We start from the raw sequence: 57,671 nt of genomic DNA, 5'->3' as shown, positions 1-57,671 counted from the left end.
GCGCGAAGAAGCTTTAATGAGAATTGAGCCCGATCAGCTGAACCAGCTCTTAAGGCCTATCTTCGATTCAAAGGAAAAGAAAAAAGCCGTTGACGAAGGAAGGCTTATTGCCAAAGGCCTCAACGCAGGTCCGGGCGCCGCTTCAGGCAAAGTTGTCTTCTCGGCTGAAGAAGCTGAAGAAGAAGCAGCCAAGGGCGAAAAAGTTGTTCTTGTCAGAATTGAAACCTCTCCTGAAGATATCAAAGGTATGAACGCTGCAGTAGGTATCTTAACAGCAAGAGGCGGTATGACTTCACACGCTGCTTTGGTTGCACGCCAGATGGGCAAGGTTTGCGTTGCAGGATGCGGTAACCTCCTCATCAACTACGCTGCCGGAACTATCAGGGTATCAGGCAAAGACGTTGTTATCAACCGTGGCGAATATATATCAATCGACGGATCCACAGGTGAAGTTATTGTTGGAAAACTTGAGACCAAGCCTTCAGAGGTTGTTCAGGTTCTTATTACAAAGACCATGAAGCCCCAGGAATCAGCCGTATTCAAGACATACAATGATCTTATGACATGGGCCGACAAGGTAAGGCGCCTTGGCATCAGAACCAACGCCGACCAGCCTGATCAGGCACAGAATGCAATTGCATTCGGAGCCGAAGGTATAGGCCTTTGCCGTACAGAGCACATGTTCTTCGGCGAGAACAGGATTCTTTCTGTAAGAGAGATGATACTTGCCGAGACACACGAGGAAAGACAGGCTGCGCTTGCAAAACTGCTTCCTTATCAGAGAGACGATTTTGAAGGACTCTTCATGGCCATGGGCGGAAGACCTGCAACAATCAGAACTCTGGATCCACCTTTGCATGAATTCCTGCCTCACGAAGCAGATGAGATCCAGGAAGTTGCAAATTCGCTGAACGTTCCTGCACAGAGAGTAATCGATAAGATCGAATCCCTCAAGGAATTCAACCCGATGCTCGGTTTCAGGGGCTGCCGCCTTGGCATCAGCTATCCTGAAATCACTGAAATGCAGGCAAGGGCTATCTTCGAAGCCGCATGCAACGTTTCAAAGAAGAAGATCAAGGTTAAGCCTGAAATTATGATTCCTCTTGTAAGCACAGTTGAAGAACTGAAGCTCCAGGAAGAGATCGTAAGAAGGGTTGCAGCTGAAGTCATGAAGGAGAAGGGCGTAAAGATCGATTTTCTGGTAGGAACCATGATCGAGCTGCCGAGAGCTGCCGTAACAGCAGACAAGATTGCAGAACGCGCTCAGTTCTTCAGCTTTGGAACCAACGACCTTACACAGACCACATTCGGTCTTTCAAGAGATGACGCCGGCAAGTTCCTGCCTCTTTACGTTGAGAAGGAAATCCTCCCGATTGATCCTTTCATCTCAATTGACGTTGAAGGTGTCGGACAGCTGGTTGAGATCGGCACGCAGAAAGGCCGTTCAGTAAGACCTGAGCTTAAGGTTGGTATCTGCGGCGAGCACGGAGGCGATCCGGCTTCAGTTGAATTCTGCCACAGGGCAGGTCTCAACTATGTAAGCTGTTCACCATTCAGAGTTCCAATTGCACGCCTTGCCGCTGCAAGAGCTGCACTGAAGGAACAGCAGTCAAAGGCAGTCACTGCTGCAAAGCCGGCAGTTAAGGCAGTGGCAAAGACAGCTGCAAAGAAGGCTGCAAAGCCGGTTGCAAAAAAAGCAGCAGCCAAGAAACCTGCAGCCAAGCCGGCAGTTAAAACTGCTGCTAAAACTGCTGCTAAAACTGCTGCTAAAACTGCAGCCAAGGCTTCAGCCAAACCGGCAGCAAAGGCAGCTGTGAAGGCAGCTGTGAAGGCAGCTGTAAAGACAGCAGCTAAACCTGCCGCAAAGAAAGCTGCCCAGGCAAAGGCCGCTCCTAAGAAAGCCGTAGTTGCTAAAAAGGCTGGAAAAGGAAACGTCAAGACAGCAGCTAAGAAAACGAACAAGAAAAAATAAATGATCAGATGAGGCAGCAGCCCGGGCAGTAATGGCCGGGACTGCTGCTTTCTTATTAAATTGGCTTTATTCATGATAGTAAGGAGACCAAATGAAACTATCGGACTTTAATTTCAACTTACCAAAGACTCAAATAGCCAAATTTCCGGTTGAACCCAGGGATAGCGCCAAACTGTTGGTGCTCGACAGGGAACATCAGACTATAGAATCCAAAGTGTTCAGCGATGTGATTGATTACATGGAAAAAGGAGACGTCCTGGTTGTAAACGAAACAAAAGTTATTCAGGCGCGCTTATATGGAAAAAAAGAAAGAACCAATGCAAAGATCGAGGTCTTTTTATTAAGAGAACTGAACAAGGAAGAATGCATATGGGATGTTATTGTCGATCCTGCACGGAAGGTAAGAATCGGCAACAGGATATACTTTAACGACAAGCTCTGGTGCGAAGTAATTGACAATACGACCTCACGCGGCCGTACGGTCCGTTTCAACCAGCCGGGCAACGTTTTTAAGGCTGTCGAGAAAATCGGGCTTACTCCCCTTCCGCCATACATTAAAAGGGATCCGGTGCCGGAAGACAAGGAAAATTACCAGACTGTCTATGCGAAAGTTGACGGTGCCGTTGCAGCCCCGACAGCAGGGCTCCACTTTACAGAAGAGCTCCTTGACAAAATAAAGAAAAAAGGGATCAAAATTGCACCCGTAGTGCTGCACATAGGACTTGGCACTTTCCGTCCCGTTGAGGTTGAAGACCTGACGAAGCACAAAATGGATTCCGAATATTTTGAAATTTCGACACAGTCCGCAGATACAATAAACAAGGCAATACAGAACAAGCACAGGGTTTTTGTAACCGGCACCAGTTCAACGCGCGCCCTTGAGAGCAGCGTTACGGCCGAAGGGTTCGTAAAGCCGAACCATGGCTGGACGGATAAATTTATCTTTCCGCCTTACGACTTTAAGATAGTACAGAGACTTATAACCAACTTCCATGCGCCTGAATCTACACTTATCATGCTTGCCTCGGCATTTGCAGGTTACGACCTGCTGATGAAGGCATACAAGAAAGCATTAAAGGAAAACTACAGATTCTTAAGTTATGGCGACGCGATGCTGATCATATGAGGACTATTGCAGTTATACCTGCCGGCGGGCAGGGAAAGCGTTTCGGTTGTGAGGTTCCCAAGCAGTATCAGAAAATACACGGGCGGGAACTGATCGCCTATACGCTTGAAGTGTTCCAGAAATCAGATTTAATTGATGAAATAGTTGTAGCTGCGCAGCCCGATTATTTTGAACTCCTTGAGAATGTTGCAGCTAAATATCAGTTTACAAAGCTAAAATCTATTGTAAACGGAGGCAAAGAAAGGCAGGACTCCGTCTTCAATGCCATCACTTCAATAAAGGCCGATAAAGAGGATCTCATTGCGGTACACGATGCCGCACGGCCCCTCTTAAGCCAGAAGATTTTAACTGAAGCCATAAAACAGGCCGAAGAGTTCCAGAGCGTGCTGGTCTGCATTAAGGCGCGCGATACGCTGCTGAAGGGAGAGGAGTTTGTCTCTTCGTTCCTCGACAGGAGTGACGTATTTTACGCCCAGACTCCGCAAATCTTCAAGTACCACATTATCAGAAAGGCGCTTGAAGATGCCTTTGAGGCAAATTTTTACGGGACTGATGAATCAATGCTGGTAACAAGAGCCGGATTTAAGGTGAAAATTGTGGAAGGTTCGGTACTTAATTTTAAGATTACTACCAGACCCGACTTTGAACTATTTGAAAAGTTAAGCGGGATTTTGTAATTTTTGTGCCGCGAGGCACGGAATTAATCAATTTTCCGGATTATACTGAAAATTTCGCTCAATTAACAGTAGCTATAATATAATTTTATATTGATATTATACACCGTTATTTATATAATTTTTTTAGAAGTCAATCATTTTAAGCATTTTTGATATGTATCTCTTAACAACAATCATATTATTATCGTATCTGATCGGATCTATACCCACAAGCATTATAGTGGGAAAACTTGTTAAAGGAATCGACATCAGAAACTACGGCAGCGGAAATGCCGGAGGAACGAACGTATACAGGATTTTAGGCTGGAAGTATGGCATACTGGTCATTCTTCTGGATGCCCTTAAGGGGGCTCTTGCAGTTGTTCTTGTGGCAAGACTGCATTACGGCAGCTTCCCCTTCGAGAACGCCACACCTTTTGACGACTTTACGCTAGTACAGATCATTGCAGGTGTTGCCGCCGTTATAGGGCACATCTGGACGATTTTCGCCGGTTTCAGGGGCGGAAAAGGAATTGCAACGGCTCTCGGCATGCTTATGTCAATCATTACAGTCGACATGCTCTTTGCAATCGGGGTCTTTATTATTGTTGTAGTAGTTTCAAAGTATATTTCGCTCGGATCGATTCTGGGCGCCATATCGGTACCTTTAATTTTGTTTATCCGTGAGAACATTTTCCACGCGAACATACAGGGATACGGCGTTGTACTCCCCTTCTCAATTGGAATCTGTTTACTGATACTCTATACGCACCGTGCAAATCTCGGCAGAATCTTCAGCGGAAAAGAAAGCAGAATATCTTTATCCGGCAGGAAAAAAGCTTAGATTGCCTGGAATTTATTTTTAAGAGAGACTGGACGCATTATTTACGGCGGACTTTCTCTCTTTTTTTTATGTTTCCGCATTTCTCCATACTTTACCCGTTTACATTTTTCAGTAAAAAAGATATTTTTAATTGCCGGAATATTTTAGTTAAATTCCGCCCCGGCGGGGCAGGATCCGGATTTTTAATACATGAGAATTAAGAGAATATGAATATTACAGTTTTAGGCGCAGGCGGCTGGGGAACAACCCTGGCAATACTGCTTCATTATAACGGGCACAAGGTTTCTCTTTGGGAGTATGACCGCCAGTATGCAAAAACCCTGGATAAAATAAGGGAGAACAAACTTTACCTGCCTGGCATTCAGATTCCGCAGGAGATGATAATTACGCACGACCTGGATGATGCCCTTGATAACAACCATATGACAGTAATGGCCGTTCCGTCGCAGTTCTTAAGGAGCGTGGTAAAGAAAATCGATTTTGCGCAGATAAAAAACTCAATTCTTGTAAGTGTTGCAAAGGGAATTGAGAACAAGTCGCTTCTTACGATGTCGCAGATGTTAAAAGACGAGATACCGCAGTTAAGCGAAGAGCAGATAGGAGTCCTTTCAGGCCCGAGCCATGCCGAAGAGGTAAGCCGCCGCATTCCGACGGCCGTTGTAGCCGCATCAAAGTCGGATGCCACAAGTAAAAGCATACAGGGAGCGTTTATAGTCTCATATTTCAGAGTCTATTCATCCACCGATATTCTGGGCGTTGAGCTTGGTGGCGCGGTAAAAAATGTAATTGCAATTGGTGCCGGTATTATAGATGGCGCCAAGTTCGGTGACAACACAAAAGCCGCCATTATGACGCGCGGCATAGCAGAGATCTCGAGGCTGGGGGCTGCAATGGGGGCAAAAGCCGAAACGTTTGCTGGTCTTTCAGGCATGGGGGATTTAATAGTAACGTGCATGAGCCGCCACAGCCGCAACAGGTTTGTTGGGGAAAAGATTGGCGAAGGAAAGACGTTAAAGCAGGTATTAAAGTCGATGACCATGGTAGCCGAAGGGGTTGAGACCTGCCGTTCGGTCAAGAACCTGGCGGAAGTTCACAAGGTAAGCACGCCGATAGTAAATGAAGTATATTCGGTTTTATTTGAGGACAAAGATCCCGTCAAGGCCACAACGGACCTCATGACGCGAGATATGAAGTCAGAGTAATTTCAAAATAAAAACCCGCCTTAAATGCGGGTTTTTTATTTTAATCAATTCAGATTATGCCTGCTTTGCGGCAAGGGCCTGGAGGCGTTTGATCCTTTCCTCGATGGGAGGATGGGTGGAGAATACCTTTAAGAAGGATTTGCCTGAAAGGGGGCTTACTATGAACAGGTGCGCTGATGAAGGCTGAGCATTAAGCATCGGCATCCTTTCATTGTATACGTTGAGCTTGTTTAAGGCTGAGGCCAGCATTAAGGGCTTTCCTGATATTTCGGATCCTCCCTCGTCTGCCAGGTATTCCCTGGATCTTGAAATTGCGAGCTGAATGAGCATTGCAATTATGGGTGACAAAACGAGCAGGAATATGCCGCCTATCCCCTCTCCGTCGCGGTCGCGGTCGCGCCCGCCGCCGAACATCAAAGCCCAGCCTGCCATACGGGCTACAAATGTAATTGTACCTACAAGCGTGGCTACAATGGTGCCGATAAGTATATCGCGGTGCTTTACGTGCGCAAGTTCATGGCCTATTACGCCTGAGAGCTCTTCATCTGTTAACATATTAAGGATTCCCGTCGTAACTGCAACAGCAGCGTGCTCAGGGTTTCTTCCCGTGGCAAACGCGTTGGGCGTAGGGTTTTCCATTACGTAAACCTTAGGCATCGGGAGCTTAGCGTTTTCTGCCAGGCCGCGAACAATCCTGTAAAGAGCAGGGAATTCATTTTCGGAGACCTGTTTGGCTCCGTACATTGTAAGCACAATCTTGTCGGAAAACCAGTACGAGCCGAAATTCATCACGAGTGAAAATATAAAAGCCACCATTATCCCTCTTTCTCCTCCAAGCAGCCCCCCTACAAAGAGGAATAGTACCATCATGAGGGTCATAAAAAACACGGTTTTTAATGTATTCATTTCTTTTCTCTATTTTTTTAATATTTATGAGCTTTTGTGCAAAACAGTATAAAAATACAATGCCAATTTCTGAATATTTAACATATTTTCATACCCTTTTGTTTCCTTAAAAACGCCCTGTGAAACTAATCACACTCCTTTTCCACATTTGCCTTGCCATTATTTGCAAATATACTTAAAATACCGTATCAATTTTGAGGAAATTAATGAAGTTTTACCGGATTTTTCTGCTGATATTTTTGTCTTTACCGTTTCTAAGCGGGCTCCATGCGCAGTCGGCATACGACTTTCTGCGTCTGGACCTGAATCCGAGAGCTGCTGCCCTGGCCGGAAGCTTTGTAACAAATACAGACGACCCGAACGTGGTATTCTATAATCCGGCAGGTATTAATTCCCTTAAAGAAACCCCGGTTTCAATCTCCTACGTCAATTACTTCCTGGATATCAACATGGGCGGGCTGGCGGTTTCAAAGGAATTTGAAAATGCAGGACGCTTTGCACTGGGAGTTAATTATATAAACTACGGCACCTTTACGCGCGCAGACGAATTTAAGAACAAGCTTGGCGAATTCAGCGCCGGCGACGTAGCTTTTATGCTGGGCTATGCCAACGCCCTGGATCAGAATTTCTACTACGGCGTAAACGTTAAATTTATATATTCATCGATCGCTGAGGTAGCATCTTCCGCCGCGGGAGTTGACCTGGGACTTCAGTACCTGTTCCCCGATCAGCAGATCGTCTTTGGGCTTTCAGCCCTGAACCTTGGGACACAGATAAAACCCTACTACGATTCGCACAGGGAAAGCCTTCCTGTAGACCTCAGGTTCGGGATTTCAAAGAAGATGGCGCACATCCCTCTTACAATTGCCCTTAGCTTTAACAAGCTTAATGAGAACCAGGAGTTAGGTGACAAGCTAAAAGTATTCTCCCTTGGCGCCGAATTTAACTTAAGCCGCGTCTTAAGGCTGCGCCTGGGCTACGACAATGAAAAACGCAGGGAGATGAAACTCGATACATCAACCGGACTGGCAGGATTTAATATAGGAGTGGGAGCACTTATAAGCGGCTACAACTTCGATTATTCCTACTCCTCATACGGATTTATAGATGCCATACACCGGATCGGAATAACTTTCAGCTATTAAAATTTTAAGCCGCTTATGTTAAAGCGGCTTTTTTTTATCTCTGATACGGTTTCTGCAGATACTGCCCGGCAAGGTTATGCGAATGGCCGAACTCCTTAACGTCAAGCACCTCTTTATAGTATTTAACCGCCCTGTCGCGCTCCCCTTTCTGGTCGTAAAGGTTCCCGAGGTAAAGCAGCGTATTTACCATGAAACCAGAGGCCTCATCTTTGTCCAGCTTTCTTGATGCATTTTCACATTCCTGGAAATATTGAATAGCGGCATCCGTCTGCCCCATGTTGCGCCTGTAGTATCCCAGGTAATAGGTTGCTTCCCTTCTAGACTGTTCATTATAGCCGGGGAATTTCTGCTGGTATTTCCTGTAGACGTCGGAAAAAATGCTGTCTGCCGTAAAAAGGCTTCCTTTTCTTATATTAATTCTTCCCTGGTAGCGCTCAAAAAGAGGGTTATCGGGATATTCCGAAGTAAGCATCTTTGCAAATTCCTCTGCTTTCTGGAAATTCTCCTCAAACTGGTAGTAGAGCTGCATAAGGAAATATCTCGATTCTGTTTTAGCGTACTTGCCGTTCATTGCGACGTTGGTCAGTTCCTTAATTCCCTTTTCCTTGTCTCCCGATGGGAAGAACATCATAAGAGGCTTTATCATGGGGTATTTTGCCGGAATTACGGCAGCATAGTAATCGTAAATTCCAAAGCCCAGCTGCACGTCCACGTTATTCGGATTAAGCTTATAGGCATGGTTTACAATAGGGAGCGCCTCGCGCCCGTCGTCGGCGGCCTTAATCCAGCTTTCCCTCATGGCTCTTAAGCGTCCGCGGAAGCCGATAGAGCCCCCCTTAAAGAAAAGGGCATCCACATTAGAAGGGTCCTTATCGAGTATCTGGTCGCACTGAAAAATAACGTCTTCCAGTTTCGCAAAAAAGATGTCGTCGTAGCTTTCATTGTCCAGGTCCAGCAGAATCTTCCACCAGTCAATCATAGCAAGGAAGAATTTTCCTGCCGGATGTTTCGGGTAGTCGGCAATAACCTCCTTAAAGGTCCTGTCGGCCTCGTCGAACTTTATGTTATATATCTGCCGGATTCCATTTTTCACGCGGGAATCAAAATCCCCGTTTTGTGAGAAAGCCTGTCCTGCCATCAGGAGGACAAAAAGGATAACAGCTAATCTTTTCAAAACGTCTCCATATAAAAAAACCCGGTTGAGTATAAACCGGGTTCAGTTTAGTAACAAGGAACTATCTTTTAAGGACTCTTAAACCCGCAAAAGGCTGAAGTTTATAGTCGAATGTAGCGGTATTATACGAGTTTCCCGAAAGTTTTCCGAGGCTTTTGACCCACAGTTTAATGTAGTTGCCGGCCTGTGTTTTAATGAGATATACGTTATCGGGAGTAATTGCAATTTCACTTAAAGTTGGTTCAGCAAGTCCTTCCGCCTTATCATAAGCCGCCTGCCCTGTTCCAATGAGTGAAAGTTTGGTATCGTGCCCGTTTGTCAGCGGCGCTTTGGCTGAAGAAGGCGAATAGAATTTCATTGCTCCGTCAGTGTTGTCCATTCTCATATTAAGGTCGATTCTGGAGGCATTATCGGAGCTATATGCCAGCTGTGTGCCCCCGCCCAGGAACGGGTCCCATCCGAAGCCGCTTTTAGCCGCATTAGAGGCAGCCGAGAACTCGTCAATAGTCTGGTTGGTATACTCATAGATGGCGGCATAGATAACCGAAGTTGCAGCCTGGCTTCTTGTGCCGTCACCATTTACGGCATAGACTTTCGTCTGGTACCTGGTGCTGCGGCCGGGATCCAGGTTAACAATATGAAAAGAGCTGTCGGATTTTACCACGAGGGCAGAATCGGCGCGGCTCAATACTTTACCGGTAGTATCAACTTTATTTGTAATAACCTGGTATCCTGCAAAGTCTCCTGCAGAGTTGCTGGTGGATTTAGTCCAGGAAACCCTGGCATTACTTCCCCCGCCCGGAATTGCCGACAAGACGACATTAACATCCGCCGGGGCGGCAGGGCCGCCGGGAGAAACGGGATTAGTACCTGAATCGTTACTGGAGCAGCCTTCCAGAAAAACCATGCCTGAGACTGCAAGCACGACAAAAAATAAAAGAACGTTAACAATTTTCATTCAATCCTCCCATATTAGTAAAGACATACAATTTATATTACTTGTGTCTTTACTAATATGAAAGTCAAAATTGTTTCTTATTTTCAGAAATCGAGGCTGCTGTTAACAAGTTTTTTCTGGAAATAGGACAGCAGCTGGTCAATTGCGACCCTTTCCTGCTGCATGGAGTCTCTTTCCCTAATTGTAACCGTCTGGTCCTCGAGTGTCTGTGTATCAACGGTAATGCAGTACGGAGTACCAACCTCGTCCATTCTTCTGTATCTGCGGCCTATGGCACCCTTGTCGTCGTAGAACACCCTGAGGAAAGGCCTTAAGTCGCGGTCTATCTTCTGAGCTATTTCAGGCATACCGTCCTTATTTACGAGCGGTAAAACGGCAGCCTTAATGGGAGCCAGGCGCGGGTGGAATTTAAGAACAGACCTCTGCTCGCCGTTAACTTCTTCTTCGTAGTAAGAATCGATTAAGAATGCCATAAATGAGCGGCTTGCGCCGGCTGAAGTTTCAATTACATAAGGAACGAATTTTTCCTTTGATTCCTCGTCAAAATACTGAAGAGATTTATTGGAAAATTTCTGGTGCTGGCTGAGGTCCCAGTCCTTCCTGTTATGAATACCCTCAATTTCACCCCAGCCGAAGGGGAAGAGGTATTCTATATCAGTAGCTTTTTTAGCATAGTGAGCCAGCTTATCCTGCGGATGGTCATGGAATCTCAGCTTGTCGGGGGTCATACCCAGAGCCTTGAACCACTCTATGCGCTGTTCTTTCCAGTATTCGTACCACTTATCGTCATCAGAAGGCTTAATGAAGAACTGCATTTCCATCTGTTCAAATTCACGTGTACGGAAGAGGAAGTTCTTCGTATTAATTTCATTTCTGAACGCCTTGCCGATCTGTGCAATTCCAAATGGGAGCTTCTGGCGGCTGGAGTTCTGGACGTTCAGGAAATTTACAAATATGCCCTGTGCGGTCTCAGGCCTCAAGTAAACTACGGCGCCTGAATCTTCAACCGGGCCGATGAAAGTTTTGAACATGAGGTTAAACTGCCTTGCCGAGGTAAAAGTGCCTGCATTTCCGCACTGCGGGCAGTTAAGAATTGATAAAAGCTTTTTGCCAAGATCCTGGTCCTCCAAGACGGCGTCAAAAGCCTCATTCATTGAAGCCTCATCGGTAAACTTGCCCTGTGTGAGTTCATCAAGCTTCCGGATCTGCTCAGGATGTTCTGCCACAACTTCGTGCAGGGCTTTAACCGCCTTTTCTTTTTTCTTGGCTGAAATCAGTTCTGCCAGTGTATCGAGGCGGAAACGCGCCTTGCACTGTTTGCAGTCGATCATTGGATCGGTAAAATTAGCCACATGTCCTGAGGCTTCCCAAACTCTTGGGTGCATAAGTATGGCGGCGTCAATCCCCTCGATATTTTTCCTGTAGGTCATGAATTTCCACCATTCTTCCTTTATATTTTTAAGGAGTTCAACTCCAAGCGGGCCGTAATCCCAGCAGCCGTTAAGGCCTCCGTAGATTTCGCTCGACTGGAATACAAATCCTCTTCTTTTAGCCAGAGAAACAATTTTCTCAACTATATCATTCTGGGTTTTATTTTGCTTTTCGATAGCCAGATCCTCCAAATTTTACATTATATAAATATAGCAAAAAATACAGATTTTTAGGATTTATTTTAAGAAACAGCCTGACGGTTTTCTGTTGTTTTGCATCTGTCTTTTGATAAATTATAATAAAACAGCCGCTGATTTGTTCCCGCGCACAAAAAAATTATGAAAACTTCTTAAAATTCAAATTATAACCATAATACCACATAAAAATCAGATAGGAGGCTTTGTGAAAAAAAACTACACAATAAAATGGTTTGCTAAATCCACTTTGTCACTTGTGCTTCTGTTTTCCCTCATAGTTTCCACGGGCTGCGGTAAAAAGCAGGAACAGCCGAAGCAGAACGTTCAGCAGGGGGATACGACCAAAATGGCTGATACGACAAAAAAAGCCGATACTACAGCAAAGACAGCCGCAGTTCCGGACCTTAAAGGGACTTACAGGGGAACTTTCGACCAGCGTTCTACAACTCTTAAAATTACAGAACAGAACGGAAACGATTTTAAGGGAAGCATTACAATTAATTACAGGGAGGTCATAAACCAGCAGGTAAGCGGAACCTTTGACCCCGCGACAAAGAAATTTACAATGCAGGACCTTCTGCACAGCAGATTTCAGGGGAAATATGCCGGGAAGGTTTCTGACGACATGAAAAAGTTATCGGGGACATTCACCATGTCACTCGACGGATCAAAGTTTAATTTTAATTTAGCTAAAAAGTAAGAGGAGAAGAAGTTAAATGAAAAAGTATTATCTACTTGCAATTGCCCTGCTTATTTCTTTTGCGTTTTATTCATGCAGCGATAATTCAACCAATCCAGAGCCTGCGGCACAAAAAGGAAGCATTTATATAACATCAAACCCGAGCGGAGCCCAGATCTGGAATAACAACACAAACACAAATAAGATTACGCCCGACAGCCTTACAGGCCTTGATGCAGGTTCATATTCAATTACGCTTAAATACCAGGGGCTGCGTGACACGACCATTTCCGTTGCAGTTAATGCAGGAGAGACGACGAAGCTTAGCGTAAAGATGCCCCTTTCAACTGTAACCTATCCCGTGGTAAGGATCTATGAGACGATAGGCACAACCGGGAAACCGAGCGGACTGATCCTTTCTACGGGGCAGCCCTCGGGTATCAGTTCAACTGCTCCCGACAGGGCAAAGGTTGACCTTTACTATTCGAGTTCCGGCTTTGTGCTTGCCTCAGCCGACCAGGCAAGCGGATTAACAAGGGTAACATTCTTTAAGGTTGGCAATTCGACTACACTCACAGATACGGTTTCGGCTCCCGCAAAGGACCAGAGCTGGGTTAAGAGCGTACCGGATACGGAGAGTAATTATATTTTCGTTTACGACAACGACCAGCATTATTCAAAGATCAGGATTGTCAACAAGGGAGGCGGAGTACCGGGCGAACCGGCATGGGTTGACGTAGTGGTGGTCTACAACCAGCAGGCCGGCGACAGAAGGTTCTAAGATTCAAAAATTCTGATATAATTAAAAAAGCCGTAAGGAAGATTCTTTACGGCTTTTTTGTATTGTTATGGACTTTGGGCTTTGGACACCGGGCTTCCTTTTCCACCGCTTCCTTAAGCTCGCAGATTAAAAGCTCGCGCAGCTTTTTGTAGCTTTCCACATCAGACGGGTTTTTAATTTTTGTAATTTCAAGAAGGCTTAAGGACTGGCAGATATAGTTGAGGTAAATGTTATCCATCCCCCCTTCCTCCCCGTTTTCCCTTGAGGCCTTTTTCAGGACAGAAAGATGATTTTTAACTACTTCCAGGTCGTTTCTTTCCACGGGTCCTGAAAGCGCCCTGATAACGCCGTCCTTATCCGCGTTTGCAAGTGTTGATTTTACGATCGGCTTTATGAGTGAAAAGAAATCCACGCCTTCAATTCTGCTTTTGTTAAAGGCCTGCTGGGCGTGGTAAAGGTTTGCGATGAGGAAGTTGGAAGCAAACACGCCAGCAATGTGATAGAATATCTTGTCTTCAGAGCCTATTACAAAAGGGCGCATCTCGAGCTTTTCAGCAAGTTCGAAGAACGTCTTCTCAGCCTCGGGTGTGGAAGATTCAACTGCTGCAAATGCGCCCCTTAATTCAACGAAGTTTTTTGAAGGGAACGACTGCATAATGTGCAGTGATGCCGTATGGGCTCCTTTTTCCCTCAAGGGTTCAAGAAGTGAAATATTCTGCGCACCTGAAAGGTGGCAGAAAAGTGTGTTCGGAAAGTCCAGGTCGTACATGGAAAGTTCTTCGGCTATGCGGGATATAGCCCTGTCGGGTACAGCGATAAAAACGATACGGATCCACTTTGGGATATCTGCCAGAGAGTCCGAATAATTTCTGATCCCTAATCTGTTTGCAAGGTCGCGTGCAGACCTGAGGCTTTTGCTTATAATGCAGGCCACGTTCTCATTTTTTGTCACCAGGCCGTTTGCAAGAGACGCCGCTGCCTTTCCGGCTCCAACAACTGCTATATCACTCATATATTACAGCCGAAAGATATCCCACGACTTCTGAATTATCACCCGTCACGTCACCGGAATCGCTGCGGTTAAGAACCTTTGCTTTTCTGACGTTCAGGAGGTCAGCCGTTCTCATTGCGGCCACAATAGGGCCTCCGCCGCAGGCTTCGCAATTGTTGTTATGCAGATCCCTTAAGAGAGTCTGGTAATCGAACTGGCTGATTCTTTTCTCCACAATTGAATCCAGGCGGTCGGCCTCCATTTTCGAATGGAAGTGCGACAGGTCGGAACTTGCAACTATGAGAGTTTTATCGTTAACAACTTTAGAGAGACGTTCGGAAAGCTCATTCAAGAACTCCTCCTTCTGGTCGCCAATGACAATAGGGAGTATATTAAAATCCTTAAGCACCATCTGTAAAAAAGGGAGCTGTACTTCGAGAGCGTGCTCCTGGCGGTGGCCCTCGACGCCCTGAAAGATCAGCTTTGCATCGCGTGTAAGCTCCTCGCGCATTGTCTTATTGACAGGAACAACTCCAAGGGGGGTACTGTAGGCATCCCCGCTGTAGACCGAGACACCGGGGAAATACTCCCTGTGGCTGGGGGAGATTATGACCACGGTCTCATAGGTTTTATTCCTTACCATATTATATGCATAAGCGGCCGTTCTGCCGGAATATATATATCCCGCGTGCGGGACCACAATAGCAGTAACGCTTCCGGGGGCTTCTTCGCTTCCTGCGGCATCGAGAAGAAACCTGACTTCGTCTTTTAACTTTTTTTCATCTGACGGATAAAACATGCCCGCAACAGCAGGCGGTCTGACTGTCTCCATACTTCTAACCTCCCATTTCCTCTTCAGAAAAAACACTTGCCGTAAAGAGCAGCATATTTAAGTTCCTCTTCTGCCAGAGATTAGATGGCAGTCCGGCCTTTTCGCAGAGGGCCGAGAGGTACTCGTCCTTATTCATACGGTGTTCAATGGGAACCTGCGGCAGAAGAAGTGCTCTTCGTCCCAGGTCTTCCAGAATAACTCCATGTTTTCCAAGCACAATCTCATCGTAGCTTTTCATCTTAAAAGGAGGGGAAAGGACAGAAATTTCGAGTTCCACCTTATCAAGTTCATTCTGACCGAGGGCATCAAACCTCGGGTCGGTAAATGCAGCCTTGCGGGCCGCGTCGCAGACTGTCAGAAAAAGAGGGTCATCAGCTATAATATAGCCAATGCAGCCCCGCAGGGCCTTATCCTTAGTAAGCGTTACAAAAGCCCCTGCATGTTCCTTTAAGACCGGGTGGTTTTCGTAATCCGCCTGCGGGGGAAGGCCTTCGCCCTTAAAGTAGCCTATAATGGACTCACGTGCGGCTTCTAAGAGGATCCTTTTCTCTTCATCTGACAATTCCATTAAACGTTCCCTTATTTATTCAACTGAGCAAACTATGAGTTCCTTTTTTTCCTTAAGTAGGAAAATAAGGTTATCTTTCATAAAAAATGAATCGGGCACAAATGCATTTGCGTTTGCGTTGAGCACGTCTTCAAAAATTATTTTCCCCGTCCTTGTATCCGCGCACAGGAACCTGTTAACCAGGCTTTGTTCAAACACCCTTGCATAGAAACTGAATAAAAGGAGGTGACTGTACTTAATATATTCAATGTTTCCGGCAACGTCGCGGCCATTAGTAATTTCTTCAATTATCTGCTTTATTTCAATGTCTTCAATTTTATCCTGGTGAAAAGTCTCAGGGAAAAGGTATCCGCGGTATTTCTCCATTTCGTCTATTGAGTCTCTGATGGAGTTCACCTTTTCGGCGTCATTTCCAAGTTCTTCCGTCACCTCTCCTGTTCTGTAATCGAGGCTGAAGAAATCCCATCCTTCAAACTTCTGTCTGAAGGCGTAGACCTTATCCTCATGTACAAAAAGCCATGAGAGGTTCTCTTCGTGCCAGAGGATCTTCTGTTCCACGATGTCGAAGGCAATAATTTCCTTGTGGCCCGGCATATCGGGTTTAGCGTACTTATGGAAATAAATTATGTCTTTATATATAGCTTCAATGCCGACCCAGAATTTTTCATCAAGCTGAAAATTCCTGAATATTTCCCCGCCCGTTGCGGCGTCGAGGCAGTTGAAGAAAGCCTGTTTTTCTTCCGGGCTGCGGTCTTCAATAATCAGCTTATTTGATTCCGAAAGGAGAATTCTCCAGAGCTGCCTGTTATTTGTAAACGAATATTTCTTTTTAACTTCCATATACTTTTATAATTGTTCAAATCTGGCGGTAAAATGCCTGAGCATAGGGGCCTCATAAGTAAGCCTGTAGCCCTTCAAGCATTCCCTTTTATTAAAAACATCAATTACTATCTCGGCCACATAATCTATATGGCTTTGCGTATAAACGCGTCTTGGAATTGCAAGGCGCACGAGTTCCATTGGAGGCGGAATGAGTTTTCCATCAGAGCCGTACTTGCCGAACATGACGCTTCCGATTTCAACCGACCTTATGCCGCCCTCTGTGTAGAGCTCGCATACAATTGACTGTCCCGGGAACTCACTCTGCGGAACATTGGGCAGAAATCTTTTTGCGTCGAGATAAATTGCGTGCCCGCCCGGGGGTTCGATCATCGGGACACCGGCCGAGAGGAGTTTTTCTCCCAGGTACTCAACGCTTCTGATTCTGTACTGAAGGTAATGCTCGTCGAGGACCTCTTCGAGCCCCTGTGCAATAGCCTCAAGGTCGCGTCCTGCCAGGCCGCCATATGTCGGGAACCCTTCTGTTACAATAAGGAGGTTTCGGCAGAGCATAGCAAGCGTGTCGTCATTCATTGCGAGGAATCCGCCGATATTGACGAGGGCATCTTTCTTTGCGCTCATTGTGCATCCGTCGGCATAGGAAAACATTTCCTGAGCGATTTCGAGCACAGATTTATTTTCGTAGCCTTTTTCCCTTTTCTTTATAAAATAAGCGTTCTCGGCAAAGCGGCATGCGTCCAGAAAGAGCGGGATGCCGTACTTCTGGCAGACGGCTTTAGTTTCCCTGATATTCTGCATTGATACCGGCTGGCCGCCGCCGGAATTGTTAGTAACGGTAATCATGCAGAGGGGGATATTCTGACTTCCCTTTTCCTTAATAAACCTCTCAAGTGCCTCAATATCCATATTTCCCTTGAAATCGGCCCTGATTTCAGGATGTTTGCCAACCTCGTTGAGAAGGTCGAATGCCTCAGCCTTTGTAAATTCAACATTAGCCCTTGTGGTGTCAAAATGTGTATTATTGGGGAAATATTTTCCTTCGCCTCCTGTAATGGAGAAGAGGATCTTTTCGGCTGCCCTGCCCTGATGTGTAGGGATGATATATTTCATTCCTGTTATTTTCTTAACGGCGGCTTCAAAGCGGAAGAAGCTTTTTGCGCCCGCGTAGGATTCATCACCGTCCATAATGCCTGCCCACTGTTTGGCGCTCATAGCAGAAGTGCCGCTATCGGTAAGGAGGTCAATTATCACGTCTTCAGCATGGATTAAGAATGGGTTGTAGCCTGCGGTTTTCAGGATTTCAATCCTTTCTTCTTTTGTAGTAAATCTGATCGGTTCAACAGATTTAATCTTAAAAGGTTCAATAATGGTTTTCATATTCTCCCTTAAGTTTAAGATTGGCTTTTTGTAATCTTAAACATAGCGCTTTAAGCTTTAGAAGGCAAGTAAACAATTTGGGAGGGGGTGGGAGGATGGGAGCTGAAATGATTAGCCCGGGGCCTTTGGGGCTTGACAATATATTGCGCATAACCTACATTTTACTACGAACATCCATGATGCATCAACTTCAAAGGAGGGATAAAAATGCTGTTCAGGTATTTCTATGAGGCTATTGTAGGCGCAATTGCAATTACTCTGGTTCTTCTCTTCGGGATGAAGGGGCTTGCCTCGCTTGCCCTGCTGGCTTTTCTGCCTTTGTACCTGAGAGCACGCAGAGTTCAGCCTGGCGAACGCGAACTTACTCTGTTCTACAAAACAGGCAATCTAACACTCGGCATTATTATTATTTCGGTCTTTGTAATTTATAAATTCTCACAGACAAGCATCCATGGACAGACCGTAGGCGATAACTGGAAGGGGATTCTTATGGCACTCATCGTTTTTTTTCACGGTATGGCGGGGCTTTTTATGAACAAATTCCGCTGATTCTAAGGTTTCTGAGGCTTGTCTGGGAAGCTTAATAATATTACATTTGTGCCGGATGTGTGTTTACTTTTAAAAATATTTCAGTAAATTATGTCAGATAATTTATCTTTTTTACTCTTGAGCCCTTCCGTAAAATTTTTTAACAACCGGAGAGAGGTCAAATATGGATGAGATTCATAATCCTGAACCATTGATTCCTGAACAGGCACCGGAAACCGACCAGGAAGAACTTAGCCATTCCGACAAAGTTGTTGGTATTATTACAAACCCCGTGCGGACTTTTGAGCAGATGTCAAAGTTTCCGCCACGCGTAACTGACTGGCTTATGCCTTTAAGCCTGATGATAGTTATTGCAATACTTGCAAACATCATTCTAATGAGCAACCCTGATATCAGATACGAAATAAGGCAAAAGCAGATTGCCTCAATTGAAAAGACATTTAACGAGATGGTTGAAAAAGGGCAGCTTACGCGCGAAATGGCAGATGAGCAGATTGAAAAGAACCGCGAAAGGATGGATGAATTCGGCACGGGTGCAGCAGCGGCAATCTTCGGAGCCATATCCACGCTGTTCGCCGTTTCCATTATGTTCTTTATTGTAACGGGGATATACTTTCTCTTCAGCCGCTTTGTGCTTAAAGGAGAGGGTACGTACCAGTCGGCGCTTTCTGCAAACGGAATGTCATATTACATTGCCATCATAGGAACGGTTCTGATGGTCCTGGCTTCCCTTTTGACGAGGAAGTTCCTCATGGGTACCAGCGTTGGCGCATTCATGAATGCGGATAAAAATACACTTGCAGGAATGCTGATGTATAAGCTGGACGTGATAGGGATATGGGGACTTGCAATTACAAGCATAGGACTGGCCAGGATGTTTCATTCAAAAGCCATGGGCAAATACTTCGCCGTGGTCTTCGGCATCTGGATCATCTGGAGCTTTATCACGCTCGGAATTGCAAAGGCGGTACCGGCATTAAGTTTCCTGGCTATGTAGCCTGAAAGAATGGGATCATTTTATTTACCCTGAAAGATGGAAAAGGCTTTCAGGGTATTTTTTTATACTATGCTCTGCGGGTCAATATCGAAGAAGAGCCTGATATTTCTATAGCGCGACATCCGGTTAAAATTAATAAATGAGTTAAGGACCGCGTTTCTGAGAATTGCGCCGCCGGGGTCAGTTTTTTTATCGCTTTTGATCAGGATGTGGAACCTGTAATTGTTCTTGAGCTTTGCTATCATAGCCTCAGATGGAGGTGTGATCATAAGTCCATTGCGGTACTTCTGAAGGTGCTCATAGAAATCGTTTATGGCTCCACGGGCCATCTCATCGCTTTCATCGCGCGCTTCGATAAGGCAGAGGCGGCTGAAAGGGGGATAATCCATCTTTTCGCGCACCTCAATTTCCCTTTCATAGAAAGAGAGATAATCGTTTTCAACAACCTTCTGCAGCACAAAATGCTTGTCGTTCTGCGTCTGTATAACAACTTCCCCTTCTGCCTTGCTTCGTCCCGCGCGACCGGATACCTGTGTCAATAGCTGAAAAGTTCTCTCATCAGCCCTGAAGTCCGGAAGCCAGAGGCTCGTCTCGGCGGCCACAACGCCAACGAGCGTGACGTTTGAGAAGTCCAGCCCTTTGGAGACCATCTGTGTTCCGACAAGGATATCGACCTCCCCTTTTCTGAACTTATTCAGTATGAAGCCCAGGGCGCCTTTTTTGCTCGTGGAGTCGGAGTCAATTCTTTCAATCCTTGCCTCGGGGAAGTAGTATGAGATCTCGTCTTCCACTCTTTGCGTACCCGTGCCGTAATATTTAATTTTTAACGACCCGCAGTGTGTGCAGGCATTCGGAACGGGTTTGTAGTAGCCGCAGTAATGGCACTGGAGGATGTTCCGGTTAATATGGAATACAAGGGGGACCGAGCAGTTTTCGCACGTTTCCACCTCTCCGCAGTCCTCGCAGTATACCTGTGTTGCAAATCCCCTGCGGTTCTGAAGAATTATAACGCCTTCTTTTTTCTTGAGCCTTTTTTCAATTTCGTTTAAAAGAGGTTTGGAAAAAACGCTTTCCATCTGCTTTTTCTTTTTTTCGACCGAAACGTTGACGAGCCTGATTTCGGGCAGCCTGGCCTCATCAACTCTTTCCTTAAGTTCAAGAAGCCTGTACTTGCCGAGCCTGGCGTTATACATGCTTTCAACCGAAGGCGTGGCAGAGCCGAGAACAACGGGGCACTGGCATATGCTGCCCCTTATTACGGCAGCATCGCGGGCCTGGTACTTTGGAACGTTCTCGTGGTTTTTGTAGCTCGAGTCGTGCTCTTCATCGACTACAATGAGTCCTATATTGTCCAGCGGTGCAAAGAGTGCGGAGCGCGCGCCTACGACGACGGTGAACCGGCCTGCAATAATTCCCCGCCATGTGTCGTATCTTTCACCCAGGGACATGCGGCTATGGACGACGGCAACCTTGCTGCCGAAATTGTTATAAAGCCGGGAGGTGATCTGGGGGGTAAGGGAAATTTCAGGCACAAGGATTAAGACGTTTTTACCTATTGCGTGCGCCTCTTTTGCCAGTTCAATATAGACCTGCGTCTTCCCGCTTCCAGTTACGCCGTGGAGAAGGAATGTCTGGAAGTTCTGCTCCTTAATGCTGCAGGAGACTTCCTGTCTAATGGCCTCCTGGGCCGGGGTAAGCGTAAGCTCCTGGAATTCTTCAGAATAGGCTTCAGAGTAGCTGCGTTCCACCTCGCGATCGAATATTTCAACGAGATTCTTTTCCACGAGTGCATCGACAGAGCTTTTGGAAGTGTTTGTTTTTTTCAGTATATCGGCCAGGGCCACGCCATCTCCTTTATCTGAAAGCAGTTCCATAAGGATTACGAGCTGTTTTGGCGAGCGTTTTTCAATTTCAGGAAAAGCCTCGTAGGTTTCATCGGCTGAAAGTGCAAGCTTAACAAATTTAACCTTCTTAACCGACACCTTTGCTTTTTCCAGCTCATCCAGGACCGTCAGGGCGCCGGATTTTTCGAGGCTGCGGAGTAAGGAATAGATATTTTTCTTTTTTACTTCCTTCTGCAGAAAGCTGAGAGTTACGACTTCCTGCTCCGACAATATTTTTAAGATCCGGCTTTTTACTGACGACTTGTCGGTTTCCTCTGAAAGGAGCTTCTGGCAGAAGAGTTTATCGCTTACAATCTTTTTTTTCGATTCAACGTCAAGGCCGTAGGGCACGGAGTTTCTGAGGGCTTCGCCAAGCGAGCTCAGGTAGTAGCCTGAAATCCATTCATAAAATTTGAGTGATTCCTGTGTGAAGATGGGGCTTGCGTCTAGAATATCCTGAATGGGCTTAACTTTATCTTCAACCGTGGTTTTATCTGTAACATTAATGATGAAGCCGGTAAGAATTCTTTTACCGAAGGGCACGACGGCTCTTACACCCGTCCTTGCCAGAGGGATGAGTTCATTTGGAACCGAATATGTAAACACGTTCCTGAAGGGAAGCGGAAAAACGATCTCAGCAAACATAATTATCTTCCAGGCTCTCAGAAAGCCCCCGCGTAAAGAGGGGGCTTAAAGGATTAACTTTTATTGGCCCTTATAGAAGGGCGCAAGGTCTTTTAACTGTGTACCTTCAGCAGGTTCAATTGAGATCTCAAATTTAAGCGTATCGACCCTATCATCCCAGAGAATTCTTTTATAGTTAGAAGATTTTATTATCTCGCCGTTTGTTGTAATGACGCTGTCGTCCAAGGCAAGTGTGAGGAAATAAAACCCGTCTTCGAAGGAGAGTGTTTTTTCAACGTCGCTGAGCTTTTCAAATTTATAAGTGGCCTTTCCGTTAAGCCTGCCGTTATCGAGGTAAAGCTCCCTTGATATGATATCCTGCCCCTTATCCTTTCTTTCCTTCAGGAATTCACGGCTTTTGAGCATAAAGTCAAAAAGGAGTTTCTGGTCTTCCTTAAACTGCTGATCGTCACTGGCATCGCTTCTGATGTTGGTGTAGAATACCGTTGCCGTACCGCTGCCTCCCTTTGCGGGCACGATATTATAAACGATTTTGTTGCCTACAAGGCATCCGCTCAATAATAAAGGCAGCAAAAGAAACGCGGAAAGAAATAATTTTTTCATGGGAACCCCTTTCTTTTATATTTATCAACTCTATTTCAAGCGGAACAAAGGACTTTCAGACAACTGCGGGCTCAAGGAGCGTCAGGTTCTGGTTGTCGACGTCCAGTTCTGCCATAACGCCAAGAGGCAGTGTAAACTTATTAGTAATGTGACCGAAAGAAAGCCCGTAAATTACAGGTATATTCAGATTAAACAGCCGGTCCATAAGGACCTCCTGCAAAGTAAGCGACCTGGGTTCAGCCGGGGCAGATTCTTTGGCCTCACATTTTTCAAAAACGCCCAGGGCGATTCCGGCAGCCTTCTCAAATTTCCCGGCTTCAATCATCTGTGTGAGCATTCTGTCTATTCTGTACGGCTCTTCACCAATTTCTTCGAGGAAAACAATTTTCCCGTTGGTATTTATGTCATAAGGCGTACCGATCAAAGAGACCACAATAGAGAGGTTGCCGCCTGCAAGCCTGCCCTTTGCCTTGCCGCCGCGGATAGGGATAACCTGGCGGCTTTTATCGTCGGGCTTTTCGTCCCTTGCGTTCCAGAACCTGAGTGAATCAGCCGGATCCATCAGTGTATTCTTAAAATAAGATAAAGAAAATTCGTTGAAAGTAGAAATTCCAACAGGGCCGTGGAAGGTCACCATATTGGTTCTGGCTGTTATTGCATAAAGGAGCGAGGTAATATCGCTGTAGCCGCAAAGGACTTTGGGGTTATTCCTTATCATATTATAATCGAGATAAGGAAGAAGCCTTGCGCATCCGTAGCCGCCTCTTGTGCAGATAATGCCGTCGACGTCTTTTCTTGAGAACATGAGGTTCACGTCCTGAGCCCTCAGGTCATCTTTGCCGCCCAGGTAGCCGAATCTTGCCGTAACGTTATCGGTATAGACTACCTTAAAGCCCAGGTCCTCCAGGTTTTTAACGGATTCCTTCAGTTCATCTTCAGTTATATAGCTGCCCGGAGTAATAAGTCCAATAGTATCCCCTGCCTTAAGGCGGCGGGGTTTAATTACGGGAGTATCCTCAGGCTTTTTAAGGTTATCCTCCGCGAAGAGTGTATGAGGCAGCATTGAAATTGCAGATGCTGCCGAAACGGTCTTTATAAAATTTCTTCTATGCATTGTAATTAAAAAATACCCCTTAATAATAATTCACCCGTGTATTAAACAATCAGCCTTTGCCTTTACCTCTACCTATTTAATCAGCTCTTCGTCCCACAGGAGGTGCTCAAAGCTTTCGCGGCTGCGTATAACATTGAACTTGTCGCCGTCGACCAGGATTTCCGGCGGGCGTCTTCTGCCGTTATAGTTAGAAGACATTACCATTCCGTATGCGCCTGCGGTCATAACAGCCAGTTTGTCGCCCTGAGAGCATTCCTGTATAGTGCGGTTTTTGGCCAAAAAGTCGCCGCTTTCGCAGACAGGACCCACAATATCGGCCTTAATATCCCTGCGTGAAGCAAGTGTTACAGGCTGAACGTGGTGGTAAGCGCTGTATAGGCTGGGCCTTATGAGTTCAGTCATTGAGGCATCGACGATAATAAAATTCTTTTCCCTGTTTTTCTTTGTATAGAGCACTTCAGTAACAAGAATGCCGCCGTTAGCGGTAAGGAATCTGCCAGGTTCGAACATGATCTCGCAGTTGAGGTCCTTTAAGGTATCCTTAACGGAGGCTGCCAGTTCGGCCGGGGAGAATAAGTTCTCATTATTGTAGCGCACGCCCATGCCGCCGCCGACGTCGAAGTGCTGGAGTGGAACGCCCTTTGCCTTAATTTTTTTGAAAAGTTCTGCCATTTTGCCAATTGCCTCGGCATAAGGTGCGATTGTAGTAATCTGGGATCCTATATGCATATCGAGGCCTGTGAGCATGACGTTTTCCAGCTTTAAGCCTTCCAGGTAGACACTTTCGGCCTCTGAGGCATCGATACCGAATTTGTTTTCAGCAAGTCCTGTAGAAATGTACGGGTGTGTTTTAGGATCGACGTTAGGATTGATCCTTAAGGCCACATGGGCTACAGCGTTTGCCTGGCCTGCGACCTTGTTTATAAGGAGGAGTTCCTCAAAGGATTCAGCCTTAATAAGCTTAATGCCATATTCAAGCGCAAGTTTTATTTCATCCGCGGTTTTTCCCACGCCTGAGAGGATGATTTTGGAAGGATCGACTCCGATTTTCTTAGCGCGGTAGAGTTCGCCTGCCGAGTTGACGTCAATTCCGCCGCCTAAGTCGGCAAAGGTTTTAAGTACATTCAGGTTAAAGTTAGCTTTAGCGGCATAAAAGATTGAATGTTTTACGTCCTTAAAAGCCTCGTCGAAAGTCTTAAACTGGTCGACGAAATGTTTTTTGCTGTATATGTAAGCCGGTGTGCCTACTTCATCGATAATTTCCCCGACTGCCTTATGTTCGCAGTAGAGCTTGTTATTCAGGTAGTGAAAAGTACCAATTTCAAAAAAATCCATTATATCCCGATTCCTTAAAGATTTTATTTAACAGTTCATAAAATACGTAAAATACGTTCAAAGGACAAAGCGGGAGCCACAAAATCGGGCATTTTCGGAAATCTCATATAGAAAAAATCTCCGGGAAAGGAGGACAATTTCCACAAAGGAAGTCTCTCAGGGGGAAGAGGGTCAACCCGATGTAAAATTTCCAGCGCAAACCCGGAGAATAAAAAACTAATTTCTATTTAGATATAAGTCTCAATTCAGCAAACCTCAGGCGGATAGTGCTTTGTACTCCGCTGAACCATAACCTCATTATAATGGGCGCGCTGAGGGCTGGCTGCCCAATAGTATTCGTAAAGGCAGACACCGGTATTCTGACATTTACCCATCCATTCTTCCCCTTTTCGACAATAAATCTTTTATCGGCATCCAGTGAATCGAGTGGAATTTCGTATCTAAAAAAGCCATTTCGTCTGTCCAGGTTGCCGTTATTATCTATATCTTCAGTTTCCGGCACTTTTCCATTTTCTGATGAAAGCGCATTGTTTTCATTTCCGTTAAAGTGGGTATAATCAGCTGAACCGGGAGAATATGAATAATTATCCCCTGAAGGATCGGGATTTGTTAATGCATTATAGAATGGCTCCTGCTGGTCAGCGAGCCCGTCAAGGCCGGTATCTTCCCCGGGTTCAAGGAGCAGGTTACCATTTTTATCCTCCGTGCTCAGAACATAGTTTGGTATCACGTCCTCACTTATTCTCCCAAGGTCAATATAGAGCTTTGCACCTTTTGGCGCCTGCTGAACATTCATCCACACCTGGACCTGGTAAGAATTTACATCTCCCTTTAGCTCATCCTCACCTACAAGTCTCTGCAGCCCTCCCCAGCATTTTGTTGGATCAGACAGATCCGGGGTATAATTGTAAGTTCCCTTCAAGGATGGATCATATACAACATCCAGGACAAGGACATTTTCATCCCCTGAATAACCATCAGGGACCTGATTTAGAATCGTGTTCAGCAGCACATCTGAGGGCAAAATATTGTAGTAATAAGTCCTTGCTTTAAAATCCATTTTCTTGACCAAAGATAGTTCAGGCATTATTCCCTCAGGAGAGCCTGTATCGTGCCAGTTTGGATAAGCAATTCCAGTGCTTGTAAAATAATCTGGTTTTGGATTTTGGGGCTCGGTTGATTTTGAACAGCCGGAAAGGATAATAACGGAAGAAAGAGCTAAAGTCAAAAGGATGCTTAACCTGTACATTATTTTCCTCCAAGAGTTGTGAAAATGTAATAAGTACAGTAGCATTATTGCCGATAATATACCTCAAATTGGTTTTTGAAGAATTGCAAATGTAAGTTATTTCATATTTTACTTATTGTCAAGGGAGTTATTTGAAAATGGTCACAATCAGGCTACGCTTCAAAAAACCGTCCTGGAATTTACGCTTAAGTCCTCCGGAGCTCAGAATTATTTTTTCTTATGTTATTGCTACAGGCAACTAGCCTCTCCGGGGTTCTTTAATCCCTATTATGATTCTTGAATTAAGTTGACTTTGTAAGGGGCAGAAGCCATCTTTCAAACTCCCGTCAGTGCCTGTACTGATTCATCTTAACGGGAAAAGTTGTATATTCCTGCACGTTTTAATTCTGTTCTCTTTTGAAATTCAATTTATACTAACTCAAAAGGAGATCTCATGCGGCATTCTTTTTTTCTTTGCGGCTCATTTGCAGTTCTGATGATGTTACTCGTGACGTCAGGAATATTTGCTTCAACTGATTCGTTAAACATTTCATACCTGAAGACCACACCAATTAAAGTTGAAAATCTTGAAGATAAGTCGGAGAGGAATTTCCTCCTCAAAATGTCCCCAAACGGGGACTGGTACAGATTAGATGCAAACAAGTACTTTTCAGAAATGTTCATTACAGCCGATACTGCAAAAATGCAGACTACAGTTATATGCAATTTTAAGGATGGCTCTTTATACTTCAGTAAGCCAGACATGAATAAAGTCAGCGGCGGTATTTATTACTGCAGCACTGACCTGCGCACCAAAGATAATCTCTACTTAAATAATATAAACCTGGCACTTGACCTTAAGAACAAGGTCCTGTATTACAAATGGATTAATCCAACGGGAAAGAATGAGCCGTCTATTTCAGATAAGAATACGCTGCTTCCGGGATCACAGTTCCCTGACATAAAGTTCAAATCAATAGAAGGGAAAGAAGTAAAATTAAAAGACAACAGAATTAAAGTGATTAACTGGTGGGCGACCACCTGCCTTCCCTGCCGGGAGGAGATTCCGGGGCTAAATAAGCTCGTGGAAAAATACAAGGGGAAGGATATTGATTTCATAGCTATTGTTGGAGACAATGAAAAGTTAGATCAGTTTCTTAAGACAAATACATTTGCCTACGAGCAATGCTATTCGGACAAAGAAGCGGCGAAATATTTCGGGAATTCATTTCCCCGCCACGTTATAGTTGACGGCAATAATAACATCGTTTATAATGTACCCGGCGGCTGGGTTGATGAATATAAAGAATTGGAAAAGATTATTGAAAATCTGATTACAAAATAGGAAAGGTTTATGGGAATAAAAGTAATTATCACCGGCTCTACGGGCATGGTGGGGGAAGGTGTGCTCTTTGAGTGCATGGAGCATCCTGATGTAGAGAAGGTGCTGATGGTAAACCGCAGGCATTACAATTTAACTAATCCTAAAGTGCAGGAAGTGATTATTCCAGACTTCTTATCACTGGATGATTTTACAGTCTGGCTTACTGGCTATGATGCCTGCTTCTTCTGCGCCGGGATAAGTTCAAGGGGAATGAAGGAAGAAGAATATAGTCATATCACTTACGACATAACAACTCACTTTGCCAGGAAACTTTCGGAAGTTAATCATGGGATGACGTTTGTTTACGTCTCAGGCGCGTGGACGGACAGCACAGAAAAAGGAAAAGTTATGTGGGCACGTGTAAAAGGCAAAACTGAAAACGCCCTTTTGCGTATGCCGTTTAAGAGAGCATACAATTTCCGTCCCGGCTTTATGAAGCCTTTTCCGGGGCAGAAGAATATTCAAAGTATTTACAAGCCCATTCTCAGCTTGTTTCCCATATTGATTAGGCTTTTCCCGAATTTTGTTTTAACAATGCGCGAGGTGGGCCTTGCCATGATAAACAGCGTACTGAAAGGTTACCCCAAACAGATACTGGAAGTAAAGGACATCAGGGCACTGGCAAAATCTTAAGAAACGCGTGCTGAAAAAATTATAACTGACAGAAGATTGCTCGAAATATAAAGCGGCTAAAGGTAAGCCTTAGCCGCTTTACAGAGATAGGTTTTGCCGGCTGCAAAAGTTACTTTTTATTATAAGTCAACGAATGCATCCTTAATTATTATACAACAGGGCCTTAGCATGCCTGCCGTTAAATGCGGCACCATTTTTTTCCAGGCGTATTTCTTCCAACTTAAACCTTGAAACGAGCCCCTGCAGATTTACTGTAAGACGGTTTAAGTCTTCTGCAGCACGCGCAATCTGTTCTGTTCCAGCTGCAGACTGCTGTGTAACAGAAGATATGCCTTCTATATTTTTACTGATCTGTTCTGCGGCGCTGGACTGCTCCTCGCTGGCAGCTGCAACCTGCAAGACCACGTCAGTTGTCTTCCGGGCTCCGCCGAGTATTTCACCAAGCACCTCAGAGACCTCTTCTGTCAGCTTCATTCCTTCCTCCACGGCCTGTTTTGCATCATTCATTGAAGAATCGGCCTCCCTGGCTTCCAGCTGAATTGACATAATAGTATCTGCAATTTCCTTTGTAGCCTTTGTAGTACGCTCGGCAAGTTTACGCACCTCGTCGGCTACAACTGCAAAGCCGCGTCCCTGCTCGCCGGCACGCGCAGCCTCAATTGCGGCGTTTAAGGCAAGCAGGTTCGTCTGGTCTGCAATGTCGTCAATTACCTGAGTGATCTCGCCTATCTGCTCAGTTCTTTTTGAAAGTGAAGCAACTATCCTTGCAGTCTCATCTGAAGAAGAAACAATTTTACTTATGCCCTTCTTTGTTTCCTCAATCTTCTTAGCTCCTCTTTCAGCAGCCTGGCTGCCCCCCATAGAGACGCTTGAAGCTTCATTTGCATTCCTGGCTGTTTCATAGACAGTTTTAGTCATTTCTTCAATGGCTCCTGCCACCTCAGTTGCCTGCTGGCTCTGCTCCTGTGCTCCTGCTGCCATCTGCTCGGATGAAGAGGAGATTTCATTTGCAGCAGAGGCTGTGGCGTGAACGGCCTCAGATACCTCAGAAAGTGCAGTGTTGATTGAGTTGGCAAGCTGGTTAACACTGTGCTTAATTATTTGATAATCGCCCTTGTATTCGCCATTCATTCTTGCAGTTAAATCTCCAGAGGCAATTTTCTCAAGTATGTGACTGCTCTCCTGTATAGGTTTTACAATTTCCTCCAAAGTCAAATTGATTCCCTGGACAATACTTTTGTATCCTCCGCTGAACAATCCCTCATTTCCGCGCACCGAAAGAATACCCTCAGCAGCAGCAGAGGTAATCTTGTCCGTCTCGGAAAGAAGTTTTTTCAGTGTCACCGGTATTGCATTTATTGCAGGAGAAAATTCATCTTTTTCATCCTGGACCTGAATAGTGACATCCACTTCTCCCTGAGATATCTTATACATTTTATCCGATACATCTTCCAGCTGATTGGCGAAACTGTTGAGCTGTTTTCCCATAGTTCCGATCTCATCATTAGAAACAATTTCCGCCCTGTATTTTACATGTCCCTTAGAAAGTTCAGAAGTCAGGACGGTCAGTTTTTTGATTGGGTCTGTGATTTTTACAGATATATAGTAAACGATCAATGCAATGACCAGTAAGAAAAGGATTTCAATAACAATCAGCGTATTCCTTACGCTTCCGGCCCCGGCCAGGACCTCACTGATAGGGACCGTTACAATTACGCCCCATCCGGCCTTATTAACAGGCGCATAGAAAATAGCCACGTCACATTTATTTACAGGATCATATGTTTCAATATAGCCGTGATTGTTATTTCTCAGGTTGTCTCCTACTTCTTTTAAGCCGTCATAGCCGGCTTCCTGCACAAGGTCCGAGATCTTCTTCTTTCCAAGGTATTCTTTATTCCTGGATGCAAGATAAGTCCCGTTCGCGCTTACGACCTCAACGCGCCCGGTCTCCAGGACTTTCTGCTTCGAGATCTTTTTGTCCAGATAGTCGATTGAAATATCCGCCCCCGTCACGCCGTTAAATTGGCCATCCTTCATGATGGGATAGACAATTGAGGTCATCAAAACGCCGTCGTAGAGATAAGGTTCCATTATGAGTTCCCTGCCGGTAGACTTGGGGAGCTGATAATAATCTCCAGAAGCAAATGACTGGTCAGAGGATCTTTTAAGCACTACGGCTCCGCCGTTTTTATTCCAGTATGCCGTAAACCTTCCGCTCTCATTGCCCGGCATGTCGGCATTGTTTATGTATTTTGCGTCATTCCCATCAAAGGCATTCGGTTCAAAGACCGTAAACACACCGGCGAACTGTTCATTGTCGAGAAAGAATTCTTTAGTCATCTGGCTCAATTCATGCCGGTTTTTGCTCGAGTAGGTTTCGACTACCTTATTGAATGCTTTTAATCCATTATCTGCGCTTAGTATATCCGAAGTAATATCCATTGCAATTTTCTCTGTCATCTCCTGTGTGCTCTGACAGGCAACAGTTTTCTGCTTGTTATATACGATAGAAAGTATGATCAAAGACAAAACCAAGAATAACGCAAAAACACCCCCGAGTATATAAAGGAGCATCTTGCTTTTGATTGTATTTAGTTCCAGTTTCATTATTATTCCTTTGGAAATTTTCGTTTATTAAAGGCTAACCTTAAATACTAAAAAGGCTTTACTTAAATACGGGTTCACAACAAATGACGTGCTAAGAGGCAAAGAGAACTCATTTGTTATTTTCATGTCCTTTGCAACAGTTACCCCGGCATTAACAATACCGATCTTGCCGTCCTCAATACCATACAAAGAAGTTTTATCTTTTCCTTTTGCGGCACCCAGAAAAATGCTCAGGTTAGTCTCTTTAATCTTTACAGGATAGCTGGCTTCAAAATATACCGGCTTGTCCGGGTCATTATGTGCCGCATAGTCTGCAGTAAGAGTAACCGGAAATGATTCAGGTCCCGTGTATGTCAGGTTGACATTTACCCAATGGGCTCCACGGCTTTCATTGTTTTCAACTCCTTTGAAATCTGAATACCTCATGTTTTCGTACGGGTAAAAGAAGTCCACCACTCCCGGAGAAAACGTTCCGATTGAGGTAGGGATTGAATATTTCAGGACCAGGTCAATTTCTGAAAACGGGACATTCTTTCCTTCCCTCTCCTCCTGTGCTACCAGGGCATATGATCCCCAGCCGACGAGTTCAAAATTGTACGCTGATAACGCAATATAGGGCTGAATTGCTGGTGAATTTCCAAAGTCGATTGCCCTCCAGTTATAACTGCTGACAATATCAACTCCGGTACCCACGTGAATTCCTTTTGATTCTTCCTGTGAATACAGATTAGAAAAGGTTAAAGCTAAAAATAAGAAAACAGTAAACAGATATTTAGGGGCATAGCTGTAAAAGAAGTTCATTTTACCTCCAAATTAAAGAGAATCATAGTTTGAACCAATATGGCCGGAAACTGCAATATTGAATATTCAAACCAGTTTTAATTAGTTAAGGAAGAATGCTTAGAGAATCTTACGTGTGTAATAAGAAGAATTCCTGAAGTGAAAGCAGAACCTGACGTGTTTATTTCAGACTTTAAGGGAACCAGATTGAAAATTAAGTGTTTACTTAATGTTTGAAGTTCAATATATATTGTGGTTTTCTATAGGTACTTAAGATAAACTGCAGCATCAGAACCCTAAGAACAACATCAGAACAATACGCCACAGCATTTTTATCTATTTGCCCGTTGCAGGCCGGGTGGAGTGGTTAAACATATTTATAACTAAATTCAAGACAGTATTTCTAAAATTTTGATGACCAGGGATAAATACCTGGCATCTTTTTCATCGTTTCATTTGCTTTGGAGTACTTCTTTGGGAGTACATGAAAACATCTATTAAAATTATTGCTACTCCAACCAGCGTAAACGGTATAGCATATAATGCTGCCCGATCATTTAAGTTAGCCGACAAATATATTAAGCCTGAAACAATTAGAATACTTCCCAGCGCAATGAAAATACTGCTTCTGATCTTAGCCATTTTATTATTCCCGGATCTATTGTAAAATATTTATCCTTTTCCGCAGAAAAATTTGTCAGCCGACAGCTAAACATTCTAACTTTTATTGATTAGATAGTAAAATATACCCATAAAATTAATTAATTCAAAGGTCAGCCCAAACAGGCTCCGGGAGCAAAAGGCATCAGGTCGCTGGTAAAGGAATAAAACATATTCGGCTTTATGGGGAAATGCAGTTCAGGAAACTGCTCCTTTTGAAGTGACTTTGCATCTGAGTTTCCTAATGATTGACTCTGGGAAGAAAATATTTTAATTTTCTTTTCAATCTTTGCCAGCATTGCCTCATTTATGGCAGATTAGTGTAAATATCATCAGCCCGGATATTCATACCCACAAAAACAGAGGTCTGTATGGAAGCTGCTGAACCGGTTAAAGGAGATAATTTCGACCCCAGGCTTTTTAGCCTTCTGCTCGTACTGAATATTATTGCGGCACTGCTTGCAATTCCTTATGGCAACATTCTTTCCGGCAGGCCTGCAATTGATCCGAATAGGCTGGTTTATGTCGTTCCCCTACAGATTATACTGACATTATTCATATATACAATTGTAATATCCATAGGCATTAACCTCTCAGAGAGATATGGATATGATGAGCCGGTATTCAAATCATTTCTTTATAAAAAGGACTACCCTGAGAATATCAAACAAATTCTCTCTTACAGTTTTCTTGCGGGCATCAGTGTCGGCATTTTTCTTATGGTTCTTTCATTTATCTGGACATTCCTTTTCCCCGTCCCTTCAGTAAAGCATATGAATACTCCGGGTCCTCTTTATGGTGTTATGATCTCAATTTCCGCAGGGATATCGGAAGAGACTTTGTTCAGGTTCTTTCTGCTGCAGGTTTTTATCTGGCTTGGAATGTTTCTTATTAAAGGCGAATATGTGAAATCAGCCAGGCTGTTATTCTGGACGGCCAATCTCCTCAGCGGAGTTATTTTCGGCATTGCTCATATTTCCAATTTAGCAGTTATAGGTGCAGAAATAAACTTTTCAACCATCATATTTACCATCACACTTAATTTAATTGCCGGAATGTCTTTTGGTTATCTGTTTTTCAGATACGGCCTGTTAAGCGCAATGATTGCACACTTTTCGACTGATATAATTCTGCATGTAATAGGGCCATCGCTTATGCAGGTATTTCACTAAGACGCGGAAAATTCCGCCCTCAGAAAAAAGCCTCATACATATTGCTCAGCTTTTCATTTTTGCCGGCTTATCTGCGCCGTAATTCTGTACATTTTCCGCGCCATTGAACTTGATAAAAATTAGCTTTAACTTTTTACCATCCGCTGTTATGATCAGAAATTTTCAAAGGAACAGATTTAATATGAAAAATACGGAAAGAGTTTCCCTTCAGTCCGGGGAGAGCTTTAGTGTTTTATTTAATAAAATGACACAGGGAGCAATCTTCCACGCTGCTGATGGAAGAATAATTTCTGCCAATCCTGCCGCTTTGGAAATTCTGGGCCTTACTGAAGAGCAGATCTATGGGCGCACATCGCTCGATCCGGCGTGGGAAACAATACATGAGGACGGGTCCGTCTTTCCGGGAAACACTCATCCGGCTATGACCGCATTGAAAGAAAACAGAAAGGTAAGCAATGTAATAATGGGAGTCAGGAATCCTGCCGAGAAAAACTACCGATGGATCAGAATTACGGCAGAGCCTTTGCATCATAATACCGAGGAGATGCCCTTCCAGGTCTTCGTTGCCTTTGATGACATTACAGAACAGAAGAAGTATGCAGATGAACTGGCCCGTATTAATGCAGAGCTCGGGCAGTCGAATGATAATATGCGCCAGGAGATCACCTCGCAGAAAGAAACCGAAACCCAGCTGCGGACAATACTGGACAACCTCCCGATAGGGATATGGCAGACCGACTCTACCGGGGCGATCATATACGGCAACCCCGTAGCCAGATCTATCTGGCAGGGAGCCCGCTACGTTGGAGTTGATGATTACGCTGAATACAATGCCTGGTGGAAGGAAACCGGAGAAAAGCTCAAGCCTGAGGACTGGGCGGCCTACCGGGCGCTTAGGAGCGGTAAAACAATAATTAATGACAAATTAACTATCCAGTGCTTCGACGGCTCATTCAAGACTATACTGAATTCAGCTGTTCCTGTTCGTGATGAAGACAATAACTTACTCGGGACAATTATCGTAAATCAGGACATAACAGAGTTCAGCAGGAAAGATGATATTCTTCTGGAGCAGGCAGGAAATATCCAAAGGAATCAGCAGCTTTTGAAGCTTTTTATTGAACACAGCCCGGCGGCAATTGCAATGCTGGACCATGACATGAACTACATAATAGCCAGCAAGCGATACTTGGCTGATTATAAACTGGAAGAGCAGGACCTCACTGGGCGGAACCATTATGAAATCTTCCCTGAAATACCCGATCGCTGGAAAGAGATCCATAAAAGGTGCATGAGCGGAGTCATTGAAAAATGCGAAGCGGACCCGTTCCCAAGGCTCGACGGACATACAGACTGGGTGAGATGGGAGATCCGCCCCTGGTATGAGCTTCCCGGCCAGGTAGGCGGCTTAATTATTTTTTCAGAGGTAATAACAGAGCGCGTTCGCGCCATGGAAGAATTGAAGCGGGCAAAGGAAGAGGCTGAAATTTACGAGGAAAGCTACAGGCAGCTGGCAGACGCCATGCCGCAGATAGTGTGGACGGCAGACAATGAAGGGAATATTAATTATACAAACAAACAGTGGAATATCTATTCAGGATTAGGTAGTGAAGACGCCTTAAACTGGGAATGGATTAATAACGTGCACCCTGCCGATAAGGAAAATATAACTACGGTCTGGTCGGAATCTCTGCAGGCAAAATCCACTTACGAGACCTCCAGCCGCATCAGGCGGCACGACGGAGAATACCGCTGGTTTTTGATAAGAGCAATCCCACAGCTGGATGAGAAGGGGGAAGTTGTCAAATGGCTTGGCACCTGCACAGATATTCATGAACAAAAGGTTCTTGAGCATGAACTTGAAGTATCGAATAAGGAGCTTGAGCAGTTTGCATACGTTGCCTCTCACGACCTTCAGGAACCCTTAAGAATGGTTTCCAGCTTCACAAGCCTTTTGTCTTCCAGATATAAGGACCGCCTGGATGGCGATGCACAGGAATTTATGGACTATATTATTGACGGCGCAAGGAGAATGCGCCAGCTGATCAGCGACCTGCTTACCTTTTCACGTGTAGCTACAAGAGGCGAAGCTTTCATTCTGACTAATATGAACGCCATTGTAGAAGACGCAATACGGAACCTTCAGTATGCAATTGAAGAAAGCGGTGCTTCCATAATATTTAAGGACCTCCCGGAAATCAAGGCAGACCCAATTCAAATGCGGCAGCTTTTTCTTAACCTCATTTCAAACTCCATTAAGTTCAGGGGGAAAGAAAAGCCGGTAATTGATATTACGGTACGCCGCAAAGGCAGCGAATGGGTCTTCTGTGTTAAGGATAACGGGATCGGAATAGAGCCGGAATATTTCGACAAGGTTTTTCTGATTTTTCAGAGACTGCAGCACGACCGCGATAAATATCCCGGCACAGGGATCGGCCTGGCCTTATGCAAAAAAATTGTTGAACGGCATGGGGGCAGGATATGGATTGACCCGGAGCCTGTCCACGGCACTTCAGTCTGCTTTACAATTCCATAGCCCCGCCGGGCTGCGCCCGGGGGCTATCAATCCTCCTGCGGAGGACCGCTGGCCGCGGCATATAGTAGACTTTTTGAGCTACACAAATATAAATATTTTTTACCTGAACATTGCGGCGGTGCGGCAGGCGTCTAATGGATATTTTCCTACGGCGGTTTCGTCGGATAATACTATTCCAGAGTAGCCTTTCTGAAGGGCTTCGTAAATGCAGGTTATTTCTGAACGCGTGGGCTCTGGGTGATGTGCCATGTGCTCCAGTACCTGCCCTGCTAATATTACCGGGCGCGGAATGTCTTTAACAATATTTGAAAAATCAGCCGCAGCCTCTGCCATTTTCCTTAAGCCCAGTTCGGCACCCAGGTCCCCGCGGCACAGCCAGAGTTCATTGCAGTAATCCTTTATCTTTATTGCATCCCGGAGCGCCTCTCCCCTTTCCAGCTTTGCAATAATATATGCGCCTTCACCAATAAGCCCGCGGTAGCGCTTCATTTCTTCGGCATCCCTGAGGTAAGAAACCGCATACCTTACATTTTTATATTTGGATGTATTTTTAATAATCTCTTCATCTTTTTTCTTTAGGCTTTCACTCCTGTAACCTGTAGATGAAAACGTTATCCCTTTTCTTGATGAAACAGGGCCCCCTTTTGTAACGCGCGCTCTTATTAAATGATCGTTTACCGATTCAACAGTCAATACCACTTTTGCATCATTAAGCACAATCTCTTTTCCTGAAGTTTGTGCTGCCTTAAGGAAATCCCCATGGGGAACGGGAAGGACATTACGGGAATCAGTTTTTTCAGAAAGTGTCAGTTCTACGGCTTCACCATCTTTTAATTCATACGGCCTAATTGTTCCTATGCGCCACTTGCTCCCCTGAAGATCGAGCACAACGGGTACATCAAGGTTTTCTTTTGAACAAAACTCTGAAACTCTTTTTAACAACACTTCGGTTTCTTCAATTTCCATATGCGAGGTGTTAAGGCGGAAGGATGTAGCTCCCAGCGAAATCATATTACGCCATGTGTCTTCACTTTGTGAAGCGGGGCCAAGCGTAGCTATTATGTTATACTGCATTGCTGTCCAAAGTTAATTTATAAAAGTGCCCTGAAGGTTTTTACGCCTTCAGGGCCGGTAGTAAGTAAATACCTATAATAATTACTGGTGATTAATGTTTTCGAGGCTTCCGAAAAGATCCTTCTGCGACTTCAGCTTTTCTTCGTTTCCATATACGCAGTAGGTCTTCTTTGCAACCACGTCTGAGACCAGTTTCTTCATTTCACGAATGTCCTGAACCGTTGTGGAAAGAACCTCATCGCGCTCTTTCTGCAGGTCCTCAGGCTTTGTTTTTTCAAGGAAATATTTAACCGCAATACTGCCTCTTTGCGAAGGTGTATAAGGCATATCCATTCTTGCAACTGTGCCTATGATAAAGCGTGTCATTTCCTTTTCGTCGGCCTGAAACTTTTCAAGATATTCCGGAGTTCCCATGTAATTGTCCAAAGTTTCCTTCAGGTTCGGGTCGCGGTATGAAGCCAGGAGAACTCCGCCCTCGGGAGAGAAGTTTGAGTATCCGCCGTAGGCGCCGCCGATAACTCTCAAGCGTTTGTGCAGATAATCTGTTGAAAGTATCTGATCGAGGACCCTCATCTTTCCGCTCCATGAGTAGCCGAGCTGCCTGAAGTCGTAGCCCTGCAGAACGAACTGTACTTTTGAGGGTGAAAGGAATCCCTCGTTCTTCTTATCCATTTTGAAAGACCAGGTTTTGTACTGGCTTTTTCCTTCGGGGAGTTTCTTTGTGAACTCTTCAATTTTGCCTGCAGTTTTTTCGTAGTCTTCCCTGGCACCAGTTACAGTTACAATCATATTGTCTTTTGTAAAAAGGAGCGCCGCCGTTTTAGCCAGATTGTCACTGATCTCTTTGGATCTGGCGTCGAAATTCTTAGCGAGGTCTGAAATGAACCAGTAGTAATCAAAGCCTCCTGTAGCCTCCTTGAATTTTCCGGCATTAGTGAAATATGCCTGCAGGCGCTTAAGCGCAAAGCCCCGTCCGTCTTCTTTCACCTGGGACTCGAGGCGCGACTGGTAGCGGACTATTATATCCTTCAGGCGGTCAAGGTCCTGATAGCGAGTATGGTTTACAATTTCAGAGGCCAGTTCAAAGAGCTTGTCAGTCTTGCTGTTCATGGCTTTAGAGTCCAGTACAAATTTCGGCATCATCTTGTTGTCATCCCTGTCCTCAAGGAAAGTTGAGAGATAGCTTCTGAAGCCGCCGGTATGGATGTTTAGTGCCTGATCCAGATCGCCGTAAGAATAGTTATCGGTGTTCTGGCTTCCAAGGACTTCTGTTAACAATGCCGCATAAGGAACAAGCTCTGTAGGCAGCACGCGGGCGTCAAACAAAAATCTTATGTATTCAACCTGGTTTGAAAACTCCTCGCGGCTTAAGACAGTGACGCCTGCAACTTTCTTTTCCTCCAGCGAATAGAATTCAGCCTTGGGGTTTATGTCCTTTCTTTCAAGCATCGGTATAGTTGCCAGGGCCTCGGGCGTATCCTCTCTTTTCTGGTAAGCAATCAGGTCCTTTGTCTCCTTAACAAGGGCATCTATCTTTTCGGGTGAAAGTGACTTTTTATATTCAGCCAGTTCACCGTTCATCTTTGCAATGTTCTCTTTTTCAAGTCCCGGCTTGGGTTCAAGAGTAAGAAGAAGCGAGTGAGGGTTATCAATTAAATCTTTCTGGATTATGTTTTCAAGATACCTGCTTGTAAGGGCTGTTTTAACCTGAGCCAATGGCTTTTCATATTCCAGTGTTAAGAAGGGGTCGTCGGCAAAGAACCAGCCGGGAAGGGCCTGGAAGCCGTAGGTTAAACCTTTCTGAGCGTCGTCGCCTTCGCGCAGCTGGAATTCAATGCGGTTCAAGGTGCCTTCAACGGCCTTTTTGTCCAGACCTTTTTCAGCTGCTTCCTTCAGAGCCTGCATTACAACCTCACGGAATTTGTCCTTATCAGAAGGGTTGGCATTCTGAACAACAATCTGGAAGACGTTCTGCTGAATGTCGTCGACAGCAGCGTATACATCTTTTCCAATTCCCGCCTTCTGAAGCGCAAGGCGCACAGGAGCAGCTTCCTGGTTTACAAGCACGTCAGTTAAAACGTTCAAAGACATAACAAGCGCCTGGTCGGAATTAAGCCCTGCAACAAAGCTAAGCGAAAGGAAAGTCTGACCTTCCGGCTTGTCGTTTTCACCGATTGAATACCAGGCTGTTTTTTCCTTCATCTTGTCGAAAGGCTTCTGCAGGGGTATCTGCGGGCGTCCGCCTGACTTCTCAAACTTTGTAAGGTATTCCGAATCAATAAGCGCAAGCTCCTTATCCAGGTCGGCATCGCCGTAAAGAACTATGTGGCTGTTGACGGGATGGTAGTAAGTCTTATGGAAATTAAGGAAATCCTCGTAGGTAAGTTTAGGTATTGCCGTGGGGTAACCGCCCGAGGAGAACCTGTAGCCGTTATCGGGAAAAAGGATTTTATTTATCTCATAGTCAAGTTCGCGCTGGGGGCTTGAGTAAGCGCCCTTCATTTCGTTATACACTACGCCTTTATAGACGACAGGGGCATCCTTATTTTCCAGTTCATAATGCCACCCTTCCTGCTTAAGAATTCTGGGATCGTTATAGATGAGGGGGTTAAAAACCGCATCAAGATAGATCCTCATGAGGTTAAAGTAGTCCTTGTCGTTCATGCTGGCAAAAGGATAAAACGTCCTGTCGCTTCCTGTAAAAGCGTTAAGGAATGTTTTAAGTGAGCCTTTGGACAGGACGTCGAAGGGGCTTTTAACGGGATAATTTTTTGATCCGTTAAGGACCGAGTGTTCTATGATGTGCGGCGTTCCGCAATCTGAATTGGGCACGGTCTTAAAGCCCACGCCGAAAGTCTTATTCGGATCGCCTGCTGCAATCTTAAGGAGCCTTGCACCCGATTTAACGTGTTCAAAGTAAAGGCATTCGGCGTTTACTTCCTTTACAAAACGTTTTTCCAGGAGTTTGAAACCGTGATAGGTTTCTCCTTTTTTGAATCCGGCGTAAAGGGCTGAGCTTACTACAGCCATAAACACCAGCAATAGAGGTAATAAGAGCTGTGTTGATTTCATTGAAGTTGACCTCCTTGTATATTTGAAGAATACATAGTTTAGCATTAATGCTAAAAATAAGCTAAAATTCCGACCGCTGCCATAAAAGGCGGAAATAATTCTGCCGCGCCTAAAAAGCAGCGGTTTAGTATACATTTGACGATCCAAAACGGAATTTTCCCCATCTTATGGGGATTTTTTTGTTATTTATATATCTATAATTATGTCAAACTCCCCCTTTGCCTTGATAAACCGCTCCTTTTTCGATAATTTTAATTTTATTTTTTCACAAAATATATACACACAGCTATGAGATACCCTTTTTCTGAAGTTGAAAAGAAATGGCAGTCTTATTGGGAAGAGAATAAGATATATAAAACCAACCTTTCTAAAAAAGAAAGCAAGCTTTATTGCCTCGTAATGTTTATTTACCCTTCGGGTGCAAAACTGCACTGCGGACACTGGTATAACTACGGACCGACGGATTCGTGGGCAAGATACAAAAAACTTAAAGGCTTTAACGTCTTCGAGCCTATAGGCTACGACGCCTTCGGACTACCGGCTGAGAACTACGCCATTAAGACGGGAATTCACCCATACGACAGCACGATGAAAAATATTGAAGACATACGCGTGCAGCTTAAAAATATGGGTAACATGTACGACTGGGATTCGGAACTGATGACCTGCGTACCGGAATACTACAAGTGGAACCAGTGGCTTTTTATACAGCTTTATAAAAAGGGGCTGGCTTACAGGAAAAACGCGCCCGTTAACTGGTGCCCCAGCTGCCAGACCGTGCTTGCAAACGAGCAGGTGCTTTCAGACGGAACCTGCGAACGCTGCGGAACTACAGTCATTCACAAAAACCTTACACAGTGGTTCTTTAAGATCACCGAGTATGCCGAGGAGCTCTTGTCAGGCCTGGAGAAAATAAACTGGCCAGAGAAAACAAAGCTCATGCAGCGCAACTGGATCGGTAAAAGCACGGGTACGGAAGTGAAATTCAGGATTGAAGGCCATGAAGATGAAATTACGGTTTTCACCACACGCCCCGACACGCTTTTCGGCGTAACTTACGTCGTTCTGGCTCCTGAGCAGCCATTGGTGCAGAAACTGACCAGGCCTGAATATAAGGAACAGGTTGCTGCTTACCTTGACTCTGTTAAGTCGCTTTCTGAGATCGACAGGACTTCAACCACAAAAGAAAAAACAGGCGTCCCCACTGGCTCATACGCAATTAACCCTGTAAACGGTGAGAAGATACCGATCTGGGTGGCAGATTACGTACTTGCTACCTACGGAACGGGATGCGTTATGGCAGTTCCGGGCCACGATGAGCGCGATTTTGAATTTGCACATAAGTATAGCCTCCCCATCCGCAAGGTTGTGCTTCAGCCGGGCACAGGTGAGGCTGATCCCTTAAATGAAGCCTATACCGAAGTGGGACAGCTCATTAACTCAGGCGCTTTTTCAGGCACGCCTTCAGACAAGGCAATTGAGGGCATAACGGACTTCCTCGAAAAAGAAGGCAACGGAAAAAGAAAAACCAACTACAGGTTAAGAGACTGGTTAATCTCGCGCCAGAGGTACTGGGGAACACCAATACCCGTAATACACTGCGAGAAGTGCGGCGAGGTTTTAGTTGAAGAAAAAGACCTTCCGGTTGAACTTCCATATAACGTGGAATTCTCAACCTCAGGAAAGTCGCCCCTTACAACAAACAAGGAATTCATGAACGTCACCTGCCCCAAATGCGGGGGCCAGGCACAGAGGGATCCCGACACAATGGATACATTTGTCGATTCAAGCTGGTATTATTTCAGATACCTCGATCCTCACGAAAAAGGAAATATGTTCAATAAGAAGCTTGCAGACGACTGGACACCGGTGGACATGTACGTGGGCGGAGCCGAGCACGCAACGATGCACCTTTTGTACGCAAGATTCATACACAAGTTCTTAAGGGACCTTGGAATGGCGCACAGCGACGAGCCATTTTCAAACCTTATTCATCAGGGCACCATTACAAACCAGGGCGCCAAGATGTCCAAGTCCAAAGGCAACGTCGTTAACCCCGATGTATTTATAAGCAAGTATGGAAGCGACGTCTTCCGTCTTTACCTGATGTTCATGGGCCCATACGAGGCAGGCGGCGACTGGAGCGATTCGGGTATCGTTGGAGTGGACAGGTTTGTTCAGAGGTCCTACGACATTTTCCAGAAGTTTGAAAACGTCGTAATAAACAGCCCCGCTCCCGACAAGTTCAGCGTTCAGACGCTTTCGGAAGAGGAAAAGAGCGTTTACAGAAAGATCAATCAGACCATAGTTAAATACGACGAAGAGATTAATAATTTCCGTTTCAATACTGCCGTTGCGGCATTGATGGAACTTGTAAACGAGCTTGCGAAAAACCTGGAGAAGTGCAGGCCCAATCTTCAGAGCTATGTGCTTGAGCGCTTTGCATGCCTCATTGCTCCTGTTGCGCCTCACATGGGGGAAGAGTGCTGGGAGATGATCGGCAAAAAAGGCTCCATCTTCGAGCAGGCCAACTGGTACTCGCCCGATCCAGACGCACTTACTGTAGACAGGGTAACCGTTGCAGTACAGGTAAACGGAAAGCTGAGGGCAACGCTTGAAGTCCCTGCTGAAAACGACCAGGCGTCGGTTAAGGCTCTAGTATTCTCGGCCGACGGGGTTAAAAAGCACATAGACGGAAAGACCATAGTTAAAGAAATCTACGTGAAGAATAAAATTTATAATATTGTAGTAAAATAACAGAAGGCAAATATGTTAGACCTTAAATTCATACGGGAGAACCCCGATCTTGTAAAGAAAGGAATTGAGAATAAAAATGAAACCGCGCGGGTAGATGAGCTTCTGGCTCTTGACACGCAGAGGCGTGAGCTCGTGCTGAATGCCGATGAGCTGAAGGCTAAGCGCAACCAGGCCTCAAGCCAGATCCCGCAGATGAAAAAAGCCGGGCAGGATACCTCTTCCGTCCTGGCAGAAATGAAAAGAGTTTCAGATGAGATCACTTCTCTTGACGACCAGCTGCGTCAGGTTGAAAAAGACTTAAACGACATACTGATGTATATACCGAATATGCCGAATGCATCAGTGCCGGTGGGAAAATCCGCCGCCGATAACGTAGAGGTAAGGCGCTGGCTTCCGGAAGGGTTCTCATTTGAGACTGAAGAAAAAGTAATGGATCACATTGAGCTCGGCAAAAAGCTTAAGATCCTGGACTTTGAGCGCGGAGCCAAGATTACGGGCTCGGGCTTCCCTGTCTATATGGGCAAGGGTGCAACACTTGAACGCGCACTTATAAACTTCATGCTCGACAAGCACATTCACGAGCACGGATATAAGGAAGTCTTCCCCCCGTTCCTCGTAAACGAGGACTCGATGAAGGGTACAGGGCAGCTTCCTAAAATGGAAGAGGACATGTATTCAATAGATAAAGACGGCCTTTACCCGATTCCAACGGCCGAAGTGCCTGTTACAAACCTCTTAAGGGGTGAGATCATTGAAGAAAAAGAGCTCCCGATTAAATACTGCGCTTACTCGGCCTGTTTCAGGCGTGAGGCCGGTTCATACGGAAAGGAATCGAAGGGTTTCTTAAGGGTTCACCAGTTCAACAAGGTTGAAATGGTTAAATTCACCAGGCCTGAGAACTCCTACGATGAGCTTGAAAAGCTGGTGCGTGATGCCGAAGATATTCTGCAGGCGCTTAAGATCCCATACAGAATACTCATGCTCTGCACGGGGGATTTGAGCTTCTCGGCTGCAAAGTGCTACGACATCGAGACATGGTCGCCGGCTGAAAAAAGATGGCTTGAGGCTTCTTCATGCAGCAACTTCGAGAACTTCCAGGCAAGGCGTGCCAACATACGCTTCCGCAACGAGGAGACCAAAAAGCCGGAATTTGTGCATACGCTTAACGGTTCGGGCCTTGCAACAAGCCGCCTGATGGTTTCTCTGCTTGAGAACTACCAGACTCCCGAAGGCAAGATAATAGTTCCGAAGGTTCTGCATAAATACACGGGTTTTGAAGTTATAGACTAAACCTGCGTTTTTAATACAAAAATCCCGCTTTCCCATCGGCCGGAATGTCGGGATTTTTTGTTTTTAAAGGGTTTCAAAACAAAGGACTTTCCTTTTTAAGCATGAAATCTTAAATTAAAAAATTCGCTGAATATTAAATTAGTACAAATTTTAAGCAACTTTTACCGTACTTTAGTAGTTTAGTATCTTAACAAGCAGTTATAAGCAGAGTTTATGAAAAGTCTTTTAGCGTTAAAAAAATATTTTATAAGATATAAAGTTAAACTCCTTCTGGGAGTTTTATTTATTTTACTTTCGAATCTGGGTACAGTGTACGTCCCTTTGTTCTTAAAGGACAGCATTAACGCCCTGCAGAAAAGTGTGGAGTATTCTGTGCTGGTCCGTTACGGGCTGCTTATTATAGCTACATCTTTCTTAAGCGGCGTATTCAGATTTCTGATCAGGGAAACCATTATTGTGGTCTCTCGCGAAATTGAGTACGACCTGAGGCAGGACTTCTGGAGCCACATACAGAGGCTTTCGCTCAGATACTTCCAGAATAACTCCACGGGCAACATAATGGCTCATGCCACAAACGACCTTAACGCGGTAAGAACATTTGTGGGTCCTGCGGTTATGTATTCCATAGACACGCTTGTGCGCCTTATAATGGTTATCGTTATAATGGTATCCTTGAGCACCACGCTTACAATTTATTCGCTTCTGCCGCTTCCGGTACTTTCATACCTCGTCTATAAGCTGGGGAAGAAAATACACATTAAGTATACCTACATACAGGAGAAGTTCTCGGAACTTACAACCAAGGCGCAGGAAAGCTTCTCAGGCATACGCGTAATAAAGTCGTATGTAAGGGAAGATAACGAGATACAGGAGTACGAGGCTCTGAGCCACGACTATCTTGAAAAAAATATGGATATGGTTAAAATCGAGTCCATGTTCCAGCCCGCGCTGTATCTTGTAACAGGGATTTCAATAATTCTTGTAATCTGGCTTGGCGGCATACAGGTAATAAACGGCACGATGAACCTGGGCGAGATCTCGGCCTTTGTTATTTATCTTGGGCTTTTAATTTGGCCTATGATTGCAATTGGCTGGGTGGTAAACCTGATCCAGCAGGCTTCAGCCAGCATGAAGCGCCTTAACAAAATGCTTGCTGAAAAGTATGAAATTGAGGATAGCGAAACTACGGACTATTCCGTTGAGAATATTAAAGGTACGGTTGAATTTAAGAATGTGAGCTTCCGTTACGCACCTGAGCTGCCGTATGTATTTAAGGATATCAGCCTGAAAATACCTGCCGGAATGACTGCCGCAATAATAGGACAGACCGGAGCCGGGAAAACCACGCTCGTCGACCTGATACCGAGGCTTTACGACGTAACCGATGGCGAGGTTTTAATTGACGGGCACAATATTAAGAAAATCCCTCTTAAGTCTTTAAGAAAAAATATCGGGCTTGTTCCGCAGGAAACTTTCCTTTTCTCCGACACGCTGGCTAACAACATTGCATACGGCCTAAAGGAAACAGACATGAAAGTGGTTACCTCCTCGGCGGAAATTGCACAGCTTACAAAGGACATTGATGCTTTCCCCCACGGATACGAAACCATGCTGGGAGAACGCGGCATTACTCTCTCGGGCGGGCAGAAGCAGAGGACTTGCCTTGCAAGGGCGCTTGCAATTGACCCTGCAATTCTGATACTTGACGACTCCTTCTCGGCCGTGGATACAAGGACCGAGGAAGGAATACTTAAGAACCTGAGGAATTTTATGAAGGAAAGGACAAGCATAATCATCAGCCACAGAATTTCAACGGTTAAGGATGCCGACATTATATTTGTCCTAAGCGAGGGCAGGATTGCCGAACAGGGCACGCACGAGGATCTGGTGCGCAAACAGGGGATTTATGCAGGACTGCACTTTAAGCAGCTGCTTGAAAAAGAACTGGAAGAATTGAGCTAAAAGGGTAACTATTCCCTTCCCGGCTTCTATTTCATAATAAAGAATTTAGAAAGGTTTATGGCACAGGATTATAAAGCAGATGATGAAGTCTTAGGCAAGGCGTATGATTCAAAGCTGATGAAACGCCTCTTGGGCTACGTAAAGCCGTATAAAAAATATATGGCCTTCGCCATTATATTAAACATTATTGTTGCGGCTTTCGGACCCTTAAGAGCCGTGCTTACAAAAGTAGCAATTGACGATAATATAAAAAACAAGGATTACCACGGCCTCATGCTCGTAACGATGGCTATGATAGGGACACTCCTGTTCCAGGCCGTTATGCAGTACTTTCTTACCTACTATACGCAGTACATGGGGCAGAAAATAATTTACGACCTGAGGGTAAAGCTCTTTGCGCACGTGGAAAGGCTTGCCCTGAAGTATTTCGACAAGACCCCGATCGGAAGAATTGTTACCCGTGTGACAAACGACATTGAATCCTTAAACGAAATGTTCTCCTCGGGAATTGTTAACGTCTTCAGCGACGTTTTTATTGTGCTCTGGATACTTGGGTTTATGTTCTTAATGGACTGGAAGCTTTCATTTGTAACGCTCTCTGTTTTTCCGTTTTTAATTTACGGCACATTCCTCTTCCGCAGGAAGGTCAGGGATTCATACAGGGACGTGCGCTTCCACCTGGCGCGCTTAAATTCCTACATGCAGGAGCACGTAACGGGCATGAACGTGGTGCAGATATTCAACAAGGAAAAAGAAGAGCTTAACAGGTTTTCTTCAATTAACGCCGACTACAGAAAAGTCAACGTCGATTCAATTTTCTATTATGCAGTCTTCTATCCTGCGGTTGAATTTTTAAGCTCAATTGCGCTTGCCCTTATCATCTGGTACGGCGGAGGCGAAATTATACATAACGCCATGACTATAGGCGTTCTCTTTGCATTCATTCAGCTTATAGACCAGTTCTTCCGCCCGATAAGGGACCTGTCGGATAAGTATAACATCATGCAGACGGCAATGGCGTCAAGTGAAAGGGTCTTTAAGCTCCTGGATAACGATACATTTGTTAAGAATCCGGAAAACCCCGTTGACCTTAAGAAAGTGGAGGGGAAAATCGAGTTCAGGAACGTGTGGTTTGCTTACAACGGGGATGATTACGTATTAAAGGACGTCTCCTTCAGCATCAGCCCGGGGCAGACCGTGGCAATCGTTGGTGCTACGGGTGCCGGGAAAACAAGCCTCATAAGCATACTTACGCGTTTCTACGACATTAATAAGGGAAAGATCTGCTTAGACGGCATTGATATTAAGGATATTGACAAGCGCGAACTGAGGAAGTTTATTTCCATCGTGCTGCAGGACGTTTTTCTCTTCTCGGGCACAATTAAGTCAAATATCAGCCTTAACAACCCCGGGATTTCGGATGAGAAAATTATTGAAGCCGCCCAAAGCGTAGGAGCCCACAAGTTCATATCTCTTCTTCCGCATGAATACGACGAGGAGGTAAAGGAGAAGGGTGCAACCTTAAGCGTGGGGCAGAAGCAGCTTTTGTCCTTTGCAAGGGCTCTTGCTTATAACCCGCAAATCCTTATCTTAGATGAAGCGACATCCAGTGTGGACACGGAAACCGAAATCCTTATACAGAGGGCTATTGAAAAGCTGCTGGTTGACAGGACTGCCATTGTAATTGCGCACAGGCTTTCAACAATTCAGAATGCCGATCAGATAATTGTTATGCATAAGGGTGAGGTCAGGGAGATAGGTACGCACCAGGAACTGCTCGCAAAACGCGGTATCTACTACAAGCTTTATCAGCTGCAATACAAAGATCAGGAGATTACAAAAACCGCGTAATAAAACCTTCATTAAATCATCCACAGGAGGAAATTATGGCGGCACAGAGTCTGATGACCATACAAAGACACATTCTGGAAGAGGAAAGAAAGCACCCCGAGGCCACGGGTGAGCTTTCGGCCCTCCTTTCGGATCTGGTACTGGCGGCAAAAATCATCTCTCTCGAGGTCAATAAGGCAGGACTTGTTGACATCATCGGCTACACAGGAACAACAAATGTTCAGGGAGAAAAGGTAAAAAAGCTCGACGTTTTTTCGCACGAAGTGCTCTTTAAGGCAATGGAGCACGGGGGGCACCTCTGCGTTATGGCTTCAGAGGAAGAGGAAAACGCCATCCCTATACCAAAAGATTTCGTAAAGGGGAAATATGTCCTTCTTTTTGACCCCCTGGACGGATCGTCAAATATCGACGCAAATGTAAGCGTGGGGACAATTTTTTCTATTCTTAAAAGGGTTACACCGGACGGCGGAAGCGACGGAACACTTCAGGACTGCCTGCAGCCCGGCATTAAGCAGGTGGCTTCAGGATACGTCCTTTACGGCTCCAGCACAATTCTGGTTTACACTACAGGGCACGGGGTTTACGGCTTTACGCTTGACCCCGCACTGGGAGAGTTCCTGCTGTCGCATAACAACATCAGGATCCCCGGGAAATCCAAAATCTACAGCATTAACGAGGGGAACTACAAGTACTGGCACCCCGGGCTTAAGAAGTACATTAAGTACCTGCAGGAAGAAGATGAAAAGACAAGAAGGCCGTATTCCACGCGCTACATCGGCTCCATGGTTGCCGACATTCACCGCAACCTGCTCTACGGCGGCATTTTCATGTATCCTGCCGACAGCCGCAACCCAAATGGAAAACTGAGGCTTCTTTACGAGTGCAACCCGATGGCTTTTATTGTTGAGTCAGCCGGGGGCATGGCTTCAAACGGAAAGAAGAGGATACTTGATATAGTGCCAGACAGTCTGCACCAGCGCACACCTGTTTTTATTGGCAATAAGGAAGACGTTCTGATGGTGGAAAAATTTATTACTGAGGAGGAAATCAGCATTCCCGAGGTATCCAAATAAATATCCCTTACCCCCCTCTCTTTTACCGGGGAGGGGGAATAAAAAGGAGCAGTGCTAAATCTTATTTTTTAACGGTCTTTAAGTCCGCGGTAAGTTTGGCTGCCAGTTCTTCTTTAGTCATACCCACGATCTTGATTTTTGTGGATTTAACCAGAATTTCAGGGCTGTCCCCTTCTCCGCTCATATATTTGAACAGGTTATAGCCCAGGCGGTTCCTGTCGTTCATAATAGGAATGTTTTCCTTGTACTTTTCCACTATATTATAAACCTGCTTTTCCAGTGAATCTTCCGGGAAAGGCTTTACTGAAGGCGGCGGTAAAGTAGTCATCTTAATCGGTCCTTATCTTTTTTATTATTTTCTCAAAAATAAACAAGTCTGAGGAAAACTACAATAAACTTTAATTGGAAGAATAGCTGTTATTTGAGTAAATTTGAGGTCTCAAATTTGATTAGTTTAGGACGTTTTTTGTGAATATAGGCGACGCTGAAAATATTTTAATTATTAGACTTAGCTCACTGGGAGACATTCTTCTTACTACACCTCTTCTGCGCAGCCTTAAGAGACTCTATCCTGAAAAAAAGATAGACTTTCTCATAAGGAATGAGTACGCCGATATATTGAAGTTTAACCCTTATGTAAATGACGTCCTCCTCTATAAAAGAGACGATAATAAGGCGCTTTTTAAGCTTCTTAAAGAAAAAAAGTACGACGCCGTAATTGACCTTCAGAATAACCTGAGAAGCCGGAAGGTTGTAAAAGCCCTTCAGGCCCCGGCATTCAGGTTTGAAAAAAGGTCTTTTGATAAGTTCCTCCTGGTAAAATTTAAGATTAACAGGCTTAAAAACCTGCCTCAGATCCCGGTTCGCTACGCATTTTCCATTCCGGGCTTTGAGCTGGATGATAAGGGGCTGGACCTTTTTCTGCCTGAAAATGTATCTTTAGATCTTAAAGCTCAGGATAATTACGTCGCCTTATGCCCGGGCTCCAGGCATTTTACAAAAATGTGGCCCCCGGAATATTTTACCGCCTTGGGGAAACTGCTGAAAAATGAGGGTTTTAACGTTGTTCTCCTCGGGGGAAGGTCCGACCGCGAAATTTGCCGCAGGCTCTCGGAAACCATACCCGGATCTTTAGACATGAGTAACGACGACGACCTGTTCCAGACCGCGGCCCTTATGAAGCAGTGCCGCATGGTTGTTTGCAACGATTCGGGCCTTATGCATATAGCCTGCGCTGCCGGAGCGCCGGTTCTGGCTATTTTCGGCTCCACAGTAAAAGAATTCGGCTTTACGCCATATAAGAATAAGAATTTAATTTTAGAAAACAATTCGTTATCTTGCAGACCGTGTTCTCACATTGGACGGGAAAAATGCCCTTTAGGACACTTTAAGTGTATGCTTGAGATTACTCCCGAAGCAGTACTCGATAACGTAAAAAGAATTTTAGATTTGTCATGATGAAATTTTGGTATCTCATTTATAATGTTATTATACTCCCCTTTTTGTATCTGGTTTTTCAGCTGGCAGGACTTTTTAACGCCAAGATAAAAAAGGGAATAAAAGACAGGCAGAGGCTTTTTGAAAACCTCATACTTGCATTCGTGCAGCTGGATAAGAAAAAACAGATGGTCTGGTTCCACTCCTCTTCCATGGGAGAGTTTGAGCAGGCAAAGCCCGTAATACAGAAGCTAAAGGCTGAAAAGGACGTGAACATTATTGCCACTTTCTTTTCTCCTTCTGGCTACGAGAATTCAAAGAATTACCCTTATGCCGACGTTGTTTCCTACATGCCTTTTGACACCCCGGCACTGGCAAAGAGGTTTCTTGACATAGTAAATCCGGATCTTGCAATTATGATGCGCTATGACATATGGCCTAACTTCATCTGGCAGCTTAAGGCACGCAGCATCCCCTGTTTTATTATCGATGCCACAATGAGAGATAATTCCAACCGAAAGCTTCCCGTATCAATCAGTTTCCATAAGTCACTCTACAAAAACATTTCAAAAATATTCACCGTTTCAAAAGGCGACATGGAAAGCTTCCGCGCCTTTGACATAAAAAACGGACAGCTTGAAACCGCCGGCGACACAAGGTACGACCGTGTTTACCAGAAGAGCCTTGCGGCAAAGGAAAAGAAGCTCTTTAAGGACGGATTTTTTGAGGGAAAGAAAGTTTTTGTTGCCGGAAGCTCCTGGGAAGCTGACGAGGAAGTCCTTCTGCCTGCATTCCTTAAGATTGCAAAGTACGACCCGAATGTTGTAATGATACTTGTGCCGCACGAGCCCACGGTACAGCACCTGGAGAAGCTGGAAGACCAGCTTAGAAATAAGTGCACTTCAATCAGGTTCTCTTACTTAAATGAGTATAAGGGTGAAAGAATAATAATTGTCGATTCCATAGGAATACTTCTTACGCTTTACTACTATGCAGATCTTGCATACGTGGGAGGAAGCTTTAAGCAGGGGATCCATAACGTGCTTGAACCGGCCGTATACGGCATACCTGTTCTTTTCGGCCCAAGGATTGAAAACTCCCAGGAGGCACAGAAGCTCGTTAAGATCGGAGCCTCAAAAGTCCTGAGAAATAAAAAAGAAGCCTACCGCTGGCTGAGGACGCTCCTGCAGGATGACGATTTAAGAAAGAAGATGGGGAAAATTTCATCCATGTTCGTAAATGAGAACCTGGGTGCCACGGACAGGATATTAGAGGAAATTCATAAAATAGTTTAATTTTTTGTTGCTCTTTACCGGGGCAATTGTGATATTTCAGGTAAATTACTTTTATGAGGTAGAGCTTGATCGGTAATATCAGCCATTCTTTTTCCGCTTCTGCATCGTATGCAGGCGGGAAAGTTGTGGACAGGCTTTACCCCGGCAGCCCTTCTCAGGTAAATTACAAGAGCCGTTTCCAATCCTTCAGGGAAGTTTTTCACGACGCAATAAGCACGCAGTTTCCGGAGATGTTAAGCAAGGCAGGGTTTCAGGAAAATGAGTCCCTGGAAGATAAGATTAACCTTTCTGCAACCGGATACATAATTACGGTTCCGCAGGAGCACCTGAGGAAGCTTCAGCCAGCGCAGGCTGAAACAAGGCAGGAAAAGCTTTTCAGTTCGTTTAATCCTTCGGCAAAGGACCTTACAGGCTCGCTAGTCAATATGTCCGTTTAAGGCCGTCCAATAGCAAATATCTTAATCAGAATAAAGCCCGCAATAAATCCGCCCACGTGCGCCGCATAAGCAACTCCTCCGCCCTGAGAGCCCAGGCCGCCCAGACCCGCAATAACCTGGAATGCGAACCACATGCCTATAGCCACGATGGCAGGGACCACGGTAAGTATATAGAAAAGGACCACTCTTACGCGTCTTCTGGGGTAAAGGAGCATATAGCCCCCGAGCACGCCTGAAATTGCGCCGGAGGCCCCTAGTGTAGGAACGTAAGGATTGCCGTTGAACATAATAGTAGCAGTGACCTGTGAAAGTGACGACAGAGCGCCGCAGACGAGATAGAATATGAGATAGCGCATGTGTCCGAGCTTATTTTCTATATTATCGCCAAATACCCAAAGAAAAATCATGTTGCCGAAAATGTGCGCAATGCCCCCGTGCATGAACATTGAAGTAAAAATTGTAAGATATACGTTTATAGGTGTCTTCTGCAGCCCCGGCACCTCCACCCTCTCATCAGTTTCAGGATCCACCATCACCCTGTCCTCTGTAATAATATCCTTACCCGTAACGATCTCGGCAGGCACGGTTGAATAGGCATAAGTAAACTTTATATTTGAGCCCAGGCCCTGCAGAAATACAAACACAAATACATTAAGCAGAATGATCAGGTAATTCGTCAAGGGAAACATGGTACGGTCGGTATTGTCGTCACCAATCGGGAAAATCATAATTCATCCTGTTAGTTTTATGGACAGATAAAGATATGGATAAAGGGATTATTTTAAATTTGAATTTTTTTAACTAAATCGCAAGTGCTTTGCGCCTGGTTAAAATTCTTTTCCAGTTATACAAAAAATAAGACATCCTGACTTCTATTCTTGAATTTTCGCCCGATTTAGCATATCATAGAAAACAGGCACCTTCCGGGATAATTTTTTTCTTCGGTTCTCCTGTAAAGAATTGGCCCGGAAAAGATTTTTGTGCAAAAAAAACGGGACTGCTAAATTTGAATTAAATTTCAAGAGAAATTTTTTAAAAGATAAAACAGTCCAATTTCTGGAAATTTTCAAAATCTATCGTTATTTTTTCATTGGCTTTTGAGGCTCTGGATTTCGGGGGAATGAATGAGTTATCTTGAACTTACCGCGGCAGGCCCCCTATAGAGCATTAGTTGTATACTTCTCAAAAGATTACCGCTGAAAATGAAGTTATGAATTGCTATTGAAGCTATCAATGATTTGCTTTAGTTTGTTTAGATTAACTGGAGTGCAGCGGTTCTAATTACAGTAAAATACATTAAATACATGGACTCTCCGCGGAGAGTTACATATTCAGGATTAATTTATAACATGATACCAAAAGATAAGATTCTCAGTCAGTTGGATAAACTTGGGATCAGGAACATTAATGATGTTTTCTATAACCTCAGTACAGCCCAGCTTGTTGAACGCGCTCTTTACAGACGCGAAGGTACACTTTCACACTATGGTCCCCTGGTCGTAAGAACAGGCCAGCACACGGGCCGCAGCCCTAACGATAAGTTCATCGTTAAAGAGCCTACAAACCAGGATAAAATCTGGTGGGGAAAAGTTAACTCGGCTCTTGACGAGGAAAAATTCACACACCTTTACCACAAAATGCAGGCATACATTCAGAACAAGGACATTTATGTTCAGGACTGTTATGCAGGTGCCGATCCGGAATACAAGATGCATTTAAGGGTAATTACAGAAACAGCATGGCACAACCTTTTTGCCCATAACCTTTTTATTAGAGCAAAAAGCGCGGCAGAGCTCGAAGAGCACAATCCGGAATTTACCGTTATTGACATGCCTAACTTCCATGCTAATCCTAAGATTGACGGAACAAATTCAGAAGTATTTGTTACCATTAACTTCAAGGAAAAGCTGGTACTTATCGGCGGAACAAGCTACGCCGGTGAAATTAAAAAATCGATCTTCACTGTGCTCAACTACATGCTTCCTCAGAAGGGTGTAATGTCTATGCACTGCTCGGCCAATATCGGCAAGGACGGCGACGTTGCAGTTCTTTTCGGATTGTCAGGAACAGGCAAGACCACTCTTTCAGCAGATGCAAACAGAAGGCTCATCGGCGACGACGAGCATGGCTGGAGCGAAAACGGCATATTTAACTTTGAAGGCGGCTGCTATGCCAAGATGATCCGTCTTTCAGAAGAAGCTGAACCAGAAATCTACGGTGTTACAAAGAAATTCGGAACAGTGCTTGAAAACGTGTCAATGGATGCCAATTCACGCCTTCTTGATCTGGATGACGACACACTGACCGAAAATACAAGAGCTGCATATCCGCTTACATTCATCGACAACATAAAGCCTGACGGAATGGGCGGCCACCCGAAGAATATCATCATGCTTACAGCAGATGCTTTCGGTGTGCTTCCTCCGGTCTCAAAGCTGAACTATAATCAGGCAATGTACCACTTCCTTTCGGGCTACACTGCAAAGGTTGCCGGAACTGAAAAGGGTGTAACCGAACCAAAGGCTACTTTCAGCACATGCTTCGGAGCTCCTTTTATGGTACTCCACCCTTCAGTTTACGCAAAGCTTTTGGGAGAGAAGATAATAAAGCACGATGTTAAGTGCTGGCTCCTTAACACAGGCTGGAGCGGCGGCCCGTACGGAGAAGGACAGAGAATGAAGATCCGTTACACACGCGCAATGCTTAATGCAATTTTAAGCGGAGCCCTTGATAACGTTGAGACCTGCACTGATCCTGTCTTCGGCGTTGAAGTCCCTGTTTCATGCCCGGAAGTTCCTTCGGAAGTATTAAATCCGAAGAACACATGGAAAGACAAGGATAGATACGATGTTATGGCTCAGAAGCTCGCAAAGATGTTCCAGGACAATTTCAAGCAGTTTGCAGAAGACGTTACAGAAGACGTCCGCACGGCTGGTCCCAGAACAAACGGTTAATTAAATAATTGCTGTAGGGGCGGCCGGCGGCCGCCTTTCTACGGCATTGATTGTTCCCGTAACTATTTTGAAAGCACACTATGTCCGCATATGTTTTTATAGCACAGAGCCTCGACGGATTTATTGCAAAAAAGGACGGGGATATAGACTGGCTGATTGAAATTCCCAACCCGGAAGGAAGCGACTGGGGCTTTGGGGAGTTCATGAATATGATTGACGCAGTGATAATGGGAAGGAACACTTTTGAAAAAGTCCTTTCTTTCGACGAGTGGATGTACACTAAACCCCTCTTTGTTCTCTCCGGCAGCCTTAAAGAAATCCCAAAGAAACTTTCCGGTAAAGCTGAAATCATAAATGGAAGTCCCGAAGAAGTTATACGTAAGCTTAACTCTATGGGCTACAGGAATTTTTATGTCGACGGCGGCATGACAATTCAGAACTTCCTGAAGGAAGACCTTATAGATGAGCTTATCATATCAACAATCCCGATTATTCTTGGAAGCGGCATTCCATTATTCGGCACTATAGAACGCGAGCTGAAATTTGAGTACGTAAAGACAGAAGTCTTTGATAAAAGATTTACAAAGAGCTTTTACAAGAGAATCAGGGCTAGTCAGTAGTTATTCGGGTGTTTTCTCCCTCCGTATGGACAAGGAATATAAAATAAACAGGGAGATAATCCAGAGAAGAACTAAGGCCGGGATTACTTCCAAAGACGTGCGCTGAGCCAGGACTCCCGTTAATCCCGGAATTGCTGCAACCCCGAGGCCCGCGGCGCTGATCTGCATTCCTATCGTATTTGCCGCAAAACGCGCACCTACGCGCCTTGTTGTAAGAGACACCATGCCGGGAAATATCGGGGCAATTGCAAAACCAATTATTACTACTCCTATTAGGCTCATTGCCTTAAACGGGCTCCATATTAAGAGCAAAGCCCCCGCGAAGGCTCCTGCAAGGCTTCCTCTAATCAGTGAATGCATCCTGAAGCGCCTTGTGAAAATTCCCGCAAGTATCCGCCCAACGGTAAATGTAGCCCAGTAGCTACCGACAAAAAATCCCGCAATTTCTGAAGAAATGCCGCGCGACTCAGTAAGCAGTGTATATGCCCAGCTTCCTATTGTAGCTTCAATTCCGGCATAAATAAAAAAGAGGAGTATGCTTATCCATACGTCAGGCTGCCTGAGTGTTTCCATCATGGGCGTTTTATAATCGGATAATACCTGTTTTTTCTCCTCGCCGCTTTTCCCTGTCTGCCACATTGAAACGGTCAGCGCAAATGAGGCTGCAAGGGCAATCTGCAGGCCTCCCACCACAATGTAGCCCGGGCGCCACGAGGAAAAATAGCTCAGTCCCGTGGTCATAATTACCGGTCCCATGGTTATGCCTATACCGTAGCTTGCGTGTACCCACTGCATCAGGTGTTCGCCGAAATTGCTTGCGACATAGGTATTGATCCCGCCATCAATTGCCCCGGCCCCCAAGCCCGCCACAACTGCAAGAGGAATCATCATCCACCAGTGCGGCGCAAGCGTGTAGCCCAGAAGAGAGGCACCCGTTGCAAGGCAGCTTAATGACAGGAGCCACCCGACACCCAGGCGTGAGGTCACCAGCCCGCTGTAGAAACTTGAAAGGAGATATCCCGCCATGGAAGCTACAAGCAGCATTCCAAGTGAATCCAGTGACCTGGAGAAGCTTTCCCTCATCGAGGGCCAGGCAACGCCCAAAAGGCCATCGGGAAGTCCCAAGGATATGAAAGCAATAAAGGCAAGGATTACAACGCCCTTGCCGGAACGGGATTTTTCAGGTGACGGCTCTTTCATTTGAGGTCCATTTTTGGGTTCTGTAAAAAGTCCGGGAGTAAAAATAGTTAATTTTCCGCTCAATAAGAAAAGATATGTCCCGAAGTCAAAGGATTTCTTACTGCCTTAAAATTTTCTTTCTTCTTTTTTATTCTTTAATATACAATTGAACTCAGCGAAATAAATTTCCGGAGAAAACTCATATGGAAAAGAAATATATTTCAAATGAAGATAAAACAGCAAGAATGTTTGAAAGCAATTTTATGGAAGCCTTGAGCAGAGTCCATCCCTCTGTTCCCGTTATAATGTATCTGCCCTTAGTTCTATACCTGCTCTATTATTCTTATATAAATCCGGACATAAAATATGAAAGCATAATACTGCTCTTTGTACTTGGGACCTTCATCTGGACGTTTACAGAATACACACTTCACAGGTTCATCTTCCACTATGTCCCGAACAACTCAATCGGGCAGAGGATGCATTTTATTTTTCACGGTGTGCATCATGCTTACCCGAAGGACTCGAGAAGGCTTGTTATGCCGCCGTCTGTGAGCGTTCCTCTTGCATTTACTTTCTACGCATTATTCTATTACATTCTGGGAGCAAAGTTTGTGTATCCCTTCTTCTCTGGGTTCCTTACGGGATACCTTTTTTATGATATGACGCACTACGCCATTCATCACTTTAACATAAAAAGCGGATTATTCCTCTTTATAAAAAAGCACCACATGAGGCATCATTATAAGGATGCGACAAGAGGCTTCGGTGTAAGCCAGCCTTTGTGGGATATTGTCTACAGAACCAATTTTGAGGCAGAGAAGAAGGCTCATAAGCTCAGATATTAAGCCCCGGAGGGGCG

General features: G+C 44.9%; 47 protein-coding genes (1 of these 47 running past the window's edge). 26 read left to right on the top strand and 21 right to left on the bottom strand.

Annotated features, from left to right (window positions below; genetic code table 11):
- The 5 genes from HF312_11920 to HF312_11900 form a co-directional block, all read left to right on the top strand.
- Positions 1 to 1,972, top strand: the 3' portion of a protein-coding gene (locus tag HF312_11920) for a pyruvate, phosphate dikinase (GenBank protein ID MCU7520915.1). Its footprint begins 1,115 nt before the window's first position; the window shows 1,972 of its 3,087 coding nt (coding positions 1,116-3,087); its start codon lies off the left edge, out of view; it ends in the stop codon at positions 1,970 to 1,972.
- Between the two features lie 91 nt (positions 1,973 to 2,063).
- Positions 2,064 to 3,098 carry a tRNA preQ1(34) S-adenosylmethionine ribosyltransferase-isomerase QueA gene (gene queA, locus HF312_11915; GenBank protein MCU7520914.1) on the top strand — a complete coding sequence of 345 codons (1,035 nt, stop codon included), beginning with the start codon at positions 2,064 to 2,066 and terminating at the stop codon, positions 3,096 to 3,098.
- On the top strand, positions 3,095 to 3,775 hold the full coding sequence (gene ispD / locus HF312_11910) for a 2-C-methyl-D-erythritol 4-phosphate cytidylyltransferase (GenBank protein ID MCU7520913.1): 681 nt from the start codon (positions 3,095 to 3,097) through the stop codon (positions 3,773 to 3,775). Before queA ends, ispD begins: the two co-directional genes overlap by 4 nt.
- Positions 3,776 to 3,929: 154 nt before the next feature.
- Positions 3,930 to 4,598 carry a glycerol-3-phosphate 1-O-acyltransferase PlsY gene (plsY, locus tag HF312_11905; GenBank protein MCU7520912.1) on the top strand — a complete coding sequence of 223 codons (669 nt, stop codon included), beginning with the start codon at positions 3,930 to 3,932 and terminating at the stop codon, positions 4,596 to 4,598.
- 206 nt (positions 4,599 to 4,804) lie between these two features.
- The gene (locus tag HF312_11900) at positions 4,805 to 5,800 is read left to right on the top strand and encodes an NAD(P)H-dependent glycerol-3-phosphate dehydrogenase (protein ID MCU7520911.1); all 996 of its coding nucleotides are present in this window, start codon (positions 4,805 to 4,807) and stop codon (positions 5,798 to 5,800) included.
- 54 nt (positions 5,801 to 5,854) lie between these two features.
- Here HF312_11900 and htpX read toward each other — a convergent pair whose 3' ends face one another.
- Positions 5,855 to 6,706, bottom strand: coding sequence for a zinc metalloprotease HtpX (gene htpX, locus HF312_11895; protein ID MCU7520910.1), 852 nt, complete (start codon positions 6,704 to 6,706; stop codon positions 5,855 to 5,857).
- Positions 6,707 to 6,912: 206 nt separating this feature from the next.
- Here htpX and porQ point away from each other — a divergent pair, with 206 nt between their 5' ends.
- The gene (gene porQ, locus HF312_11890; GenBank protein MCU7520909.1) at positions 6,913 to 7,851 is read left to right on the top strand and encodes a type IX secretion system protein PorQ; all 939 of its coding nucleotides are present in this window, start codon (positions 6,913 to 6,915) and stop codon (positions 7,849 to 7,851) included.
- Between the two features lie 34 nt (positions 7,852 to 7,885).
- Here porQ and HF312_11885 read toward each other — a convergent pair whose 3' ends face one another.
- The 3 genes from HF312_11885 to HF312_11875 all read right to left on the bottom strand — a co-directional run bounded on the left by HF312_11885 (position 7,886) and on the right by HF312_11875 (position 11,560).
- Positions 7,886 to 9,025, bottom strand: a complete 1,140-nt coding sequence (locus tag HF312_11885; protein ID MCU7520908.1) for a tetratricopeptide repeat protein — start codon at positions 9,023 to 9,025, stop codon at positions 7,886 to 7,888.
- Positions 9,026 to 9,086: 61 nt separating this feature from the next.
- Positions 9,087 to 9,983, bottom strand: a complete 897-nt coding sequence (locus HF312_11880; protein ID MCU7520907.1) for a hypothetical protein — start codon at positions 9,981 to 9,983, stop codon at positions 9,087 to 9,089.
- Between the two features lie 83 nt (positions 9,984 to 10,066).
- Positions 10,067 to 11,560 carry a glycine--tRNA ligase gene (locus HF312_11875; GenBank protein MCU7520906.1) on the bottom strand — a complete coding sequence of 498 codons (1,494 nt, stop codon included), beginning with the start codon at positions 11,558 to 11,560 and terminating at the stop codon, positions 10,067 to 10,069.
- A gap of 256 nt (positions 11,561 to 11,816) precedes the next feature.
- Here HF312_11875 and HF312_11870 point away from each other — a divergent pair, with 256 nt between their 5' ends.
- On the top strand, positions 11,817 to 12,311 hold the full coding sequence (locus HF312_11870; GenBank protein MCU7520905.1) for a hypothetical protein: 495 nt from the start codon (positions 11,817 to 11,819) through the stop codon (positions 12,309 to 12,311).
- A gap of 16 nt (positions 12,312 to 12,327) precedes the next feature.
- A complete protein-coding gene (locus tag HF312_11865) occupies positions 12,328 to 13,071 on the top strand; it encodes a PEGA domain-containing protein (protein ID MCU7520904.1) in 744 nt (247 codons plus the stop codon).
- 46 nt (positions 13,072 to 13,117) lie between these two features.
- Here HF312_11865 and HF312_11860 read toward each other — a convergent pair whose 3' ends face one another.
- Genes HF312_11860 through HF312_11840 form a run of 5 tightly spaced genes read right to left on the bottom strand, consistent with a single transcriptional unit; the run spans position 13,118 to position 17,679 of the window.
- Positions 13,118 to 14,083, bottom strand: a complete 966-nt coding sequence (locus HF312_11860; protein MCU7520903.1) for a DUF2520 domain-containing protein — start codon at positions 14,081 to 14,083, stop codon at positions 13,118 to 13,120.
- The gene (amrB, locus tag HF312_11855) at positions 14,076 to 14,894 is read right to left on the bottom strand and encodes an AmmeMemoRadiSam system protein B (protein ID MCU7520902.1); all 819 of its coding nucleotides are present in this window, start codon (positions 14,892 to 14,894) and stop codon (positions 14,076 to 14,078) included. Before amrB ends, HF312_11860 begins: the two co-directional genes overlap by 8 nt.
- A gap of 4 nt (positions 14,895 to 14,898) precedes the next feature.
- On the bottom strand, positions 14,899 to 15,462 hold the full coding sequence (gene amrA, locus HF312_11850) for an AmmeMemoRadiSam system protein A (GenBank protein MCU7520901.1): 564 nt from the start codon (positions 15,460 to 15,462) through the stop codon (positions 14,899 to 14,901).
- Positions 15,463 to 15,477: 15 nt separating this feature from the next.
- Positions 15,478 to 16,302 carry a DUF4905 domain-containing protein gene (locus HF312_11845; GenBank protein MCU7520900.1) on the bottom strand — a complete coding sequence of 275 codons (825 nt, stop codon included), beginning with the start codon at positions 16,300 to 16,302 and terminating at the stop codon, positions 15,478 to 15,480.
- Positions 16,303 to 16,308: 6 nt separating this feature from the next.
- Positions 16,309 to 17,679, bottom strand: a complete 1,371-nt coding sequence (locus HF312_11840) for a tryptophanase (protein ID MCU7520899.1) — start codon at positions 17,677 to 17,679, stop codon at positions 16,309 to 16,311.
- Positions 17,680 to 17,886: 207 nt separating this feature from the next.
- On the opposite strand from HF312_11840, the gene HF312_11835 reads away from it, so the two are divergent.
- Both HF312_11835 and HF312_11830 read left to right on the top strand, forming a co-directional pair.
- Positions 17,887 to 18,228, top strand: a complete 342-nt coding sequence (locus HF312_11835) for a hypothetical protein (protein MCU7520898.1) — start codon at positions 17,887 to 17,889, stop codon at positions 18,226 to 18,228.
- Positions 18,229 to 18,391: 163 nt separating this feature from the next.
- Entirely contained in the window at positions 18,392 to 19,225 is an 834-nt protein-coding gene (locus HF312_11830; GenBank protein ID MCU7520897.1) for a hypothetical protein, read from the top strand.
- Between the two features lie 62 nt (positions 19,226 to 19,287).
- Here the strand turns inward: HF312_11830 and priA are convergent, their stop codons facing one another.
- The 5 genes from priA to HF312_11805 all read right to left on the bottom strand — a co-directional run bounded on the left by priA (position 19,288) and on the right by HF312_11805 (position 26,054).
- Positions 19,288 to 21,753: a primosomal protein N' gene (priA, locus tag HF312_11825; GenBank protein MCU7520896.1), complete on the bottom strand. Its 2,466-nt coding sequence runs from the start codon at positions 21,751 to 21,753 to the stop codon at positions 19,288 to 19,290.
- Positions 21,754 to 21,813: 60 nt separating this feature from the next.
- The gene (locus tag HF312_11820; protein ID MCU7520895.1) at positions 21,814 to 22,356 is read right to left on the bottom strand and encodes a hypothetical protein; all 543 of its coding nucleotides are present in this window, start codon (positions 22,354 to 22,356) and stop codon (positions 21,814 to 21,816) included.
- A gap of 55 nt (positions 22,357 to 22,411) precedes the next feature.
- Positions 22,412 to 23,470 (bottom strand): LD-carboxypeptidase, encoded by a 1,059-nt coding sequence (locus HF312_11815; protein MCU7520894.1) that lies wholly within the window; start codon positions 23,468 to 23,470, stop codon positions 22,412 to 22,414.
- A gap of 72 nt (positions 23,471 to 23,542) precedes the next feature.
- Complete coding sequence (lysA, locus tag HF312_11810) at positions 23,543 to 24,805, bottom strand: diaminopimelate decarboxylase (GenBank protein ID MCU7520893.1); 1,263 nt, start codon at positions 24,803 to 24,805, stop codon at positions 23,543 to 23,545.
- A 223-nt stretch (positions 24,806 to 25,028) separates the two neighbouring features.
- Positions 25,029 to 26,054 carry a hypothetical protein gene (locus tag HF312_11805; protein MCU7520892.1) on the bottom strand — a complete coding sequence of 342 codons (1,026 nt, stop codon included), beginning with the start codon at positions 26,052 to 26,054 and terminating at the stop codon, positions 25,029 to 25,031.
- Between the two features lie 433 nt (positions 26,055 to 26,487).
- On the opposite strand from HF312_11805, the gene HF312_11800 reads away from it, so the two are divergent.
- Complete coding sequence (locus HF312_11800; GenBank protein ID MCU7520891.1) at positions 26,488 to 27,378, top strand: TlpA family protein disulfide reductase; 891 nt, start codon at positions 26,488 to 26,490, stop codon at positions 27,376 to 27,378.
- 9 nt (positions 27,379 to 27,387) lie between these two features.
- Entirely contained in the window at positions 27,388 to 28,050 is a 663-nt protein-coding gene (locus HF312_11795) for an epimerase (GenBank protein MCU7520890.1), read from the top strand.
- Positions 28,051 to 28,191: 141 nt separating this feature from the next.
- Here the strand turns inward: HF312_11795 and HF312_11790 are convergent, their stop codons facing one another.
- Positions 28,192 to 30,660 carry a HAMP domain-containing protein gene (locus HF312_11790; protein ID MCU7520889.1) on the bottom strand — a complete coding sequence of 823 codons (2,469 nt, stop codon included), beginning with the start codon at positions 30,658 to 30,660 and terminating at the stop codon, positions 28,192 to 28,194.
- Between the two features lie 27 nt (positions 30,661 to 30,687).
- A complete protein-coding gene (locus HF312_11785) occupies positions 30,688 to 31,461 on the bottom strand; it encodes a hypothetical protein (protein ID MCU7520888.1) in 774 nt (257 codons plus the stop codon).
- A gap of 463 nt (positions 31,462 to 31,924) precedes the next feature.
- Between HF312_11785 and HF312_11780 the strand changes: the two genes are divergently transcribed.
- From HF312_11780 to HF312_11770, 3 genes are all read left to right on the top strand, one after another.
- Positions 31,925 to 32,107, top strand: a complete 183-nt coding sequence (locus tag HF312_11780) for a hypothetical protein (protein ID MCU7520887.1) — start codon at positions 31,925 to 31,927, stop codon at positions 32,105 to 32,107.
- Between the two features lie 364 nt (positions 32,108 to 32,471).
- Positions 32,472 to 33,272: a CPBP family intramembrane metalloprotease gene (locus HF312_11775; protein MCU7520886.1), complete on the top strand. Its 801-nt coding sequence runs from the start codon at positions 32,472 to 32,474 to the stop codon at positions 33,270 to 33,272.
- 181 nt (positions 33,273 to 33,453) lie between these two features.
- Positions 33,454 to 35,808: a PAS domain S-box protein gene (locus HF312_11770; GenBank protein MCU7520885.1), complete on the top strand. Its 2,355-nt coding sequence runs from the start codon at positions 33,454 to 33,456 to the stop codon at positions 35,806 to 35,808.
- Positions 35,809 to 35,907: 99 nt separating this feature from the next.
- Here the strand turns inward: HF312_11770 and HF312_11765 are convergent, their stop codons facing one another.
- On the bottom strand, positions 35,908 to 36,882 hold the full coding sequence (locus tag HF312_11765; GenBank protein ID MCU7520884.1) for a hypothetical protein: 975 nt from the start codon (positions 36,880 to 36,882) through the stop codon (positions 35,908 to 35,910).
- An 81-nt stretch (positions 36,883 to 36,963) separates the two neighbouring features.
- The gene (locus tag HF312_11760; protein MCU7520883.1) at positions 36,964 to 39,954 is read right to left on the bottom strand and encodes a peptidase; all 2,991 of its coding nucleotides are present in this window, start codon (positions 39,952 to 39,954) and stop codon (positions 36,964 to 36,966) included.
- A gap of 288 nt (positions 39,955 to 40,242) precedes the next feature.
- On the opposite strand from HF312_11760, the gene HF312_11755 reads away from it, so the two are divergent.
- The 5 genes from HF312_11755 to fbp all read left to right on the top strand — a co-directional run bounded on the left by HF312_11755 (position 40,243) and on the right by fbp (position 48,887).
- Entirely contained in the window at positions 40,243 to 42,711 is a 2,469-nt protein-coding gene (locus HF312_11755; protein MCU7520882.1) for a leucine--tRNA ligase, read from the top strand.
- A 12-nt stretch (positions 42,712 to 42,723) separates the two neighbouring features.
- Entirely contained in the window at positions 42,724 to 44,001 is a 1,278-nt protein-coding gene (gene serS, locus HF312_11750) for a serine--tRNA ligase (GenBank protein ID MCU7520881.1), read from the top strand.
- Between the two features lie 213 nt (positions 44,002 to 44,214).
- Positions 44,215 to 45,963, top strand: coding sequence for an ABC transporter ATP-binding protein (locus tag HF312_11745; GenBank protein ID MCU7520880.1), 1,749 nt, complete (start codon positions 44,215 to 44,217; stop codon positions 45,961 to 45,963).
- 57 nt (positions 45,964 to 46,020) lie between these two features.
- Positions 46,021 to 47,814: an ABC transporter ATP-binding protein gene (locus tag HF312_11740; protein MCU7520879.1), complete on the top strand. Its 1,794-nt coding sequence runs from the start codon at positions 46,021 to 46,023 to the stop codon at positions 47,812 to 47,814.
- A 35-nt stretch (positions 47,815 to 47,849) separates the two neighbouring features.
- Positions 47,850 to 48,887, top strand: a complete 1,038-nt coding sequence (gene fbp / locus HF312_11735; GenBank protein MCU7520878.1) for a class 1 fructose-bisphosphatase — start codon at positions 47,850 to 47,852, stop codon at positions 48,885 to 48,887.
- A 61-nt stretch (positions 48,888 to 48,948) separates the two neighbouring features.
- Here the strand turns inward: fbp and HF312_11730 are convergent, their stop codons facing one another.
- Positions 48,949 to 49,215, bottom strand: coding sequence for a hypothetical protein (locus HF312_11730; protein MCU7520877.1), 267 nt, complete (start codon positions 49,213 to 49,215; stop codon positions 48,949 to 48,951).
- Between the two features lie 140 nt (positions 49,216 to 49,355).
- Here HF312_11730 and HF312_11725 point away from each other — a divergent pair, with 140 nt between their 5' ends.
- The 3 genes from HF312_11725 to HF312_11715 all read left to right on the top strand — a co-directional run bounded on the left by HF312_11725 (position 49,356) and on the right by HF312_11715 (position 52,056).
- The gene (locus tag HF312_11725; protein MCU7520876.1) at positions 49,356 to 50,345 is read left to right on the top strand and encodes a glycosyltransferase family 9 protein; all 990 of its coding nucleotides are present in this window, start codon (positions 49,356 to 49,358) and stop codon (positions 50,343 to 50,345) included.
- Positions 50,342 to 51,619, top strand: coding sequence for a 3-deoxy-D-manno-octulosonic acid transferase (locus HF312_11720; GenBank protein ID MCU7520875.1), 1,278 nt, complete (start codon positions 50,342 to 50,344; stop codon positions 51,617 to 51,619). The genes HF312_11725 and HF312_11720 overlap by 4 nt, the downstream gene beginning before the upstream one ends.
- A 65-nt stretch (positions 51,620 to 51,684) precedes the next feature.
- The gene (locus HF312_11715; protein MCU7520874.1) at positions 51,685 to 52,056 is read left to right on the top strand and encodes a hypothetical protein; all 372 of its coding nucleotides are present in this window, start codon (positions 51,685 to 51,687) and stop codon (positions 52,054 to 52,056) included.
- Here the strand turns inward: HF312_11715 and HF312_11710 are convergent.
- On the bottom strand, positions 52,053 to 52,784 hold the full coding sequence (locus HF312_11710) for a rhomboid family intramembrane serine protease (protein MCU7520873.1): 732 nt from the start codon (positions 52,782 to 52,784) through the stop codon (positions 52,053 to 52,055). The two genes, HF312_11715 and HF312_11710, sit on opposite strands and share 4 nt — an antisense overlap.
- A 621-nt stretch (positions 52,785 to 53,405) precedes the next feature.
- Between HF312_11710 and HF312_11705 the strand changes: the two genes are divergently transcribed.
- Both HF312_11705 and HF312_11700 read left to right on the top strand, forming a co-directional pair.
- Positions 53,406 to 55,010 carry a phosphoenolpyruvate carboxykinase gene (locus HF312_11705; protein ID MCU7520872.1) on the top strand — a complete coding sequence of 535 codons (1,605 nt, stop codon included), beginning with the start codon at positions 53,406 to 53,408 and terminating at the stop codon, positions 55,008 to 55,010.
- Between the two features lie 80 nt (positions 55,011 to 55,090).
- Positions 55,091 to 55,630 carry a dihydrofolate reductase gene (locus HF312_11700; protein ID MCU7520871.1) on the top strand — a complete coding sequence of 180 codons (540 nt, stop codon included), beginning with the start codon at positions 55,091 to 55,093 and terminating at the stop codon, positions 55,628 to 55,630.
- Here the strand turns inward: HF312_11700 and HF312_11695 are convergent, their stop codons facing one another.
- Entirely contained in the window at positions 55,631 to 56,830 is a 1,200-nt protein-coding gene (locus HF312_11695; GenBank protein ID MCU7520870.1) for an MFS transporter, read from the bottom strand. It abuts the gene before it with no gap.
- Positions 56,831 to 57,012: 182 nt separating this feature from the next.
- Here HF312_11695 and HF312_11690 point away from each other — a divergent pair, with 182 nt between their 5' ends.
- Complete coding sequence (locus HF312_11690; protein ID MCU7520869.1) at positions 57,013 to 57,657, top strand: fatty acid hydroxylase; 645 nt, start codon at positions 57,013 to 57,015, stop codon at positions 57,655 to 57,657.
- The last annotated feature ends 14 nt before the right edge of the window (positions 57,658 to 57,671 follow it).

It is taken from the genome of Ignavibacteria bacterium, from assembly GCA_025612375.1.
Lineage (GTDB): Bacteria > Bacteroidota > Ignavibacteria > Ignavibacteriales > SURF-24 > JAAXKN01.
This window is presented reverse-complemented; position numbering and strand designations above follow the sequence as displayed.

Coding starts and splice junctions, on each gene's coding strand:
- HF312_11775 (MCU7520886.1), top strand. CDS start 32,472: ATGGAAGCTGCTGAACCGGTTAAAGGAGATAATTTCGACCCCAGGCTT.
- HF312_11695 (MCU7520870.1), bottom strand. CDS start 56,830: ATGAAAGAGCCGTCACCTGAAAAATCCCGTTCCGGCAAGGGCGTTGTA.
- fbp (MCU7520878.1), top strand. CDS start 47,850: ATGGCGGCACAGAGTCTGATGACCATACAAAGACACATTCTGGAAGAG.
- HF312_11705 (MCU7520872.1), top strand. CDS start 53,406: ATGATACCAAAAGATAAGATTCTCAGTCAGTTGGATAAACTTGGGATC.
- HF312_11745 (MCU7520880.1), top strand. CDS start 44,215: ATGAAAAGTCTTTTAGCGTTAAAAAAATATTTTATAAGATATAAAGTT.
- HF312_11710 (MCU7520873.1), bottom strand. CDS start 52,784: ATGATTTTCCCGATTGGTGACGACAATACCGACCGTACCATGTTTCCC.
- HF312_11835 (MCU7520898.1), top strand. CDS start 17,887: ATGCTGTTCAGGTATTTCTATGAGGCTATTGTAGGCGCAATTGCAATT.
- HF312_11755 (MCU7520882.1), top strand. CDS start 40,243: ATGAGATACCCTTTTTCTGAAGTTGAAAAGAAATGGCAGTCTTATTGG.
- HF312_11795 (MCU7520890.1), top strand. CDS start 27,388: ATGGGAATAAAAGTAATTATCACCGGCTCTACGGGCATGGTGGGGGAA.
- htpX (MCU7520910.1), bottom strand. CDS start 6,706: ATGAATACATTAAAAACCGTGTTTTTTATGACCCTCATGATGGTACTA.
- HF312_11865 (MCU7520904.1), top strand. CDS start 12,328: ATGAAAAAGTATTATCTACTTGCAATTGCCCTGCTTATTTCTTTTGCG.
- HF312_11740 (MCU7520879.1), top strand. CDS start 46,021: ATGGCACAGGATTATAAAGCAGATGATGAAGTCTTAGGCAAGGCGTAT.
- HF312_11840 (MCU7520899.1), bottom strand. CDS start 17,679: ATGAAAACCATTATTGAACCTTTTAAGATTAAATCTGTTGAACCGATC.
- amrB (MCU7520902.1), bottom strand. CDS start 14,894: ATGGAGACAGTCAGACCGCCTGCTGTTGCGGGCATGTTTTATCCGTCA.
- HF312_11730 (MCU7520877.1), bottom strand. CDS start 49,215: ATGACTACTTTACCGCCGCCTTCAGTAAAGCCTTTCCCGGAAGATTCA.
- HF312_11820 (MCU7520895.1), bottom strand. CDS start 22,356: ATGAAAAAATTATTTCTTTCCGCGTTTCTTTTGCTGCCTTTATTATTG.
- porQ (MCU7520909.1), top strand. CDS start 6,913: ATGAAGTTTTACCGGATTTTTCTGCTGATATTTTTGTCTTTACCGTTT.
- HF312_11760 (MCU7520883.1), bottom strand. CDS start 39,954: ATGAAATCAACACAGCTCTTATTACCTCTATTGCTGGTGTTTATGGCT.
- HF312_11720 (MCU7520875.1), top strand. CDS start 50,342: ATGATGAAATTTTGGTATCTCATTTATAATGTTATTATACTCCCCTTT.
- plsY (MCU7520912.1), top strand. CDS start 3,930: ATGTATCTCTTAACAACAATCATATTATTATCGTATCTGATCGGATCT.
- serS (MCU7520881.1), top strand. CDS start 42,724: ATGTTAGACCTTAAATTCATACGGGAGAACCCCGATCTTGTAAAGAAA.
- HF312_11845 (MCU7520900.1), bottom strand. CDS start 16,302: ATGGAAGTTAAAAAGAAATATTCGTTTACAAATAACAGGCAGCTCTGG.
- amrA (MCU7520901.1), bottom strand. CDS start 15,462: ATGGAATTGTCAGATGAAGAGAAAAGGATCCTCTTAGAAGCCGCACGT.
- HF312_11700 (MCU7520871.1), top strand. CDS start 55,091: ATGTCCGCATATGTTTTTATAGCACAGAGCCTCGACGGATTTATTGCA.
- HF312_11815 (MCU7520894.1), bottom strand. CDS start 23,470: ATGCATAGAAGAAATTTTATAAAGACCGTTTCGGCAGCATCTGCAATT.
- HF312_11690 (MCU7520869.1), top strand. CDS start 57,013: ATGGAAAAGAAATATATTTCAAATGAAGATAAAACAGCAAGAATGTTT.
- HF312_11830 (MCU7520897.1), top strand. CDS start 18,392: ATGGATGAGATTCATAATCCTGAACCATTGATTCCTGAACAGGCACCG.
- HF312_11765 (MCU7520884.1), bottom strand. CDS start 36,882: ATGCAGTATAACATAATAGCTACGCTTGGCCCCGCTTCACAAAGTGAA.
- HF312_11770 (MCU7520885.1), top strand. CDS start 33,454: ATGAAAAATACGGAAAGAGTTTCCCTTCAGTCCGGGGAGAGCTTTAGT.
- lysA (MCU7520893.1), bottom strand. CDS start 24,805: ATGGATTTTTTTGAAATTGGTACTTTTCACTACCTGAATAACAAGCTC.
- HF312_11900 (MCU7520911.1), top strand. CDS start 4,805: ATGAATATTACAGTTTTAGGCGCAGGCGGCTGGGGAACAACCCTGGCA.
- HF312_11860 (MCU7520903.1), bottom strand. CDS start 14,083: ATGAGTGATATAGCAGTTGTTGGAGCCGGAAAGGCAGCGGCGTCTCTT.
- HF312_11805 (MCU7520892.1), bottom strand. CDS start 26,054: ATGTACAGGTTAAGCATCCTTTTGACTTTAGCTCTTTCTTCCGTTATT.
- queA (MCU7520914.1), top strand. CDS start 2,064: ATGAAACTATCGGACTTTAATTTCAACTTACCAAAGACTCAAATAGCC.
- ispD (MCU7520913.1), top strand. CDS start 3,095: ATGAGGACTATTGCAGTTATACCTGCCGGCGGGCAGGGAAAGCGTTTC.
- HF312_11880 (MCU7520907.1), bottom strand. CDS start 9,983: ATGAAAATTGTTAACGTTCTTTTATTTTTTGTCGTGCTTGCAGTCTCA.
- HF312_11800 (MCU7520891.1), top strand. CDS start 26,488: ATGCGGCATTCTTTTTTTCTTTGCGGCTCATTTGCAGTTCTGATGATG.
- HF312_11780 (MCU7520887.1), top strand. CDS start 31,925: ATGAAAACATCTATTAAAATTATTGCTACTCCAACCAGCGTAAACGGT.
- HF312_11785 (MCU7520888.1), bottom strand. CDS start 31,461: ATGAACTTCTTTTACAGCTATGCCCCTAAATATCTGTTTACTGTTTTC.
- HF312_11790 (MCU7520889.1), bottom strand. CDS start 30,660: ATGAAACTGGAACTAAATACAATCAAAAGCAAGATGCTCCTTTATATA.
- priA (MCU7520896.1), bottom strand. CDS start 21,753: ATGTTTGCTGAGATCGTTTTTCCGCTTCCCTTCAGGAACGTGTTTACA.